Below are 57671 nucleotides of genomic sequence, written 5' to 3'. Positions count from 1 at the left end.
GGTCTGTGGATTTCTCGGTGATGACCGAACAACCAGGGGACACGCCGATCCCGGTGATGTCTTTCCTGGGTTCCAAAGAGCAGCATCCACGGCAGGTCAGTTGCTGGATTACCCACACCAATGCCCGCACCCACGAGATCATTGCCGCCAACCTCGATCGTTCGCCGATGTATTCCGGCGTGATCGAGGGCATCGGCCCGCGCTACTGCCCGTCGATCGAGGACAAGATCCACCGTTTCGCCGACAAGGCGAGCCACCAGGTGTTCATCGAGCCGGAAGGTCTGACCACCAACGAGCTGTACCCGAACGGGATATCCACATCCCTGCCGTTCGACGTGCAACTGCAGATCGTCCAGTCGATCCGCGGCATGGAAAACGCCCATATCGTCCGGCCCGGCTACGCCATCGAGTACGACTACTTCGATCCGCGTGACCTCAAGTACAGCCTGGAAACCAAGGTGATCGGCGGTCTGTTCTTCGCCGGCCAGATCAACGGCACCACCGGTTACGAGGAGGCCGGCGCCCAGGGTCTGTTGGCTGGCGCCAACGCCGCACTGCGGGCCAAGGGCAAGGACAACTGGTGCCCGCGTCGCGACGAGGCGTACATCGGTGTGTTGGTCGACGACCTGATCACCCTCGGTACCCAGGAGCCGTACCGGATGTTCACCTCCCGTGCCGAGTACCGCCTGATCCTGCGCGAGGACAACGCCGACCTGCGCCTGACGGAAAAAGGCCGCGAACTCGGGCTTGTGGATGACGTGCGCTGGGCGGCTTTCTGCAAGAAGCGCGAGGGTATCGAGCAGGAAGAGCAGCGTCTGAAAAGCACCTGGGTCCGCCCGGGTACCGAGCAGGGCAACGCCATCGCCGAAAAATTCGGCACCCCCCTGGCCCATGAATACAACCTGCTGAACCTGCTGAGCCGTCCGGAAATCGACTACGCTGGCCTGGTCGAAGTGACCGGGCAGGGTGCGGATGATCCACAGGTCGCCGAACAGGTCGAGATCAAGACCAAGTACGCCGGCTACATCGACCGCCAGCAGGACGAGATCGCCCGCCTGCGGGCCAGTGAAGACATCCGCCTGCCTGTGGATATCGATTACTCGACCATTTCCGGCCTGTCGAAGGAAATTCAGAGCAAGCTCAGCGCCACCCGTCCCGAGACCCTGGGCCAGGCTTCGCGCATTCCCGGGGTGACGCCGGCGGCGATTTCCCTGTTGATGATTCATTTGAAAAAACGCGGCGCCGGCCGTCAGTTGGAGCAAAGCGCTTGAGTTCGTTGGTCACCACGCAACACGCCGAAGAGTTATCCACAGGTGCTCGCCAGCTCGGTGTCGACCTGACCGCAACCCAGCACGAACAGCTGCTGGGTTACCTGTCCCTGTTGATCAAGTGGAACAAGGCCTACAACCTGACCGCCGTGCGTGATCCGGACGAAATGGTTTCGCGGCACCTGCTCGACAGCCTGAGCGTGATGTCCTTCATCGAGGACGGGCGCTGGCTCGATGTCGGCAGTGGCGGCGGCATGCCGGGCATCCCCCTGGCGATCCTGTTTCCCGGTTCGGCTGTGACCTGCCTGGACAGCAACGGCAAGAAGACCCGCTTTCTGACCCAGGTCAAACTCGAACTCAAGCTGGATAACCTGCAAGTTATCCACAGTCGTGTCGAAGCCTTCCAGCCTGAACAGCCCTTTACCGGCATCATTTCCCGGGCGTTCAGCAGCATGGAGAACTTCACGAACTGGACCCGTCACCTGGGTGACCGCGATACACGCTGGCTGGCAATGAAGGGCGTCCATCCAGCGGATGAGCTGGTAGCATTGCCGGCAGACTTCCACCTCGATAGCGAACACGCCTTGGCCGTACCCGGTTGCCAAGGCCAACGTCATCTGCTGATACTGCGCCGCACGGCATGATTGGGAACACAAGCAAGAATGGCTAAGGTATTCGCGATAGCGAACCAGAAGGGTGGCGTGGGCAAGACCACCACCTGCATCAACCTCGCAGCATCCCTGGTCGCGACCAAGCGCCGGGTGCTGCTGATCGACCTCGATCCACAGGGCAACGCCACCATGGGTAGCGGTGTGGATAAGCACGGCCTGGAAAACTCCATCTACGATGTGCTGATCGGCGAATGCGATCTGGCCCAGGCCATGCACTTCTCCGAACACGGCGGTTACCAACTGCTGCCGGCCAACCGCGACCTGACGGCGGCCGAAGTGGTGCTGCTGGAAATGCAGATGAAGGAAAGCCGTCTGCGCAGCGCCCTGGCGCCGATCCGCGAGAACTACGACTTCATCCTGATCGACTGCCCGCCATCGCTGTCGATGCTGACCCTCAATGCCCTGGTCGCGGCCGACGGGGTAGTTATCCCCATGCAGTGCGAGTACTACGCCCTCGAAGGCCTGAGCGACCTTGTGGATAACATCAAGCGCATCGCCGAGCTGCTCAACCCCGAGCTGAAAATCGAAGGCCTGCTGCGGACCATGTACGACCCACGTCTGAGTTTGATGAACGACGTTTCCGCACAGCTCAAGGAACATTTCGGTGACCAGCTGTACGACACTGTGATTCCCCGCAACGTCCGACTGGCCGAGGCGCCGAGCTACGGCATGCCGGCCCTGGCCTACGACAAGCAATCCCGCGGCGCGGTGGCCTACCTGGCCCTGGCCGGCGAGATGGTTCGTCGCCAGCGCAAAAATTCACGCGTCACCGCCCCGGCAACCTAAGGAGTCCCCATGGCCGTCAAGAAACGAGGACTCGGACGCGGACTGGACGCTCTGCTGAGCGGTCCGACCGTCAGTGCGCTGGAAGAGCAGGCCGTACTGGCCGACCAGCGCGAGCTGCAGCAGTTGCCGCTGGACCTGATCCAGCGCGGCAAGTACCAGCCGCGCCGCGACATGGACCCCCAGGCGCTGGAAGAACTGGCGAATTCAATCAGGGCCCAGGGCGTCATGCAGCCGATCGTGGTCCGTCCGATCGGCGGCGGGCGCTATGAAATCATCGCCGGCGAACGCCGCTGGCGCGCCAGCCAGCAGGCCGGCCAGGAGACCATCCCGGCCATGGTCCGCGATGTGCCGGATGAAACCGCCATCGCCATGGCCCTGATCGAGAACATCCAGCGCGAAGACCTCAACCCGATCGAGGAAGCCCTGGCCCTGCAGCGCCTGCAGCAGGAATTCCAGCTGACCCAGCAACAGGTCGCCGAGGCTGTGGGCAAGTCCCGGGTGACCGTGGCCAACCTGCTGCGCCTGATTGCGTTGCCGGAAGTGATCAAGACCATGCTGTCCCACGGCGACCTCGAAATGGGACACGCCCGTGCCCTGCTCGGATTGCCGGATGACCGGCAGGTCGAAGGGGCGCGACACGTTGTCGCACGCGGCCTCACCGTACGTCAGACCGAAGCCCTGGTTCGCCAGTGGCTGAGCGGCAAACCGGCACCGGTCGAGCCGCCCAAGGCCGATCCGGATATCAGCCGTCTCGAACAGCGCCTGGCCGAGCGCCTGGGCTCTGCGGTGCAGATCCGCCATGGCCAGAAAGGAAAGGGCCAGTTGGTGATCCGCTACAACTCGCTCGACGAGTTGCAAGGTGTCCTTGCGCACATCCGCTGAAACATTTCCTCATGTAGCGCGCAGTCGGAAAAGACTACCTGGCAGTTGAATAGGGGCTGAACCGCCCCTATACTCTGCGCGCATTTTGTCGGCACAATTTATGCCAAGTTATTGATTTACGGCGGCCGACCCTTGAGGAGCGCAAGTGATGGAAAACCGCACGCCAAACAGGTTGCCCTTCCATCGCTTGGCGGTATTTCCGGTTTTATTGGCTCAATTGGTCGTATTGCTGGTGGCCGCGCTGGCGCTTTGGCAATGGCGTGGTGTCGTTGCCGGATACTCGGGACTCTGCGGAGGCCTGATAGCATTGCTCCCCAATGCGTATTTTGCTCACAGGGCCTTTCGGTTTTCCGGCGCCCGAGCAGCCCAGTCCATCGTCCGGTCCTTTTACGCCGGCGAGGCGGGCAAGTTGATTTTGACGGCAGTGCTGTTCGCACTGACGTTTGCAGGTGTGAAGCCTCTGGCGCCGATCGCGGTATTCGGCGTCTTCGTGCTGACCCAGTCGGTCAGCTGGTTTGCACCCCTGCTAATGAAAACAAGACTTTTGAGACCTTAGGGCGTTTGAGGCAAACATGTCAGCAGAATCCGCTTCGGGCTATATCCAGCACCACTTGCAGAACCTGACCTTCGGTCAGCTACCTAACGGCGGTTGGGGCTTTGCCCATTCCGCAGCAGAAGCCAAGGCCATGGGCTTCTGGGCATTCCACGTGGATACCCTGGGCTGGTCCGTGGCTCTGGGCCTGATCTTCATCCTGCTGTTCCGCATGGCGGCGAAGAAGGCGACCTCCGGTCAGCCGGGCGCCCTGCAGAACTTCGTCGAAGTGCTGGTCGAGTTCGTCGACGGCAGCGTCAAGGACAGCTTCCACGGCCGCAGCCCGCTGATCGCGCCGCTGGCCCTGACCATTTTCGTCTGGGTGTTCCTGATGAACGCCATCGACCTGGTGCCTGTCGACTGGATCCCGCAACTGGCTGCGCTGATCTCCGGCAACCACGAGATTCCGTTCCGCGCCGTATCGACCACCGACCCGAACGCCACGCTGGCCATGGCTTTCTCGGTGTTCGCGCTGATCATTTTCTACAGCATCAAGGTCAAGGGCATCGGCGGCTTCATCGGCGAACTGACCCTGCACCCGTTCGGCAGCAAGAACGTCCTGGTCCAGGCGCTGCTGATCCCGGTCAACTTCCTGCTGGAATTCGTGACCCTGATCGCCAAGCCGATCTCTCTGGCACTGCGTCTGTTCGGCAACATGTATGCCGGCGAGCTGGTGTTCATCCTGATCGCCGTGATGTTCGGCACCGGCCTGCTCTGGCTGAGCGGCCTGGGCGTGGCTCTGCAGTGGGCGTGGGCGGTGTTCCACATCCTGATCATCACCCTGCAGGCGTTCATCTTCATGATGCTGACCATCGTCTACCTGTCGATGGCGCACGAAGAAAACCATTAAGACCGGCCTCGGCCAGTCTGATGTCTCTCCCGGTCAAACGGGAGAGGGCCTCAAGCGGGAAACCGCGGCAGGGCCCGCTGAAACGATTTGTTTTACCGCTTTAAATTAAAAAACCTAAACCATACGACGTAAAAGTCGGGAGGAAAGATGGAAACTGTAGTTGGTCTAACTGCTATCGCTGTTGCACTGCTGATCGGCCTGGGCGCACTGGGTACCGCAATTGGTTTCGGCCTGCTGGGCGGCAAATTCCTGGAAGGCGCTGCTCGCCAGCCAGAAATGGTTCCAATGCTGCAGGTTAAAATGTTCATCGTGGCCGGTCTGCTCGACGCCGTTACCATGATCGGCGTTGGTATCGCTCTGTTCTTCACCTTCGCGAACCCCTTCGTTGGTCAACTCGCTGGCTAATCACTCGAATTTTCGAGTTGATTGATGGACAACGAACGAGCGAGGTGTTGGCGTGAACATTAATGCAACCCTGATTGGCCAGTCCGTTGCGTTCTTCATTTTTGTACTGTTTTGCATGAAGTTCGTGTGGCCTCCGGTCATCGCGGCTTTGCACGAACGTCAGAAGAAGATCGCGGATGGATTGGACGCTGCCACCCGTGCAGCTCGCGACCTGGAGTTGGCCCAAGAGAAAGCGGGCAATCAACTGCGCGAAGCGAAAGCACAGGCAGCCGAGATCATTGAGCAAGCCAAGAAACGCAGCAACCAGATCGTCGAAGAGGCTGTTGAAAAAGCCCGCGTCGAAGCTGAGCGCGTGAAGGCTTCGGCTCAGGCCGAGATCGAACAGGAACTGAACAGCGTCAAAGACGCGCTGCGCGCCCAACTGGGTAGCCTGGCCGTCGGTGGTGCCGAGAAGATCCTGGGCGCCACAATCGATCAAAACGCGCACGCGGAGCTGGTTAACAAACTGGCTGCTGAAATTTAAGCGAGGGCGATCATGGCAGAACTGACCACGTTGGCCCGACCTTACGCTAAGGCGGCCTTCGAGCACGCTCAGGCCCACCAGCAACTGGCCAATTGGTCAGCCATGCTCGGCCTGGCAGCAGCGGTGTCGCAGGACGACACCATGCAGCGCGTGCTCAAGGCCCCGCGACTGACGAGCGCAAACAAGGCCGCCGCGTTTATCGACGTGTGCGGCGACAAGTTCGATGCCAAGGCACAGAATTTCATCCACGTCGTTGCCGAAAACGACCGTCTCCAGCTGTTGCCGGAGATCTCCGCCCTGTTCGACCTGTACAAGGCCGAGCGGGAGAAGTCGGTAGACGTGGAAGTCACCAGTGCTTTTGCATTGAACCAAGAACAGCAAGACAAACTCGCCAAGGTTCTCAGTGCACGACTCGACCGGGAAGTGCGCCTGCAAGTTGCGGAAGATGCATCCCTCATCGGGGGTGTTGTCATTCGCGCCGGCGACCTGGTTATCGATGGCTCAGTTCGCGGCAAACTCGCGAAACTGGCCGAAGCATTGAAATCTTGAGTTTGAAGGGGCAGCAGAGCAATGCAGCAACTCAATCCTTCCGAAATAAGTGAAATTATCAAGGGCCGCATCGAAAAGCTCGATGTGACCTCCCAAGCCCGTAACGAAGGCACCGTCGTCAGCGTGTCTGACGGTATCGTGCGGATTCACGGTCTGGCCGACGCTATGTACGGCGAAATGATCGAGTTCCCGGGCGGCGTCTACGGCATGGCCCTCAACCTGGAGCAGGACTCCGTGGGTGCCGTGGTACTGGGCGCGTACACGACTCTGGCTGAAGGCATGAGCGCCAAGTGCACCGGCCGCATCCTGGAAGTTCCGGTAGGTAAGGAACTGCTGGGTCGCGTTGTCGACGCACTGGGCAACCCTGTCGACGGCAAAGGTCCGCTGAACAACACCGAGACCGACGCGGTCGAGAAAGTTGCTCCAGGCGTGATCTGGCGTAAGTCGGTAGACCAGCCTGTACAGACTGGCTACAAGGCAGTCGATGCCATGATCCCGGTCGGCCGTGGCCAGCGTGAGCTGATCATCGGTGACCGTCAGATCGGTAAGACCGCCATGGCGATCGACGCCATCATCAACCAGAAGAACAGCGGTATCTTCTGCGTATACGTCGCCGTTGGTCAGAAGCAATCGACCATCGCCAACGTGGTTCGCAAGCTGGAAGAAAACGGCGCACTGGCCAACACCATCATCGTTGCCGCCAGCGCTTCCGAATCGGCTGCCCTGCAGTTCCTGGCTCCGTACTCCGGTTGCACCATGGGCGAATACTTCCGCGACCGCGGTGAAGACGCGCTGATCGTTTATGACGATCTGTCCAAGCAGGCTGTGGCTTACCGCCAGATCTCCCTGCTGCTGCGTCGTCCACCAGGACGTGAAGCGTACCCAGGTGACGTGTTCTATCTCCACTCCCGTCTGCTGGAGCGCGCATCCCGCGTTTCGGAAGAGTACGTCGAGAAGTTCACCAACGGCGCAGTGACCGGCAAAACCGGCTCCCTGACCGCTCTGCCGATCATCGAAACCCAGGCTGGCGACGTTTCCGCGTTCGTTCCGACCAACGTGATTTCCATCACCGACGGTCAGATCTTCCTGGAATCGGCCATGTTCAACTCGGGCATCCGCCCAGCAGTGAACGCCGGTGTTTCGGTATCCCGTGTAGGTGGTGCCGCTCAGACCAAGATCATCAAGAAGCTGTCCGGTGGTATCCGTACCGCCCTGGCTCAGTACCGTGAACTGGCGGCATTCGCCCAGTTCGCTTCTGACCTGGACGAAGCGACCCGCAAGCAACTTGAGCATGGTCAGCGCGTTACCGAGCTGATGAAGCAGAAGCAATACGCGCCAATGTCGATCGCCGACATGTCGCTGTCGCTGTATGCCGCTGAGCGTGGGTTCCTGACCGACATTGAAATCGCCAAGATCGGCAGCTTCGAGCAGGCGCTGATTGCTTACTTCAACCGCGATCACGCCGATTTGATGGCCAAGATCAACGTGAAGGGTGACTTCAATGACGAAATCGACGCTGGCCTGAAGGCTGGTATCGAGAAGTTCAAGGCCACCCAAACCTGGTAAGCCGCAGCGGGAGCCGCAAGGCTCCCGCTTGCTAACCTGATAGGTGTTACATGGCAGGCGCAAAAGAGATTCGCAGTAAGATTGCGAGCATCAAAAGCACGCAAAAAATTACCAGCGCCATGGAAAAAGTGGCGGTCAGCAAAATGCGCAAGGCACAAATGCGCATGGCTGCTAGCCGTCCTTATGCGGAGCGTATCCGCCAGGTAATTGGGCATCTGGCCAACGCCAACCCGGAATACCGCCACCCGTTCATGATCGACCGCGACATCAAGCGCGTCGGTTACATCGTGGTGAGCAGTGACCGTGGTCTGTGCGGCGGCTTGAACACCAACCTGTTCAAGGCCCTGGTCAAGGACATGGCGGTAAACCGCGAAAACGGCGTCGAGATCGATCTGTGTGTCGTGGGTAGCAAGGGTGCGGCGTTTTTCCGCAACTTCGGCGGCAACGTCGTTGCAGCTATCAGCCACCTGGGTGAAGAGCCGTCGATCAACGACCTGATCGGCAGCGTGAAGGTGATGCTGGATGCCTACCTGGACGGCCGTATCGACCGCCTGTCCGTGGTATCCAACAAGTTCATCAACACCATGACCCAGCAGCCTACCGTGGAGCAGTTGATTCCACTGGTGGCAACCCCGGATCAGGATCTCAAGCACCACTGGGACTATCTGTACGAACCGGACGCCAAAGAGCTGCTTGACGGCCTGATGGTGCGCTATGTGGAGTCGCAGGTGTACCAGGCGGTGGTCGAGAACAACGCTGCTGAACAAGCGGCGCGGATGATCGCGATGAAGAACGCTACCGACAACGCCGGTGATCTGATCAGCGACTTGCAGCTGATCTACAACAAGGCGCGTCAGGCTGCGATCACCCAAGAGATCTCGGAAATCGTCGGCGGCGCTGCCGCGGTTTAACGGTTCAAATATTCAGAGGATCCAGCTATGAGTAGCGGACGTATCGTTCAAATCATCGGCGCCGTCATCGACGTGGAATTTCCACGCGACAGCGTACCGAGCATCTACGACGCCTTGAAGGTTCAAGGCGCCGAAACCACCCTGGAAGTTCAGCAGCAGCTGGGCGACGGCGTGGTACGTACCATTGCGATGGGTTCCACCGAAGGCCTCAAGCGTGGCCTGGACGTGAACAACACTGGCGCAGCCATCTCCGTACCGGTCGGTAAAGCGACCCTGGGCCGGATCATGGACGTGCTGGGCAACCCGATCGACGAAGCCGGTCCGATCGGCGAGGAAGAGCGCTGGGGTATCCACCGCGCCGCTCCATCCTTCGCTGAACAGGCAGGTGGCAACGAACTGCTGGAAACCGGCATCAAGGTTATCGACCTGGTTTGCCCGTTCGCCAAGGGTGGTAAGGTTGGTCTGTTCGGTGGTGCCGGTGTCGGCAAGACCGTAAACATGATGGAACTGATCCGTAACATCGCCATCGAGCACAGCGGTTACTCCGTGTTCGCCGGTGTGGGTGAGCGTACTCGTGAGGGTAACGACTTCTACCACGAGATGAAGGACTCCAACGTTCTGGACAAAGTGGCACTGGTCTACGGCCAGATGAACGAGCCACCAGGGAACCGTCTGCGCGTTGCCCTGACCGGCCTGACCATGGCCGAGAAGTTCCGTGACGAAGGTAACGACGTTCTGCTGTTCGTCGACAACATCTACCGTTACACCCTGGCCGGTACCGAAGTATCCGCACTGCTGGGCCGTATGCCTTCGGCAGTAGGTTACCAGCCGACCCTGGCTGAAGAGATGGGCGTGCTGCAAGAGCGCATCACTTCGACCAAGCAAGGTTCGATCACCTCGATCCAGGCCGTATACGTACCTGCGGACGACCTGACCGACCCGTCGCCAGCGACCACCTTCGCCCACCTCGACGCCACCGTCGTACTGTCCCGTGACATCGCTTCCCTGGGTATCTACCCAGCGGTAGACCCACTGGACTCGACTTCGCGTCAGCTGGATCCGAACGTGATCGGCAACGACCACTACGAAACCGCTCGTGGCGTTCAGTACGTGCTGCAGCGCTACAAGGAACTGAAGGACATCATCGCGATCCTGGGTATGGACGAGCTGTCGGAATCCGACAAGCAGCTGGTATCCCGCGCTCGTAAGATCCAGCGTTTCCTGTCGCAGCCGTTCTTCGTGGCTGAAGTCTTCACCGGTGCATCGGGTAAATACGTTTCCCTGAAAGACACCATTGCTGGCTTCAAAGGCATCCTCAACGGTGACTACGACCACCTGCCAGAACAAGCGTTCTACATGGTTGGCGGCATCGAAGAAGCGATCGAGAAAGCCAAGAAACTGTAATCCCGGCGCCCGGCAACGGGCGCTAATTTAGGTTGAGGCAATCAGATGGCTATGACAGTCCATTGCGATATCGTCAGTGCGGAAGGAGAAATTTTCTCCGGACTGGTCGAGATGGTGATTGCACACGGTGCACTGGGTGACCTGGGTATTGCCCTGGGCCACGCGCCGCTGATCACCAATCTCAAGCCGGGTCCGATCCGCTTGATCAAGCAGGGCGGGGAAGCCGAGGTGTTCTACATCTCCGGTGGTTTCCTCGAGGTTCAGCCGAACATGGTCAAGGTTCTTGCCGACACCGTGCAACGTGCTGCCGACCTGGACGAAGCCTCCGCTCAGGAAGCCGTCAAGGCTGCCGAGAAGGCCCTGAACGAAAAAGGCGCGGACTTCGACTACGGTTCCGCTGCTGCACGTCTGGCCGAGGCCGCAGCCCAGCTGCGTACCGTCCAGCAGATCCGCAAGAAGTTCGGCGGCTAAGCCACCGCTTGTTGCGCGATTGATTAAAAAGGGTAGCCTCGGCTACCCTTTTTTCTTTTCCGATATTCATCACCTGGTCACAGCCGCTGACCACCCAGGATTGGTAGCCAGTCATGTCTCTCGAAATCGTTATCCTTGCTGCCGGCCAAGGCACCCGCATGCGTTCGGCGTTGCCGAAGGTTCTTCATCCCGTAGCTGGCAATTCGATGCTCGGACATGTTATCCACAGCGCCCGCCAATTGAGTCCACAGCGCATTCACGTGGTGATCGGCCACGGTGCGGACCAGGTGCGTGAACGACTGGCCGCCGATGACCTGAACTTCGTCCTGCAGGATAAACAACTGGGGACCGGCCATGCCGTGGCCCAGGCCGTTCCTTTCATTACCGCCGACACCGTGCTGGTGCTCTACGGCGATGTGCCGCTGATCGAAGTGGAAACCCTGCAGCGCCTGCTGCAGCACGCCACGCCTGAACAGGTGGCACTGCTGACCGTCGAACTGGCGGACCCGACCGGCTACGGCCGTATCGTGCGCAACGCCCAGGGCAAGGCCTGTGCGATCGTCGAGCAGAAGGACGCCAACGAGGCGCAGCGCGCCATCACCGAAGGCAACACCGGCATCCTCGCCTTGCCGGCCCGGCGCCTGGGCGACTGGATGAGCCGTCTGTCGAACAATAACGCCCAGGGCGAGTACTACCTCACCGATGTGATCGCCATGGCGGTCGCCGACGGCCTGGTGGTGGAAACCGAGCAACCCCACGATGCCATGGAAGTGCAGGGCGCCAACGATCGTCGGCAACTGGCCGAGCTCGAGCGTCATTACCAGAAGCGTGCGGCCCTGCGTCTGATGGCCCAGGGCGTGACCCTGCGTGACCCGGCCCGGTTCGATGTGCGTGGCGAGGTCACGGTGGGGCGTGATGTGTTGATCGACATCAACGTGATCCTCGAAGGCCGCGTGGTGATCGAGGATGACGTGGTGATCGGCCCGAACTGCGTGATCAAGGACAGCACCCTGCGCAAGGGCGTGGTGCTCAAGGCCAACACCCACCTCGACGGCGCGATCATGGGCGAGGGCAGCGATGCCGGTCCGTTCGCCCGCCTGCGCCCCGGCAGCGTGTTGGGCGAGCGTGCCCATGTGGGTAACTTCGTCGAGTTGAAAAATGCCGTGCTCGGCAACGACACCAAGGCCGGCCATCTGGCCTACCTGGGCGATGCCGTGATCGGTGAACGCACCAACATCGGCGCCGGCACCATCACCTGCAACTACGATGGTGCCAACAAGCACAAGACGGTGCTGGGTGATGACGTCTTCATCGGTACCAACAACTCCCTGGTCGCCCCTGTGGATATCTCCCACGGTGCTACCACGGCGGCGGGGTCGACCATCACCCAGAACGTCGATGAAGGCCAACTGGCGGTGGCGCGTGCACGCCAGCGCAATATCGATGGCTGGAAGCGGCCGGTGAAGATCAAGAAGAGCTGAATTATCCACAAGCGCTTTTGAGCGCTGTGGAAAGTGAGGGCCACCGTGGGTGGCCCTCTGCGTTTGTGGATAAATCTTCCCTCTTCCCCGTGCGCAGACTTCCCCCTGCGCAACCGGGCTTGCTGGCGACAGCCATTTCATCGACACCACAACATGTCGTGAATGCTCGCCTGCCAAAGGATTTTTCTGGCGGTGAAGGGAAGGGCTCGACCCGCGAACCGAAAAAGTTACCCACAAGCCATTTTTTGAAAACCTTCACTTGACGAAGTTTCGATTACAGGTTTTGATTGCACTTATTATCTTTCGAATCGAAACATAACGCCCCATGTCGAAACGTAATACCCCTCAACGTCGTCATAGCATTCTCGCCTTGCTCAGTGAACAGGGTGAAGTGAGCGTGGACGAACTGGCCAAACGCTTCGAAACTTCCGAGGTTACGGTTCGCAAGGATCTGGCCGCGCTCGAAAGCAATGGTCTGCTGCTGCGTCGTTATGGCGGCGCGATCAGCATGCCCCAGGAACTGGTCAGCGATCCCGCCCACTCGGTGTCGAAATACAAGCAGGCTATTGCCCGTGCCGCCGTCGGCCGTCTGCGGGAACACGCCCGCATCATCATCGACAGTGGCAGCACCACGGCCTCGATGATCCCGGAACTGGGCCTGCAGCCTGGCCTGGTGGTGATGACCAACTCCCTGCATGTCGCCCGTGCCCTCAGCGAGCTGGAGCACGAGCCCGTGCTGCTGATGACCGGCGGCACCTGGGACCCGCATTCCGAATCGTTCCAGGGCCAGGTCGCCGAACAGGTGCTGCGCTCCTACGACTTCGACCAGTTGTTCATCGGTGCCGACGGCATCGATCTGGAGCGGGGCACCACCACCTTCAACGAATTGCTCGGCTTGAGCCGGGTGATGGCCGAAGTGTCCCGCGAAGTGGTGGTCATGGTCGAGTCCGACAAGATCGGTCGGCGTATTCCCAACCTGGAACTGCCGTGGAGCAGCGTCCATACCCTTATTACCGATGAACGCTTGCCCCAGGAGGCACGCGAACAGATTCAGGCCCGCGGCATACATTTGATTTGCGCGGCCGTCAGCTAGGAGAGAAAAGCATGTGCGGAATTGTCGGTGCAGTTGCTGAACGTAATATCACGGCCATTCTGGTCGAGGGTCTCAAGCGTCTGGAATACCGGGGCTACGACAGCGCCGGTGTCGCCGTCTTCACTCACAACGGTACGCTGGAGCGGACCCGCCGGACCGGCAAGGTCAGTGAGCTGGACCAGGCCCTGGCCGGCCAGCCACTGGCCGGCCGCCTGGGCATCGCCCACACCCGCTGGGCCACCCACGGCGCCCCCTGCGAGCGTAACGCCCACCCGCATTTCTCCGGCGCCGATATCGCCGTGGTGCACAACGGCATCATCGAGAACCACGAAGCCCTGCGCGAACAGCTCAAGGGCCTGGGCTACGTCTTCTCGTCGGACACCGATACCGAAGTGATCGCCCACCTGCTGAGCCACAAGCTCAAGGACCTGGGCGACCTGACCAAGGCCCTCAAGGCCACGGTCAAGGAACTGCACGGCGCCTACGGCCTGGCCGTGATCAATGCGCAGCAGCCTGATCGTCTGCTGGCAGCCCGCAGTGGCAGCCCGCTGGTGATCGGCCTCGGCCTCGGTGAGAACTTCCTCGCCTCCGACCAACTGGCCCTGCGCCAGGTGACCGACCGTTTCATGTACCTGGAGGAGGGCGATATTGCCGAAATCCGCCGTGACAGCGTGCAGATCTGGGACATCGATGGCCAGGTCGTCGAGCGCGAAGCCGTGCAGTATCGCGATGGCGCCGAAGCCGCCGACAAGGGCGAGTTCCGCCACTTCATGCTCAAGGAGATCCACGAGCAACCCTCCGTGGTGCAACGCACCCTGGAAGGTCGCCTGAGCCAGAACCAGGTGCTGGTGCAGGCCTTTGGCCCCCAGGCCGCCGAGCTGTTCGCCAAGGTACGCAATGTACAGATCGTCGCCTGCGGTACCAGCTACCACGCCGGCATGGTCGCGCGTTACTGGCTCGAAGGCCTGGCGGGCATTCCGTGCCAGGTCGAAGTCGCCAGCGAATTCCGCTACCGCAAGGTGGTGGTGCAGCCGGACACCCTGTTCGTCTCCGTCTCCCAGTCCGGCGAAACCGCCGACACCCTGGCCGCGTTGCGCAACGCAAAAGAACTGGGCTTCCTCGGCAGCCTGGCGATCTGCAACGTCAGCATCAGCTCGCTGGTGCGCGAGTCGGACCTGACCCTGCTGACCCAGGCCGGTCGCGAAATCGGCGTGGCCTCGACCAAGGCTTTCACCACCCAACTGGTTGGCCTGCTGCTGCTGACCCTGGCCCTGGGCCAGGTCCGTGGCACCCTGGCGGAAGGTGTCGAAGCCGAACTGGTGGAAGAACTGCGTCGCCTGCCGACCCGCCTGGGCGAAACCCTGGCGATGGACGCCAAGGTCGAGAAGATCGCCGAGCTGTTCGCCGACAAGAACCACACCCTGTTCCTCGGTCGTGGCGCGCAGTATCCGGTGGCGATGGAAGGTTCGCTCAAGCTCAAGGAGATCTCCTACATCCACGCCGAAGCCTATCCGGCCGGCGAACTCAAGCACGGCCCACTGGCGCTGGTCGACAATGACATGCCGATCGTCACTGTGGCGCCGAACAACGAACTGCTGGAGAAGCTCAAGTCCAACCTGCAGGAAGTCCGCGCCCGTGGCGGCGAACTGATCGTCTTTGCCGACGAACAGGCCGGCATGAGCAATGGCGAGGGGACCCACGTCATCACCCTGCCGCACATCCACGACACCCTGGCGCCAATCCTCTACACCATCCCGCTGCAGTTGCTGTCGTACTACGTCGCTGTGCTCAAGGGCACCGACGTCGACCAGCCGCGCAACCTGGCGAAGTCGGTGACGGTGGAATAACGCGGTAGACGATGATGATCTGCGGGTTCTGACAATAAAGTCGCTACCAGGACAATAAAAGCTGTATCACGGGGGCCACGTCTCACCTTAGGGGGCGTGGCCTCAATGCTTTACCTTGGATCCCGAAGAGAACACCCGACCCGTCTGCACCTGTGCTTATCAAGCGCAGGGCTTGAACGACATGATGTCGATATTCTTCTTGCGCACGCTGCTTTTGGGCGCCAGGCGCATGTACCAGTCGCGAAGCCAGCAGGCGATGCTCGACTCGGCCTGTTCGATGCCGCTCATGAAGCGCGCGGTGTTGACGATTTCATTGGCGCGCGGATGCCGATGCGCCTCGTACTCCGCCAGCGCGGTGCGCAGGTCAGGGGTCTTTGCCAGGCGATCAGCCAGTACGACGGCGTCTTCGATGGCCTGCGCCGCTCCCTGGCCCAGGCTCGGCAACATGGGATGAGCTGCATCGCCCAACAGCGCCACATGCCCATCGCAGAACTGCTCTACGGGCTGTCGATCCCTGGCATGCATTTTCAATATGACATCGTCGGGCGTCGCCTCAATGGCGGCACAGACTTCCGGTGCCCAGCCGGCATAGGCGTCGAGCACTTCCTGTTTGTTGAGGCTCAAGGCGTCGTGCGAGGCGTTTTCATGGTTACAGGTCCCCCACCAATAAGCGTGGCCGTCGCCCACATCGCAAAGCCCGAAGCGCTTGCCGCGGCCCCAGTAGTGCGCCACGTAGCCTTCAGTCATGACCGGGTGGCTGAACGGCGTTACCGCCAGCCAGGCGATATAGCCCGAGGATCGCAGGGGCGTCTCGCCCAGCATTTGTCGGCGTATGACCGAGTTGAGACCGTCGGCGCCAATCAGCAGGTCAGCCGCTTGGCTGCTGCCGTCTTCGAAGTGCACCGTCACGCCATGGGCGTGGTTGGTATAACCTGCGCAGCGCATACCCGTTATCAGGGTGTCGGGTGCCAGTTGCTGCGCCAGTGCACGCAGCAGCAAGGGCCGCTGGATACTCATACTGGGGTAGCCCAGTTGCTCACCGATCTCATGAATCGGGATGCTGGTGATGGGCGCGCCACCGGTTTTCTTGAAAAAGAACTGGCGGATCTCCTGGCCCGCCTGTTCGACCGGAGCATGGGCGCCGATCGAATTCAGCGCCGCCATGGCATTGGCCATGATGGACAAGCCGGTGCCACCGGTGCGCAGCGTTTGAGCCGCTTCGAAGACCGTGACCTGCCATCCCGCGCGTTGCAGTGCGATGCCCGCCGTCAAACCGCCGACACCGGCGCCTGCGACGATGGCTTTCCTCTGTTCTGTCATGCTGTTTTCACCTGTAGCAAGCCATTCACGCCTGATGGAGCGGTCAATCCGGCAGTGTTGCCGGCGTCTCCTATCAGGGCCGCGTCCATGTGTAACTTGATGAAGCTGCCCACCCGCTGGATGTGGGGTTCGCGCATCATCGTCAGGTGGTCGCCTTCTACGCCAATGCGCTGGACCTGGGGAGAAAGCGCGCGCCATCCGCGATAAGGGTCGTTAAAGGCGGTGCCCACCATTTCGTGGGGGCTTTGCAGGACATTGGGCAGCTCGACATCCGCCGCGAATAACGTCACCGGCAGGTCCCGTGGCGGGAAACTGTAGTCCAGCATCCCTTGCCAGTTGGCGTGGAACACCCGGAACAGCTGGTCCAGTGTTGCCACGGTAATGGTTTCGTCGAAAATGCCCTGGTCGATGCCGTGCTGCCGGATCTGCGTAAAGGCTTGCGCATCGCTCATCGCGGAAAAATCCAGCGCCTGATAGTCGTATTCCTTCTGGCCGTCGCCGCTGAGCAATTCCCACATGAACCAATTGAGGAACTCGGAGCGTTCGACCTGCACCTGGCCCTGATTGATACGCACGATGGTGTCGAGCAGGAACACGTTATGCACAAACCTCCCGCGACGCTGCAACTCGCTCGCCAGCTCATACGCCACGACGCCGCCATACGACCAGCCACCGATATTCAACGCGCCGTGCGGTACGGCCTGCTCGATGGCATCGGCGTAATAGGTCGCCTGGCCGTAGACCGATGGGATCGGTTCACGGGCGTCCCAGGTTCCCGGCGCCTGCAAGGCCATAAGATTGACCTGGTCCTTGAGGACATGCGCCAGTGCGGCATAGCACAGTACGTGGCCGCCGATAGGGTGGACCAGAAACACCGGCGGCTGGCCAGGCGCGTTCTTGAAGTCCACCAGCGCGCCAGTAGCGGGGTGTCCGGTGGCGGTCCCTTGCAGCACTTGGGCGAATTCGGCGATGGTCGGGGCCTGGATGAAGTCGGCCAATGAGGGTTCCAGACCTTGATGCGTGACCAGCTTCGCGACCAGTTGCACCGCTTTGAGCGAGTTGCCGCCCACCTCGAAGAAGTTGTCATGGACACTGATCTCTTCCAGGCCCAGGGCTTCCTGCCAATAAGCCTGCAACAAGTCTTCAACGGCATTTCGGGGAGCGGTGAAGGGCCGCTGCAGGATGTGTTGAATCTCTACTTTTTGCAGTTGCCGACGGTCGATCTTGCCGGTGGGGCCCACTGGCAGTTGCTCAATGCTGATCAGCGTGTTGGGCACCATGTAATCGGGCAACGCCAGGCGCATCTCTGCCTTGAGTTGATCCAGATCCGGCACGCGCCCCGGCATGGCCTGAACAAAGCCCACCAGATAACGGGTGCCATCGTTTGCCGGCTTGTCGATAACGGCGACTTGTCGAATGTCGGCACCGAATCGGGCGGAGCCCAGCATCGCCACCTCGATCTCGCCCAACTCGACGCGGTAGCCGCGAATCTTCACCTGGGCATCACCGCGGCCTTGATAGACCAGATCACCCCAAGGCAGGTAAAACCCGATGTCCCCGGTTTCATATAGCCTGCGGGCCTGGCCTTCCAGTTGCCGGTAGACAAAGCGTTCGTCGGTCAGGTCGGATCGATTCCAGTAGCCGTTTGCCAGGCAAGGCCCTTCGATAAACAGTTCGCCGATGACGCCGACAGGGCAGGCATTGCCGGCTGCATCCAGAACATGCAGGCGTACCCCGTCGATCGGCGTGCCGATCGACGGCATGCTCGGCCAGGTTTCGCTGGCACCCTCAAGCTTCAGGCGCGTGACCACATGCGACTCGGTCGGCCCATAGTGGTTTTCTACCCGACAGCCTTCGAGGCCATCTATCAGGTCGCGGATCTCACTCGTGATCTTCAACTGCTCGCCGGCCACGTTGATCAGGCGCAGGGAGACGGGGCGAATCCCCAATTGCATGGCCACTTCGGCCAGCCCTTGAAAGGCGACGTAGGGCAGGAACAGACGGTTGATCTGCCGTGCGCAGATCAACTTCAACAATTGGATGAAGTCATAGCGCAGGGCTTCTTCAATCATCACCAGTTCAGCGCCGCAGGACAGGGTCGAGAAAATTTCCTGGAACGAGACGTCGAACGAGATTGATGAATACTGCAGTGTTTTCAGCGAAACGGTCGGGTCGATGCCCTGCGCCTGTTCGCGGTTCTGCCAGAGGATCAGATGGGTCAAGGCACGGTGTGGCATGGCCACGCCTTTGGGACGGCCTGTCGAACCCGACGTATAGAGCACATAGGCGTTGTCGTCGGCCTCGATGCCCGCCGCGAGTACGGCAACCCGTTCCGCGCAGCGGCCGGGATCGTTGTCGAACTCCGCGGCCACGCTATCCCAATGCCGCTGGTGTGCGTGCTTCGCCAGTGATGTCACCCGGCTCTGCGACGCGTCGGCGAACAGGATCAGGCTGGGCTGCGAATCCTCGAGAATCAGCCGGATGCGCTCATCCGGGAAGCTCAGGTCAATCGGCACATACGCAGCGCCAGCCTGTATGACGCCGAGCAAGGCCACGATCAGCTCGGGCGAGCGCGGCATCATGATCGCAACCCGGTCTCCCTGGCCTATGTCGTGCCGGTGCAGCCAACTGGCCATTTGCGCACTGGCGTCTCTCAGTTGGCGGTACGACAGTCGGGTCCCGTCGAAACTCACGGCGGTTTGTGGGGCATGGCGGGCAAAGCTGTCCAGCAACAGACTCGCCAGATTGTCATGGGGCCGTGGGATGGCCGGGGCTGGCGTGGTCGGCTCGAGAACGGGGCTCCATGCCGGTACACAGGGGCTGGCCTCTGGCGCGTCCATCATCAATGCCAGGGTGCGCAACAGGTATTCGGCATAAGCCTGCACCTGGCTTTCGGCGACGCGGGCAGTGCGGTAGTCCATCTTCAACATCAGCGAGCCATTGCGCGGATGGCGGCCCAGGCTGGTCAGCAGGTCATAGTTGCTGGCCTCGGTCGTTTCCCAGTCAATAAGGATTCCATCGTCCTCGGCCAGCATGTCACTGAGCACATAGAAATCGACGTAGTTGAACACCACATCCAAGGCTACGTCGGTTTCACGGTGGATCAGGGCGAACGGATAGCGCCGATGCGTGAACACCTGTTGTTCCTGGGCAATCGATTGGCGGACCAGCTCCAGCCAACTCTGGCCCAGCGTGTTGAAACGCACAGGCAATGTGTTGAGGAACAGGCCGAGAATCGAGGCTGCATCCTCGAACTCGGGGCGACCGTGACTGATGACGCCGCACAGCACTTCTTTCTGGTTGGACAGGATGGCTTGCGCAAAGCCATGAGCCGTCAACAACACCGAGCGCAACGGCAGGTCGTGCGCCCTACAGAACGCTTCGAGCCGGGCCAGGTCAGCCGCCGGCATTTCCCGATAGGCCGAACGGTGCGCTACAGGGTCTGGGGCGACCGCATGGACCCAACTGGTCATCGACGCGGCGGGCGCTTCGCGCAAGTATTCGCTCCAGAACAGACGATGCTCAGCCGTCGTCACCGCCGCCTGCTCCAGGGCGATGAAGTCGGCTGGCGTGGTGATCAGGGCAGGCAAAGGGTCGGTTTCTGGCGTCGACGTGTAGAGGGTGATCAGGTCACGCATCAGGGTGGCGACGCTCCAGCCATCGAGAATGGCGTGGTGAAAGCTGAAAACCAGATTAATGTCGTCCGCCGCGACGAATACGCCGAACTGATAGAGCGGTGCCTCATGCCAATCTGGACGGTGACGCTTACGTTCTTCGACGTAACTGGAAACCGCCAGCGCCCGCTCGGCAGGGCCCAGGGCGGTGACGTCGATCACTTGCACAGGCGGCTCGACCGCGCGATGCACACGCGCCATGGGCGTTGCGTGGTGGCTTAGATCAAAGGACATGCGCAACGCCGGATGACGCCGGATCAATGCGTCGCACGCACGGTTCCATGAGGTGGCATCCCAGCGAAGGCGTAGCCGGTAGCGAAAGATGTCGTGATAGATCGCCGAGTCCGGGTACATCATCGAGTGATAGATCATCCCGACCTGCAGCTGCGAAGCCGGGAACACCTCATCGAACACGCCCTCGCTGGCCAAGCGGATGTCTTCTGATACTTGGGCAAAAGGCTTCACATGGACGGTGGGCTGCCATTGCGCTGAGGATGCCTGCTGCGTGCTCAAAAGCTTTGCCAGTTGAGCGATGGTCGGGTTCTGGTAGATCTGCCCCAGCGTGAGCGGCATACCTTGCTCACGCGCCTTGATCTGCAGATGAATGACCTTCAGAGAGTCGCCGCCAAGCATGAAATAGTTATCGTGGACGCCCAGTACCTCGCGTTTCAGGTTGTCTTTCCAGAGCGCCACCAGCGCCTGTTCCAGTGCCGTGCGCGGCGCTGTCGCGTCAGTGCTGCCCAGGGGCTCCTGGGGTTCGGGCAAGGCCTTGCGGTCCAGTTTGCCGTTTGCATTGAGCGGGAAGTGCTCCAGCTGAATCAGATACCTCGGCACCATGTAGTCGGGGACGTGCCGGCGCAGATGCGCCTGCAGTGCCTGCGCTGACAGCTCGTTGGCGTGGGTGCCGACCATGTAGCCGACCAGATAGGTATCACCGTCGGTGTCCTGGCGAGCGATCACCACCACATCCCTGACGCCTTCGCAGGCCAGCAGATGCGCTTCGATCTCGCCCAGCTCGATGCGCAGGCCGCGGATCTTCACCTGGAAGTCATTGCGGCCCAGGTACTCGACCGTGCCGTCGGCCAACCACCGGCCCAGGTCGCCGGTTTTGTAGAGACGGGCATTCGGGTCGTCGCTGAACGGGTCGCTGAGGAAACGCTCGGCCGTCAGCTGTGCACGGTTCAAATAACCGCGTGCCACTTGAACCCCGCCAATGTAAATCTCTCCCGCGACCCCCAGGGGGACGGGCTGCTGATGGGCATCCAGCAGGTAAATCCGGGTGTTGGCGATCGGCTTGCCGATCGGCGTACTGTCGGGCGTGCCGGGGCCCGAGCAGTCCCATGCGGTGACGTCGATGGCCGCTTCGGTCGGACCGTACAGGTTGTGCAGCGCGATATCCGGATACTGCGCCTTGAAGCGCCGAACCAGATGCCCGGGTAACGCTTCACCGCTGCACAGCACACGTCGCAGCTCACTGAAGCCTTGGCGGTCGCCATGCTCCAGAAAGACATCGAGCATCGATGGCACAAAGTGCATCAGGGTGATGCCGTGTTCACGGATGACGTGAGCGATGTAGGCCGGATCCTGATGACCGCCTGGGCGGGCCATGTGTAGCTGGGCGCCGGCCAGCAAGGGCAGGAAGAACTCCCAGACCGACACGTCGAAGCCGAAGGGGGTCTTTTGCAGGACGCGGTCGGTTTCATTCACTGCGTAGTGGTCTTGTGCCCAAAGCAGACGGTTGACCACGCCACGATGCTCGTTCATCACGCCCTTGGGCGTGCCGGTCGAGCCGGAGGTGTAGAGCACGTAGGCCAGATGAGCCGCGGTCAGGCCCGGCACCTGGGGATTGGCCAGCGATTGACCCTGCAATGACTGACAATCCACATCAATCACCGGTACCGCAACGCTCGACAGCAGGCTCACTGTCGTCTGTTGAGCCAATACGGCAGAGGGAGTGCTGTCCTGCAGCATGTAGGCAATCCGGTCCGCAGGATAAGCCGGGTCCAGCGGTACATAACTGCCGCCGGCTTTCAGGATCGCGAGTAAACCGATGACCATCGACTCGCTACGCTCGGCGCAGATGGCCACACGGTCATCCGGTTTTACCCCGATATCGAGTAAATGATGTGCCAGTTGGTTGGCCCGGTCATTCAGCTCGCGATAACTCAGGCGGATATCGCCATGCACCACGGCGACCGCTTGCGGCGTGCGCTCCACCTGGGCTTCGAACAAGCCGTGGAGTGTCTGCTCCAAGGGGTAATCGAACGCGGTTGCATTGAAGTCGACCACCAGTTGATGGCGCTCCTGCTCCGGCAGGATCGAGAGGCTGTGCAAGGGCGCCTGAGGAACCTGTTCAAGGGCTTCGACCAGGCTTTCCAGTGCGGTCTGCACGTAATTGCAGATACGCTGCGCACCGATGTCGACCACGGTCTGGGCATTGAGGATGAAGTCCTCCCCCAGGTCGTCCACGTTCAATGTCAGTAGGTAGTTACTGCGTTCCTCGGCGTTCAATACTTGAATGCCGGCCCATACCGCGCCGATCTCCCGACTCAAGGCTTCGCCGTCAGTGTGTCGGTAGTTGAGCAGGGCATTGAAGAGGGGCAGATCGCCCGGCACACCGCTGCAACGCTGCGCCAGTGTCAGCGAGGCATGTTCATGTTCGAGCAGTGCCGACAGCTGTGCGTGAGTGGTTTGAACGCTGGCCCGGGCCCCCTGATCACCCACCTTGATACGCATCGGCAAGGTATTGATGAACATGCCCAGCGCACGGTCTGTACCGGCCGAGCCGCTCATTCGACCGATCAGGACGGTACCGAAGACGACGTCGTCGCGTCCTGAAAAGCGTCCGATGACCTGGGCCCAGGCCAGGTGCATCAGGCTGGCTGGACTCACTCCGGACAGCCGGGCCTGCCTGCGCAGGCGTTGGCTCAAGGTGCTGTCAATACGGTGATACACCTCTTCGATTGCGTTTGCGCCGCCGTGCACGTCGTGCAGGTTGAACGGCAGGGTCGGCTCGTCGAGGTCGCCGAGCATGTTGCGGAAGAAGGCTTCCTGGGCTTCGACACTGGCGCCCAGGCGGGCCTGGGCCACGTAATTGCGGTACGGCACCGAGGCCGGCAGGTCATGGCCTTTACCCAACATCAGGGCCTGTATCTCGTCACGCATGACGGCCAGCGCAGTGTGGTCGAGCACCAGGTGATGGCACAGCAGCAGCGAGACGATGCGCTGATGCGCGGTATCGTAGGCACTGACCAGCCGCATCAACGGTGCCTGGCCCAGATCCAGGCGATAGTGCTGCGGGTCATGGCGGTGCTGCAGTTGCGTGGAGATATCCCCTTGAGCCGGATCAAGGTGGAGGGTTTCCGTGGCAAGGGTGGCCTGGCGCCATACCACTTGCACCGGTTCGTCCAGCCCTTCCCAGAGCAGGGCGGTACGAAGGATATCGTGGCGCTGGATCAGCTGTTGCAGTGCCTGGCTGAATGCGTCCAGACGGGCTTGATCCTCGAAGGCAAAGACGGATTTCAGGACATAGGGGTCGCCCTGCTCACCGCGCAGGTGATGGAAAAGAATGCCTTCCTGCAGCGGCGCCAGGGCGTAGATGTCCTGCACGTTGGCCAAGCCCCCGGGCACCGTGGCCACGATGCGATCGATAGCGGCCTGGGTGAGGTTCGCCAGGGGCAGCATGTCCGGGGTAATGCGTTTGCAGTCCTCGGGGATCCGATTGGCAGGTACCACGATTTCCGCACCTCCGCCCACGGCCGCCGCCAGGGCGGCCAGGGTCGGCTGGCTGAACAGCACGCGAACATCGGCGCTCAGGCCGATCTGGCGCATCTGCTCTATCAGCTTGACGGCCACCAATGAATGCCCGCCCAGCTCGAAGAAGTGGTCATGGCGACCCACCTGATCGATGTCCAGCAATTCTTGCCAGATAGCGGCGATGGCGGTTTCGGTGTCACCAATAGGCGCCTCGTATTGGCGGTTGACCATCGATGACTGGGTGGGCGCGGGCAGGGCCTTGCGATCCAGCTTGCCGTTTGAGGTCAGTGGCAGCGACTCCAGGCGCACGTAGGCAGCGGGCACCATGTGGTCCGGCAGTTGGGCCTGCAGATGCTGGCGCAGCAGGTCGGGGCTCACTTCGGCATCCGTGGTGAAATAGGCCACCAGGCGCTTGTCGCCCGGCATGTCTTCACGGGCCATGATCACCGCTTCTTTCACCGCCTCGTACCCGGCCAGGCGGGCTTCGATTTCACCCAGCTCGATACGGAAACCCCGGATCTTGACCTGATCGTCATTGCGCCCCATGTACTCGAGGCGACCGTCAGCAGACCAGCGCACCAGATCGCCCGTGCGGTACAGGCGGGCGTCGGGCTGTTCGCTGAACGGGTTGGCGAGAAAGCGTTCTTCATTCAGTTCGGGGCGATTCAGATAGCCTCGCGCCACGCCGGCGCCACCGACATACAACTCACCGACCACGCCCAGAGGCATGGGCTCGCGGCGGGCGTCGAGCACATACAACTGCAAATCCGGTATCCGCTGGCCAATCGGGCTGACGCCTGCCCGCTCGACATCGTCGGCCTGCAAGGGGTAATACGTCACGTGCACGGTGGTTTCGGTGATGCCGTACATGTTCACCAGTTGCGTCCCGGCGTTGCCTGGCCTGGCGTACCAGGGCTTGAGGATGCCGGTTTCCAGCGCTTCGCCGCCAAAGATCACGTGGCGCAACGCATGGGCTTGCTGGCTGTCGGCCTGTGCGGCGATCAGTTGGCGGAAGGCGGAAGGGGTTTGGTTGAGCACTGTGACCCCAGCGTCACAGAGCAGTGCATAACATTCCCGGGGTGAGCGACTGACCAGGTGCGGGACGATCAGCAGTTGCCCGCCGTGCATCAGGGCGCCCCAGATTTCCCAGACCGAGAAGTCGAAAGCAAACGAGTGGAACAGTGCCCAGACGTCATCCGGGCTGAAGCCAAACCAGCCGTCGGTGGCCGAGAACAGGCGGGCCACGTGGCGATGTTCGACCTGCACGCCTTTTGGCAAGCCGGTGGAGCCCGAGGTGTAGATCACGTAGGCCAGATGCGAGGCGTCCAGGCCCGGTACCTGTGGGTTCTGCACGGATTGCGCCTGCAAGGCGGCATCGTCCAGATGGATGACGGGTAGTGATCCGAGCGCCAGCACCTGCGCTGTCGCGGTGTGTACCAGCACCGCGACCGGTGCGCTGTCTTGCAGCAGATAGGCCAGGCGCTCAGCGGGGTAGGCAGGGTCCAGCGGCACATAACCGGCCCCCGCCTTGAGAATCCCCAGCAGGCCGACAATCATCTGGGGGCCACGTTCGACGCAGATAGCGACCCGGTCATCGGGGCCGACGCCCAGTGTGATCAAATGATGCGCCAGTTGGTTGGCGGCACGATTCAGTTCGGCGTAGGTCAGCGCCTTGCCGTGGTGATCGCTGACGGCGCAGGCGTCTGGTTGGCGTTCTGCCTGTTGCTCGAAGCGCGTGTGAATGAGTTCATCGTCAGGGTACAACTGCTCAGTGGCGTTGAATGTCTGCAGCACCTGTTGCCGTTCGGCCATCGGCATGATCGGAAAGTGTGAAACCGCCGTGTGTTGCTGCTCGACCACGTGGGTCAGCATGGAAAGCATGCGCGTTTGAATCTGCTGCACTTCTTCCAGCGTGAAAAATGCCGTATTGAAGTTGAAGTCCAGATAAACGTCTGCGTTGGGGTTGTAGTCGCACACGAAAATCGCCAGCGGCAGGCGCTCATGCCCGCTGTACAGGGAATGCACTTTGGTCGGGCTGTCGCCGAAGATCACCTCTCCATCGAGACTCTCAAACGACAGTGACACGTCAAACAGTTGCCGCCGGCCCATCTGGTTCAGTTTCAGCATCCGGTTGAGTTCTGCGATCGGAAAGCGTTGATACCGGTAGCTGCGGCGCAACTGGGTGGAGGTCGTCTGCATCAGTTCCAGAAACGAAGCCTGGGGGTCCACCTCAAGACGGATGGGATTCAGGGAGGAGAACATGCCCGCGGTGTTCTTCTGGTAAGCCGTTGTCCGGTTGTGGACCGGCATGCCGATGACGATGGAGTCGACACCGGTGGTACGGCAGAAGTAAGTGCTGATGACGCTCATGAAAATATGAGGCAGTGACAGGCCCTTACTGCGTGCAAACTGCCCGAGCTCCTCGAAAAGAGCCCGGGGGATCATCATCTGGCTCAGCGCGCTGGGCGCTGTTCGGTTGTCGGCAACCGCGACGCGTGGCTGCAGAAAGGGTGGCGGCAGCTCGGCATAGCGCTCTTTCCAGAAAGCCTTGTCACGTTCGAAACGGGTCGATTCCAGATAGGCTCGGTCCTCGGCGAGAAACGACAGATAAGAATTTCCCTGGGGTGGATTGTGATCACCCCGCAGCAGGCCGTTGTAAGCGTCTACCACCGCGTGAATGATCAAATAGACCGCGATGCCATCCCCTACCAGGTGGTGGTTGCGATACAGGCAGTAATGCCGATCCGCTCCGCAGCGCACGAGCCTGGCCTCCCACAGCACCTCCCCCAGCAGCGTGAACGGCTGGCGAAAAACATCTTGCAGGTAGGCCTTTACAGGTTCTTCGCCAGCCTGTTCGCCTGAAAACTCGACAACGCTCAGCTTCGCCTTGACGTGGGGCAGTACGCGCTGACGCACGCTTGCACCCTGCTCACTGAGCACCAGGCGCAAGGACTCATGGCGATCCACGATCAGCTGGAACGCTTTCTCGAACAGCGGCAGATCCAGTTCACCCTTGATCTCAAGGACCATGCCGATGTTGTAGTAGGGCAGTTCGGGATTCGCGATCTGGTCAAACCAGATGCCTTGCTGGGGGGAGGTGAGTTCAACGGCTGGCGTTTCAGGGGCGAACATTGGCAAGTCAGCGGATGTCATGGGGGCGCCTGTATTCAAGTCACTCAGGCTCGCCAACAACCAATGGATCGGATGTGAAAAGCCAGGGAGAGGGGGGCGGAATGTGCAATGGACGTTCTGTCTGTTCGGTAACCACAGCGAACCGACCGTCATTGCATCGTGGTCGGGTGCTTGCTTGAGCGGCCGATATCATTCGCGTCATGCGCCGGCGAGGGATCCATGGGGGGGTAGCGAAGTTGGTGGATTCCAACGTAGCCATGACTGAAAACGATCAACTTGACGTCATTAGGCGTTTACAGAGGGGAGAGATCTATACCGGAAAAGGGGGACACCAGAGCAAGCAGTCGCTTGTTCCGGGGGCAGAGGAAAACCCGTTTTCGTGCATCAGCCGGGAACACGGTGCAACGGTCTACGCTGTTTGCGCTTGTGCCGTGTTCAGCCTGCTGGCTAGTGCGCTACAAGCCACTCACCACAACCGTGGTAGTCGCGATCCCCGACCTTGAGCAGCACGGTGGCCTCGAATGGCTTGCCGCTCATGTCGTCGGTGCAGGGGCTCCTGTCGATCAGTACCTGGATTTCAGTACCGTCCGCGGCATTGCCGAAAAAGCCGTCGGTGGTTGATTCGCTCTTGGTCACCTCGGTTTTCTGCCGGCCGTAGTTCATCTCCAGGTGCAGCGGCGGCGTTTCTCCCATCCCCACTTCAACGACCCAGCCCGGCTCGTTGCCGGTGCCTCGAAAACCACCCTTGAGGGCCGCGGCGTCGGGGTGTGTCGAGGACATTCCACTGCCCGAAGAGGCCGATTGTTCGCACCCGGCAAGCGACAACAGCAAGGCGGCGCAGAGAAGTCCTGAGTAGTTCATGTAGGAAATTTCAGTGCTTGAAAACCATGAGGTTAGCGCAGTCGAGCCGTCGGGGCCGAAAACGAAGGTTTCAAAGTGTTAATGGGCCTGTCGACTTATCCACAGCTCGTCGGCCTACCTACTGGTTTGGCTGGGTTTTGCCTACAATGCCGTCGGCTTGAGCTGACTTGTTGATCAATCAGCCCTGCCTTTAGGCTCTGGTTCTCGTTGCCAAATCAACGAGCGGGTTTGACGATCCGAACGAATCAGAGCGCCTTTGCGCCACCACGTCCTTCCTGGCTCATCTGGGGAAGGAACGCTTCATGGCGGCTGTGCGCGGGAGGCCTTAGGGTCTGCCGGTTCCTTGGTTCCCGGTTCGTCAACCTGCGTACAGCTGCCACCTCATTGTTTGACGACGGTAGGTGGTGGTCTCTCGAACCAGGAGCCGAACTTCATGAAAACCAAGATCGTTCCAGACCCACCCCATACTTCCACTCTGGATGAAAAATGCGCCGTGGTGCGTGATGTCATTGGCCGTTGCATCGACTATCTCGCCCCCGACTCCGACCCTGCGCAGCCACCGCGCTTTGGCGTAATCGATAAAACCGCCGCCCCTCCTGCCGATTACCTCAACGCCCACAAGCTCCCGGTTTTCACGGTCCGCGCCGGCATCGACGTGGAAGTGGCCCTGCAGCATGTGTCGTTTTTGCTCAAGGCTGCCGAGTACGTCGCCGATGATCTGGTTCCTTCCACCAACGACCTGGCTCGGGACCAGCTCTGGTCGATCACCCATTCGGTCGAAATGGCCCGGGCGGTGGTGGACGCGTTGCTGAGCGGTGCACATCGATCGCTTGGGTGAATGGCGTCCTTCTCTTGCCGGAAGGCTCGCCGCTTCAGTCGTCGGTCCTGGGTCTGTCCAGCATGGAAAAGGCCCGTCGAGACGGGCCTTGTGAAACACGATGAAACGGAGTGTCAGCGTGAGGTGGCAGATGCCAGCCTGCGCTTGATGCCGGCCTTTATCCTGGTCATCCAGCTGGCTGGAGGAGTGACCGCCGGGCTGGGTGGAGCCTCGACGGGGGGCGCGATTGCTGCAGCCTTCACTGCAGGAGCTTGCGCTGTCGGCCGCTGAAGGCCATCAAGCACCTGCTGCGAGTTCGCCCAGAGGTTGGGTGAGCCTTCAGTGAGCACCATCCGGCTTTGCATTTGCTGGCGCGCAGGAAATTCAGGGGCCAACAGAGCCTCGGCGAACGAGAGCCCCATCACGATATTGTTCTGGTTCTGCTCGAAAAATATGCCGTGGTCGGAAATCTGATTCCTGATACCGGATGCGTATCGCTTTACCTGGTACTCCGACATTTCACTCATCGACAGCGTGTTGATGACCAGGTCGAAATTTTCGGACAGCGTGTCGAACAGGTAATTCGGTAGCAACGACAGGCGCTCGTTACCGGCTCCGCCATGCATTTTCACGTTCTGGGTCGCTATCGACAGGTAGATACCGGAGAAAAGCAGGCTCTCTGGCAAATCGCAGATGACATATTCGCAGTCGGGTACGGCCTCCATCAGTGCCAGCGCCAGAGCGCCATACCCACCGCCGATTTCAAGAATTCTCGCCGGTCGACCCAGCGATCTCAGCTTGTCCAGAACTCCGGACGAATAGAGCAGCGTCATCCTTTCCTGGTAGACGCGGGTATCGTAGTTGACGAGGACGCCGTCAACGTACCAGCCGACTTCCCCCAGGATATGGGGCGGTTTTACCCTGGCCCATTCCGGCACATCTTTTACAGAGTCTTGCCAGGACCGAATGACCTCAGTGGGGTCTATCTGGCGCAAGCGGTCGTCGAAGTCGCTCGATATTTCGCCAACACTTCGAACGCCGCGTGCCCCTTTCATTTCCCTGAGGCTGTAGCCAGTAAAGCATTGCGCCATCAGCCTCAGATTGCTGATGTGTGTCCATTCAAGCGTTGCAAGCAGTTTGACGGCGTCACGAAAGTCGTTTGGAGAGTCATCGGCCCAGTTCGCGTCAGGCTTCCCGAACTTCGCATCAAGGCCACGCTTCTCGATGATGTCGTCTCGATTTTCGAGCGAGGCGAGAACTTCGACGGCCATCCGTTTTGCCGCCTCTCGCCGCGCCTCTGATGGCGCCGCTATTCCAGATAATGTCGCAATACTTGAAATTTCCACTGATTTCCCCTGCGTCCTGCGTTCAAGAGTAAAAAGACCAAATGATAGTAGAAGAAACCTGTTCTGCAGGAACTGCCCCTGTGGCTTGAATGAGTGTGCTTGAACCGTCCTGATATCCACAAGCTATCCGTTTTCACTGGCTATGGATTATCAACATTGATGCAGAATCTTTCATTACAAAACCCTGGCTGTTGGCCGGTGAACTCCTGTAGCCAATACTGTCCGATCTCTGCAAGATTCACTCACCGCATGCCGCACAGGCATCTGCCGTCTTATCCACACCCAAGGGGGATTCCATGCCAGTTGTGACTATCGATGGGCAACCGCTCCATTACCTGGACCAGGGGGAGGGCGAGGTGGTCGTCCTGGGTTCCAGCTACCTGTGGGACAGCGCCATGTGGGCGCCGCAGATCGCCGTGTTGTCCCGGCACTATCGGGTGATCGTGCCGGAGCTGTGGGGCCACGGTCAGTCGGGACCCTTGCCGGCCAACACCCACAGCCTGGATGACCTGGCCAGCCAGGTTCTGGCCTTGCTCGACCGGCTGGATATCCAGCGTTTCAGCCTGGTCGGCCTGTCGGTCGGCGGCATGTGGGGCGCGCGCCTGGCACTGGCTGCGCCGCAACGCATTCGTGGCCTGGTGCTGATGGACACCTATGCCGGTGCCGAACCGGAAGCCACCCGCCAGTATTACTTCTCGATGCTGAAGATGATCGAGGACGCCGGCACTATCCCGCCGCCGCTGCTCGATGCCATCGTGCCGATCTTCTTCAGGCCCGGCATCGACCCCGAGACGCCGTTCTACCAGACCTTCCGCCATTCCCTGACGGCCTACTCCCGCGAGCAACTGCTCAACAGCATCGTCCCGCTGGGGCGGCTGATCTTCGGCCGTGACGATCGTCTTGCGGCGTTGGCCGCGCTGAATGCCGAGACCACCCTGGTGATGTGCGGCGAGCAGGACAAGCCTAGGCCACCGAGCGAAGCGCGGGAAATGGCCGAACTCATCGGCTGCCCGTACATCGGCATTCCCGAGGCGGGGCACATTTCCAGCATCGAGAACCCGGCCAGCGTGAACCAGGCGCTGCTGGCGTTCCTGGAAAAACTCTCCGGGTAATCCCGCCGGGTTTTCGATACGCTGAAGAGGGCCGCCGATGCGGCTCTTTTCTTTGCGGGTGCGTACAGGGGGCACAGTGGACAGATTCCAGGAAATGCAGGTGTTTCTTGCCGTCGCCCAGGAGCAGGGCTTTTCGGCGGCCGCGCGGCGCCTGAACCTGTCGGCGCCCAGCGTCACCCGGGCGGTGGCGGCCCTGGAGCAACGCATTGGCGCGCAACTGCTGATTCGTACCACGCGCAATGTGCACCTGACCGAACCCGGCCAGCGCTATTTCGAGGACTGCCGGCGGATTCTCGCCGAACTGGAAGAAGCCGAAGCCAGCGCTGCCGACAGCCACGCCCATCCCAGCGGGCAACTGACCATGACCGCGCCGGTGCTGTTTGGCGAGTTGTACGTCACGCCGGTGATGGTGCGTTACCTGGAACAGTATCCGGCCGTAACCATCAATGCGCTGCTGATCGACCGGGTGGTGCGCATGGTCGAGGACGGTATCGACGTGGCGGTGCGCATTGGCGAGTTGGCGGACAGCGGACATCACGCGGTGCGGGTAGGGCAGGTGCGGCGGGTGGTGTGTGCCTCCCCCGGCTACCTGGCGCAGCATGGCCGGCCCGGGCATCCGGATGAGTTGCGCCAGGCGCGGATCATCATGACATCCAGCGCTTCCCAGGTCCGCAGCTGGCAGTTCGCCGACGGCGACAAGCCGCTGAATGTGCGATTGGAACCGCGCATGGCGGTGACCGCGAACCAGGCGGCGATACGGGCGGCGTGCCTGGGCGCGGGATTGACCCGGGTGTTGTCCTACCAGGTGGCGGACAAGCTGGCCTCGGGTGAACTGGAGGTGGTGCTCGAGCACTTCGAGCTGCCGCCGTTGCCGATTCATGTGGTGTACCAGGGCGGGCGCAAGGCCCCGGTACGAGTGCGCAGTTTTGTCGATTTTGTGGTGGCGGCCCTGAGGGAAAATCGGGCCTTGAGAGGATGAACACGGTTGAGTCCTCTGGCGCTTTATTTCACCCACTGAAATAACGGATTGCCATTCCTGGTGATTCTGTTGGTTTCGCCGGAGGCGGAAGATGACTCCACCGCGCGGTCCATCCCGGATCGCATCAGCGCCTCTGGAGTGTCCAATGTCTCAGCCTGCCATCAAACTCTATAACTTCCCTCGCTCCGGTCATGCCCATCGCGTCGAGTTGATGCTGTCCCTGCTCGGCCTGCCGGTGGAACTGATCCATGTCGATCTGCCCGGCGGTGCCCACAAGAAGCCCGAATACCTCGCGCTGAACCCCTTTGGCCAGGTACCGGTGATTGACGACCAGGGTGTGGTCCTCGCCGACTCCAACGCGATCCTGGTGTACCTGGCCCAGAAGTATGGCAACGGCCGCTGGCTGCCGAGCGATCCGCTCGGTGCTGCCCGGGTGCAGCGTTGGCTGTCGGCGGCGGCGGGGCCGATTGCCTTTGGTCCGGCGCGGGCGAGGCTGATCACTGTGTTTGGTGCGAACTTCGATGCCGAGGAGGCGATCAGCCGCTCCCATGCCTTGCTCAAGGTGGTCGAGCAGGAGTTGAGCCACACGCCTTATCTGGTCGGCTCCGAACCGACCATCGCCGATGTCGCCGGCTACAGCTACATCGCCCATGCACCGGAGGGCAACGTCTCGTTGGTGGACTACCCTAACGTGAGGGCCTGGCTGGCGCGCATCGAAGCCTTGCCAGGTTTCGTACCGATGCCACGCACTGTCGTTGGCTTGCAGACGGCCTGAGTCCGCAAGGGAGAGATCGCGATGAAACAGTCCGGCGTTTCACCCTGGCATGCGGGCGAACGGCAGATGCAGGCACGAGTCGGCGTCGCTGAGCGGATGGCTGAACTGGGCACCCGGGTGGTCCGGGACTATATGCCGGACCAGCATCGCGATTTCTTCCGGCAACTGCCGTTCATGCTGTTGGGTGCGGTCGATGACGCGGGGCGGCCTTGGGCCAGCCTGTTCGAAGGCGAACCTGGTTTTGCCTCGTCCCCGGATCCGAAACACCTGTTGGTCGACAGTTTTCCCCATCCCGAGGACCCGACTTATAAAGCCGTGCGACAAGGGGCGGCGCTGGGCCTGTTGGGCATCGAACTGCACACGCGGCGGCGCAACCGGATCAATGGGCGTATCCACAGCCTGGGAAAACAGGGCCTGGATATCGTCGTGGAACACAGCTTCGGTAACTGCCCGCAGTATATCCAGCTACGCCAGTTCGAGCGGGTGGCGCCAGTCGATCCGGCACAACGGGTCGTCCACCGTGGCACGACACTGGACCCGCTGGCCACGGCGATGATTCGTCAAGCCGATACCTTTTTCGTCGCCAGCTATGTCGATATCGACGGTGCCCGTTCGGTGGACGTTTCCCATCGCGGCGGCCAGAGCGGTTTCGTCCGGGTGGAGGGTGACTGCCTGACCATCCCGGACTTCTCCGGCAACCTGTTCTTCAACACCCTGGGCAACCTGCTGGTCAATCCACGGGCCGGTTTGTTGTTCATCGACTTCAACAGTGGCGACCTGCTGCAATTGAGCGGTCGCACCGAGATCATTCTCGACGGCCCGTTAGTGAAAGCATTCCAGGGCGCGGAGCGTTTGTGGACGTTCCACGTGGAACATGTTGTTCGCCGCCCGGCTGGTTCGACCTTGCGCTGGAAGTTCGAAGGCTTTTCCCCCAATAGCCTGATGACCGGCAATTGGCAGCAGGCTGCCGCCCGCTTGCAGGCCGAAGCATTGGGCAATAGCTGGCGGCCGCTGCGCATCGAGCGGATCGTCGAGGAAAGCCGCAATATCCGTTCGTTGTACCTGCAGCCAGCCGACGGGGCGGGGAGTCCGCTGTTCCAGGCCGGGCAGCATCTGCCCTTGCGCTTGAGTATCGACGGGCAAACTCATATTCGCACCTACAGCCTGTCTGGCGCGCCCTCGGATGCGTTTCTACGAATCAGCGTGAAACGTGATGGGCGGGTGTCGTCACATATTCACGACCGCCTGCAGGTAGGCGATCTGCTTGAGGCCCGGGCACCGCAAGGGCACTTCACCGTGGCACCGAGTGCGCCGCGTCCGCTGGTGCTGCTGGCGGCGGGTGTCGGCATCACGCCGTTGCTGTCGATGCTGCGCGAGGTGGTTTACCAGGGGCAGCGCACACGGCGGATGCGGCCGACCGTGCTGTTCCTCAGTGCCCGCTCGCTGGCGGAATTGCCGTTCACCAAGGAGTTGGACGAGTTGATGGCGCGTGCCGGTGAAACGGTGCGGGTGGTGCGTCTGCTGAGCCAGCCGGAGGCGCAGGCGGTGCCGGGCAGGGATTACGATGTGCGTGGGCGCCTGAGTGTCGAGGTCATGCAGCAGTTGCTGCGTATCGACGACTATGACGCGGTGGATTTCGTTCTCTGCGGGCCGGGTGGCTTTACCCAGGATTTATACGATCAATTGCGTGACAGGGATATTCGTGACGAGCAGATCCATGCCGAAACTTTTGGTCCGTCGACGCTGAGTCGGCGGTTGGATCCGGGTGCCAGGCAGATCGAGCAGCCGCCGGCGGCTACCGTAGCGGTGCCGGTGCTGTTCCACCGGTCGGCGAAAGAGGCCCGTTGGCAGCCGGAGGGGGAAAGCCTGCTGGCGTTGGCGGAGAGCCGTGGCTTGCGGCCGGAGTTCAGTTGCCGGGGTGGCTCGTGCGGTACCTGCAGCACGCGCCTGATCAGTGGACGGGTGCATTACCCGCGGCCGCCGGCGGAACTGCCGGGGGACGGGCAAGTGTTGATCTGCTGTGCGGTCCCGGCCCAGGGGGAGGAGCCATTGGTGCTCGATCTCTGAACCATGCGGCTGTGATGGGTCGTTCCCACGCGGAGCGTGGGAACACTCAAGCAGGTGTAGCGTCTGTATCGGTCAGCGGCGCAGGCGGGTATCGACCTGAGTCATCCGGCTGCGCAGGGTGAACACCCCGTCACCCGAGAGAATCGCGCCACGGGCGAACAGCCGACCGTTCTCCCAGTTCGAAAGACCCAGCTCCGGCTTGTTCAACGCATACTGCCCATCGACCCAACGGGTGAAACCATCACCCACGAAGGGCGCATTGATGCTGTTGTAGAAGTAGTCATGGGCCTGGCGATCGGCGCTGAGCAGCGACACGGTGAACTGCGGGCTGTAGCGATTGAACAGGGCGATGGCCTGGTCCAGGTCGTCGACGATCTTCAGGCTGACTTCCGGCGTGTCCTCCCATTCCCATTCTCGACCCAGTTGCGCCTCGGGGAGGATTTCCGTCTGTGCCTCTTCCTGGTCGCCCTCGGCCCGGCGAACCTGAACCCGCGCCTGCAGCCACTGTTCGGGCAGCACGCCTTCGTCGCCACTGACCACATGCAGCTTGCAGCTCTGACCACGAGCCCGGCCGGCCTCGGTCAGGGCCTCGAGGAATACCGGCACCAGTTCCGCCGCCCGCTGACGATGGATCACACAGACGTTCAGTGTGTTGCATACCTTGCGATCGAGGGAGTTGCGCACCACGTCGGCGAAACGGGCGGCATCGGCATCCTGGTGGGCGACCAGCCAAGCACCGCCGGTGCCGTGCAGGCTGACGACGGTACCGGCCTGCTGGGCGATGCCGCCGAGCTGTTTCACTGCGTGGCCCGAGCCACGGGCCACGGCCAGGGACAGGCGGCGGTCGGCGAACATCGCCCAGCCCGCTGCGCGGTCGAGGCTTTCCACCAGCGATACCGCACCCTCTGGCAAACCGGCTTCACGCAGGGCCGGCGCCAGGGCGTGCCTGACGATCGCCTGGGCGGTGCCGAGGGCATCGCTGCCAATGCGCAGCACGGCGGTATTGCCGGTGCGCAGAACCCCGGCCGCATCGGCGAAGACGTTGGGCCGGCCCTCGAAAACGAACGCCACCACACCCAGCGGTGCGACCACCTGCTCGACTTTCCAGCCTGCATGTTCCACGGACTCGCGTACGCGGCCACGGATCAGCGGTGCATCGCGCCAGGCGCGCAGCCCGGCGATCATGTCGCGGCGCATGGCCTGGCTGGTGGCCAGGCGCGTGGTGGAGCGCCCCAGGGCTTGGGCGCGGGCCAGGTCGGCCTGGTTGGCGGCCTCGATCAAGGCCCAGGATGGCTCGGCCTCCAGGTGCCCGGCGAACAGGTCGAAGAAGCGGCTGATGGCTTCGTCCGAAACCTGTGCCAGGGCACTGAAGGCGTTTTGCGCGGCATCGATGGCAGCCGCGGCGAGCTGCTGCACCGACTGTGGGATCAGCAGCAGTTCACCGCTGCTCTGGTCGACCAGCAGATGATCGCCCGGCTGGAAACGCTCGGCCAATTCCGGCGGTACCGGGGAAACCCGATTACCCGCGTAGAGAATGGGAGTGCCGGCGATAAGACGATCGAGCGTGCTGGTCATGGTGACTGGACTGCCTGAATAAATGAGGAATGAAATGTATAAGAAAAACGCCGTCGGCTCACCTGCTAACGGCGTTTGTCATGCATGAAGGTTCAGGCTTGCTGGATAAAGGCCAGGCGCGCGGCAAAGCCGATCAGCAGGCCGCCGAACAGCCATTGCTGCAGACGCTGGGCCCGCGGGTTGCTGTCCAGCCAGCGGCCGATCCAGGCGCCGGTCAGGGCATAGGCGCTGTCGAACAGCAGGCCGACGCCTACCAGCGTTGCACCGAGCCCGAGGAATTGGGCGCCGACGGCCCCGGCCTGGGCATCGATGAACTGTGGCAGCAGCACCGAACAGAACAGCAGTGCCTTGGGGTTGAGCAGATTGGTCAGCAGCCCCTGGCGAAAGGCGCCGCGCCAACCGAGTCGAAGAGGGTGCGCGGCCCGGGCGTCGCCCCCAAGGCTGGCCAGCGTGCCGGGGCGCAGCATGCGGATACCGATCCACAGCAGGTAGGTGGCGCCTGCCAGGCGCACCAGGTCGAAGGTCCACGGGGCCGCCCTGAACAGTGCCGCCAGGCCCAGGGCGGCGAGGACGACATGGCAGGCACGGGCCACGGCCAGCCCCAGTGCGGTGGTGAGAGCCAGGGCGCGGCCATGGCGGGCGCCGGTTTGCAGCAGCAGGATCATGTCGGGACCGGGGAGCAGATAGACCATCGCCAGCGCGAGCAGGTAGAGGAGCATCGTTGCCGTTCTCTCGATTGAGTGGGGGAACAGGCAAAAGTCTATGCCGGAAGGCCGGGGCAGGTGCTTGCGTATTCGACCCCGCACGGGCTTAGACTTGGCACAAAATGCCAACAGGAACCACTCGGGTAGCTGGATATGCCAAAAATCAAACTCGATGCCTACGACCGCAAGATTCTCGCCGCGCTGCAACGCGATGGCCGCCTGAGCAACGTCGAACTGGCCGACGAGATCGGCGTGTCGGCCTCGCCGTGTTTGCGCCGGGTGCGCATGCTGGAAGAGGCCGGGGTGATTCGCGGTTACCAGGTGAACCTGGATCGGGACGAGGTCGGGCTGGGGCTGACGGTGTTCGTCGGGGTGAAGGTCGAGCGGCACCACGAGGCCGACGCCGAGGCGTTCCGGTTGGCGGTCACGGCCCTGCCGCAGGTGATCTCGGCGTTCCTGGTGTCCGGCGAGTCGGATTTCCTGCTGCAGGTGGTGGTCCCCGACCTGCGTGCCTACGAACGCTTCCTCACCGGCGAACTGTTGCGCCTGCCGGGAGTGCGCGACATCCGCAGCAACTTTGCGATCCAGGCGGTGAAGGCGCCCGGACCGCTGCCGCTCGATCATCTTCCTGTCTAGTGTCCTGTACGGTCAATTCGAAGACTCGAAGTTGAGCAAGCGAATCAGCTACACAGGGCACTAGATCTGTGTCGCCAGGCCTTCCACGTTCATCGCCGCCTGGCGCAAGGCCTCGGAGCGGGTCGGGTGTGGGTGGCAGGTCAGGGCGATGTCTTCGGCCGAGGCCGAGAACTCCATGGCCACGCAGTATTCGCCGATCATCTCGCTGACGCTCGGGCCGACCAGGTGCACGCCGAGGATCTCGTCGGTCTGCGCATCGGCCAGGACCTTGGCGAACCCTTCGGTCTCGTGGTTGATCTTGGAGCGGCTGTTGGCGCTGAAGGGAAACTTGCCGGCCTTGTAGGCGCGGCCTTCGGCCTTGAGCTGCTCTTCGGTCTTGCCGACACTCGCCAGTTCCGGGCGGGTGTAGATCACGCTGGGAATCAGGGCGTAGTTGACCTCGGCGGCCTTGCCGGCGATCCGTTCGATGCAGGCCATGGCTTCGTCCTCGGCCTTGTGGGCGAGCATCGGTCCCGAGGTGACATCGCCAATCACCCAGATGCCCGGCACTTCGCTGCGATGACCGTGCTGTGCGAGCAGGCCGCGCGGGTCGGTGGCGAGGCCGACGTTTTCCAGGCCGAGGCCGCGGGTGAACGGGCGGCGGCCGATCGCCACCAGCACGTAATCGGCTTCGATCAGTTCGCTCTCGCCGCCGGCGGCCGGCTCGACCCGCAGTTGTACGCCGGTGGCCGAAGGGGTGGCGCGGGTCACCTTGGTACCGAGCCTGAAGCCGATGCCCTGTTTGCCGAGGGCGCGCTGCAGGGTCTTGCCAGCCTCGAGGTCGGTGCCGGGGCAGATGCGGTCGAGGTATTCGACCACCGTGACCTGACTGCCGAGCCGTCGCCACACCGAGCCCAGTTCCAGGCCGATCACCCCGGCGCCGATCACCACCAGGTGGCGCGGCACTTCCGGCAACGAGAGGGCGCCGGTGGAGTCGAGGATGCGCTGGTTGTCGATTTCCACGCCGGGCAGTGGCGTCGGTTCGGAACCGGTGGCGATCACGATGTCCTGGGCCTGCAGTTGGCTCTTGCGGCCATCGGCGGCCGTCACCTCGACCTGACCGGGCCCTGTGAGGCGGCCCCAGCCCTTGATCCAGTCGACCTTGTTCCTGCGAAACAGGTACTCGATACCCTTGGTCAGCCCGGCAACGCTGTCGTCCTTCTGCTTCATCATCTGCGCCAGGTCGAGGCGCGGCGTCACCTCGATACCGAGGTTGGCCAGCTCGCCGCTGGTGGCCGCCTCATACAGTTCGGAGGCGTGCAGCAGGGCCTTGGAGGGCATGCAGCCGACGTTCAGGCAGGTGCCGCCGAGGGTGTCGCGGCCCTCCACACAGGCGGCTCTCAGGCCCAGCTGACCGGCGCGGATCGCCGCGTTATAGCCGCCAGGCCCACCGCCGATGATGATCACGTCGTAATTGCTCATGGTTGTTCTCCTGCCAGTCGGGTCACCAAGGGAAACAAAATATTATGATCATAATATGAGCGCATAGCAGGATGCCGGTCAAGTGCCTGTCTTGCCAGCGGTGAGCGTTCCCACGGTCCCCGTGGGAACGTCTCCCAGGACGCGTCCGCACGGGTGACGCAGAGCGTCAGGGGCTGCATTCCCACGCGGGGCGTGGGAACAATCGGATCAGGTGAGCGGACCGGTCAGGTCCACCAGTAGCGCACCAGGTGGAAGAAGATCGGCGCGGCGAAGCACACCGAGTCCAGCCGGTCGAGCATGCCGCCGTGGCCCTCGATCATGTGGCCCCAGTCCTTGACCCCGCGGTCGCGCTTGATCGCCGACATGACGATACCGCCGGCAAAGCCCAGCAGGTTGATCAGCAGGGCGATCAGCAATGCCTGCCAGGGCTTGAACGGGGTGATCCAGAACAGCGCGCCGCCGATCAGCGAAGCCAGGGTGATGCCGCCGACGAAGCCTTCGACGGTTTTCGACGGCGACAGGTTGGGCGCGATCTTGCGTTTGCCGAACAGCTTGCCGCAGACGTACTGCAGCACGTCCGACAGTTGCACCACGATCACCAGGTAGGCGATCAGCAGCAGGTTGCGCCCTTCGTAGCCGGCGATGTCGAGGGTCAGCAGGGCCGGCACGAACGACACGCAGAACACCGCGATCATCAAGCCCCACTGGACCTTCGAGGCCCGTTCCAGGAAATGCGTGCTGTCGCCGCCGAGGGAGGCGAGGATCGGCAGCAGCAGGAACACGTACACCGGGATGAAGATCGAGAACAGCCCGTACCAGTCGGAATAGATCAGCAGGTACTGCAGCGGCAGCGCCAGGTAGAACGCCGCCACCAGCGCCGGATAGTCGCTGCGCCGGGTCGGCGTCAGGGTCAGGAACTCGCGCAGGGCATAGAACGACACCGCGTAGAACAGCAGGATCACCGCTCCGGTACCGAGCCAGAAGGCGGTACCGATCACCAGCACCATCACCCACCAGGCGTTGATCCGTGCGTTGAGGTTGTCGATCACCGCGTTCGGTGCATCGCCGGCGCGTCGCTTGAGGATGAAGCCGATCAGCGAAGCCAGGACCAGGATCATGCCGATCCCGGCGAACAACATCAGGGTCTGCCTATCCATCTCAATGTTGCTCCGGTGCCAGGGCCAGCAGCGCATCGCGGCTGCGTTGCAGGAAATGTTCTTTGCTTTCGTCTTCTTCGAGTTGCAGCGGTGCGCCGAAGGCGGTGGTGCACAACAGCGGCAGGGGCAGCACCCGGCCCTTGGGCATGACCCGGTTGAGGTTGGCGATCCACACCGGAATCAGTTGCGCCTGTGGATAAGCCCGCGCCAGATGGAAAATCCCGCTCTTGAACGGCAGCAGGCCTTCTTCCTGGTTGCGGGTGCCCTCGGGAAAGATGATCAGCGAGTGGCCCTGTTCCAGGGCGTCGAGCATCGGTTGCAGTGGGTTATCCCCAGGCTCCTTGCGTTCGCGGTCGATCAGTACGCCGTTGAACACCCGCCGAATGATGTAGCGGCGCAGCGTGCTGCGGTTCCAGTAGTCGGCGCCGGCGACTGGCCGGGTGAGTGTCCGCAGCGCTGGCGGCAGCGAGGCCCAGAGCAGCACGAAGTCGCCATGGCTGCTGTGGTTGGCGAAGTAGATGCGTTGCACCGGGTCGGGCGCGCAACCTATCCACAGGCTGCGCGCGCCGGTGATCAGGCGCGCGGCGGAGGTGATCAGGGTGGCTACCACGGGTTCGAGCATGACGATTCCTTATCCGGCGAAAGGCAGCCAGGGGCTGGCCAGGATGACGATCAGGGGCGGCAGGATCTGCAACGCCAGCCACAGGGCCTGGCGCTTGAGCAGGCGCAGCGCACCGCGGCTACGTTCGCTCCAGGGACGGCTGAGCGACTGTCGCGGTTGCAGGCCCAGGTCCTGCAGCGCGGTGTCGAGGGCTTCGGTGCGGTCGCCCAGGGCACTCGGGTTGCCGGCCATCAGTTGAAACAGGTCGGCGTCGAAGGCGACCCTGAACGCCCAGTATTTCTGCAACAGCCCCGACACGGCCAACCACAGGCCGAGCCCCAGGCACCACGGGCTGAGCGTACCGATCAGCAGCGGTGCCAGGCCCAGCAGCACACCGAGCAGCGTCAGCCCTGTGGATAACTGATCCAGCGAGCGCCCTCGGCGCAACAGGCTGGCGACGACCTGCAGGGGAATGTCAGCGGGCATCGGCGATCCTCAGGTGGGCGGGGGCCGCACCGGGCTGCAGGTGGATCATGGCTTCCAGCGCCTGGCGGTGGGCCGGGTGCAGGACCACGCCGGGGCGCGCCGCACGGATCAGGGCCAGGGCCTCGTCGATTTCCTGCACCCGGCCGCTGTGCAACAGCCAGGCGGCGACGGCCGTGGCACTGCGCGAGTAACCCAGGGCGCAGCAGACCAGCAGCGGTCCGTGCTGGCGCAGTTGTTCGATGGCCTGCGCGGCCTCCCGGCACTGTTCGGCGGAGGGGGCGATCAGGTCCAGCACCGGGATGTTCCGATAGGCTCGCCCTTCTGGCGCCAGCGGCAGTTCGGCGCACAGGTCGACGATGGCCTTGAACGGGCCGGCTCGCAGTTCGTCGCGGCCGGGCAGGCGGCCGAGCCAGAGGTTATCCACAAGCGGATCGGGTTGTGGATGGGATCTTGTCCACAGCCGTGAATTGATCCAGGCGCCTGCCCGGTAGGGCGCGAACAGCCAGCGCGCGGCCGGGCTGAGGCTGCCGTCGGCGCGCTTCTGGAAGCCCTGGGCGCCGAACAGCGCGTAGTTGAGCGCCACCAGCGCCAGGGCCAGCGCCGGCCAGAACAGCCACAGCGCGCCGCCGGCGAAATAGCCGGCGGCAACGGCCAGCAGCAGGGCGGCCAGCCCGTAGCGGGCCGCCAGGCGCAGACGCTGCCCGTCGCGGGCCGGCCGCGCCACCGCCAGCGGGCTGGAGCGATCGTCCGGCCACAGCCAGACGCACAGCCAGCCGGCCAGGGCGCCGGTGGGCACGTCGATGAAGTGATGTTGATAGGTGGTCAGCACCGAGAGGCCGATCAAGGCGAACCAGCCGTGCACCAGCCAGCGTCCGGCCCCGTTGAAATGTCGGCGGTACATGACCCAGAGGATCACCAGCAGGGCGATGTGCAGCGACGGCGCCTGGTTGAACGGCTTGTCGAAGCCGGCCAGCACCGCGAACAGCCAGCCGAACACGCCGTCCAGCGGTGGCCGGGTGAAAGTGAAGGTCAGCGGCCAGAGCAGGAAGCACGACACCGCGATGGCCTGCGCCGTCAGCAGGCGCAGGGCGTGCCGGTCCAGCTCGCGTCTGCTGCGTGGCAACAGCAGGGACAGGCCGTACAGCAGGTCGATGGACCAGTAGGGCACGATGGTCCAGGCCCAGAACGGTATCTGGCTCTCCCAGCCGAACACGAAGCTGCCGACATCGCTGCGCTGGCTGGTGTACCAGGTGGCGAAGCCATAGCTGCCGAAGAACAACGGTGCCAGAAGCAGCAGCCAGAGCACGGCGCGCTTGAGCAGGCCGGCTTCGCGCGCGGTGGCGTCCATCATTGCACCCGTTGTGCCAGGGAGACGCTGAAGATCCCCCATTCATCGACCCGCTGGGTGATCTTGCGGAACCCGGCGGCTTCCACCAACTGGTCCATTTCCGCCTGGCTGCGTCGGCGCATCACCCAGGCCTGGCCCTGGCGATGGCTGGTCAGGGCGCGGGCGATCAGTTCCAGCTGCGGGTGCCACGGTTGTCCGGTATAGACCAGGTAGGCGCCCGGCTCGCAGGCTTCGGCCAGCCCGGCCAGGGAGTTGCCGACCATGCCGTTGTCGGCGAACAGTTCATACAGCCCCGACACCACCGCCAGGCTGGGCTTGGGGTCCAGCGCGGCGAGGTCGGCGCGGTCGAAGGCATCGCCCTTGACGAAGCGGGCGATCTCGCCGAGGCCCTTCTCGGCGATCAGCGCGCTGCCGTCGCGGACGTTGATATCACTGTAGTCGCGCAGCAGGATCGATTCCGGCAGCGGCGTGACCCCTTGCAGGGCTTCGAGGATGTAGCGCCCGTGGCCGGCAGCGATATCGACGATGCGCACCTCGCGACCCTGCTCGCGCAACCGGGCCATGGCCAGGCGCAGCAGTTCCTCGACGTGCAGCTTGCGTTGGCGGATGCCGCGCCAGCCGATGGAGTTCAGGTAATTCTGGTCGATCAGCCGGCCCAGCGCAGTGTGCCCGGTGGGCTGGTTGCGATAGACGTAGTCCAGGGTGCTGCCGGAGTCGAAACCGGTGTCGAAGCCGAGCTTGACCCCGGCCGACAGCTTGCCGCCCACGGCCATGCCGGCGCGGGTCAGGCGCCAGTACAGGTCGCGTGGCGAGTTGTGTGGCAGTGGCGCGGCCAGTGCTTCGGACTCGGCGCAGGTCTCGCCGATGCGGTCGGCGTCCAGCAGGCCCGGGCGATTCACCGGGCTGAGGAAGCCCTGTTCGATGAAGCGTCTGGCGCGGCTGACCGCCAGGTGCCGGTCGCGCTCGCCGAGGGTGTCGTGGAAGAACCCCGGCAGTACGTGCAGTTCCTTTTTCAGGCTGCCCAGGCGCTGGAAGAATTGCTCCTGGGGTTTGCGGTGGACCACGAAATCGGCACCGGAAATCAGCACCTGGGTCGGCACCTGGATCGCATTGGCATCGGCGACCACCCGCTCGGCGGCTTCGTACAGGCCCAGTAGCACGTTCACCGAGATCGCCTTGGTGATCAGCGGGTCGCTGTCATAAGAGGCGATGCGTTGCGGGTCGTGGCTGAGGAACTTGGCCTTGACGTAGCTGTTGACGAAGAAGTTGCCGCGAAAGCGTCGCAGCAGGGCCAGGCCCGTACGGGCGAACGGTACGTACAGCTTGACCTTGAAGGCCGGCGAGGCGAGCACCAGCGCGCGGATCTTCGGCGCGTAGTCGTGCACCCAGGTGGCGACGATCACCGCGCCGACGCTCTGGGCGACCACCGCGAGGTTTTCCTCGGCGATGCCGAAGGTCGTGCCCAGGTGGTCGCAGAAGGTCTGCACGTCGCGCACGCTGGTGGCGAAGCTCGGGCTGTCGCCGCGTTCGCCCGGCGATTGGCCGTGGCCGCGGGCGTCCCAGGCAAAGAAATCGAATTCCGGCAGGTCCAGTTCGTCCACCAGGTGGGCGATGCGCCCGGAGTGCTCATGGCCACGGTGGAACAGCAGGATGGCCTTGCGCGGCTCGCCGGCCACCGGCGCGGTGGCCGGCCAGTGGCGATAGAACAGTTCGACGCCATCGTGGGTACTGAAGGTCTGGGTTTGCTCGTCGCGCATCGCATTATCCTTGTGCCGTATCGCAGATCAGTGGAGAGCCCGCAGGGGCCTGCCTTTCATTGCCTGTGGTTTTCCATGGGAGCCAGCGCTTCCTGCTATCAGGGTTCTTGACCGGCCTCTTTCAGGCCCTGGCGGACGCGGTTGATCAGCGTGACCACCAGCAGCGCGGCGATCAGCAGGAACAGGCCGTTTATCCACAGGGACTGGAGCAGGCCGAAAGCGACACCGGTGGCGATCACGCCGAGGGCGAAGGCCCGGTCGCTCTTGCCCATCGGCCCGTCGTAGCGCCGCGACACGCCGACCAGCGGCCCCATCACCCCGGCGTATTCGCTGAACAGCGCCAGCAGGGTCACCAGCAGCACCGCCGGCAGGCTGACCCCGGGCAGCAGGGCAAACGGCAGGATCAAGGCGCTGTCGGCAATGATGTCGCACAGCTCGTTCAGGTAGGCGCCGAGCTTCGATTGCTGGCCGAACTCCCGGGCCAGCATGCCGTCGATGGCGTTCAGAGCCATGCGCAGGATCATCCACAGCGGGATGAGCAGGAAGACCCAGGCGTGGCTGGCGAAGGTGGCTACCACCGCGCCCACCAGCAGGGAAATCAATGCCGCGCTGAGGGTGACCTGGTTAGCCGTGGTGCCATTGTCGAACAGGCGCTGGACCACCGGTCGCAACAGATTCTGGAAGCGGGGTTTGAGTTGGTAGATCGAAGGCATGGAAGCGACGGTCCTTGTCTGAGAGGGCTTGGGTCCAGACGGTGGTGATCGGGATAACCGTTTATCGGCAAAGTGAACGAATTATTGCCATAAACAACAGAGGCTGACATTAGCTTCCGGCTAAAAATCCGTGCGGCCCTGCACATTCAAGAAATAAACCCGCAAGGGTCCTGGGCCTGGCGCTGAATCCAGGCGACGGGCACCTGGATTCAGGGGGGGGGGAAGGGTTCAGATTGATAGCTTATTGCTACTATTGCTGAGAGCAGGATCTTCCAGATAAGTGACCTGTGGATAACGTGAGTCGCTGTGGAAGCTGATACGCGGCCCACGAACCGTAATCAGGTTGGCATCGACTTTTATGCAGAGTGTCTGGCCACTCCTGAAGGTCAGTCGATGGACTTTTTCATTATCTTCCTGGCGTATTTCATGACTGATCAAATCCAGCAGGTTGTTCAGCGCCAGACGCGAGCCCGGTTGATTGATGGTCAGGCAACTGACTCCACCGGAAGCACCAAAGGGCGTGGAAGAGGGTTGGAAGAAACAATACTGGTTCAGATCACGACTCATGGCGGCTCCGTCGTTGGGGTGCGCGCTGAGTGTTGGCGATATTATGGGTCACCAGCACGCACGATGGGGTGTCAAGTGTGTTTGCCGTCTGGCATATAGTTATTAATTTTTGCAAAACATCAGTCTTAACTTTTGGCTCTCCAGCAGGAGTCCTCGGCATGGCGAGCCGGCAGGTAAAGCGCTTACAGTCTTTTAGTGCAAGGTCACCGGAGTTTTCCGATGTTCGGCTTTTAATTGGAATATTTTAAGTTAATGAAAAACATTGTTCGGCTGCTCGGATGTTAGTCACTGGCGATTCGCCAATCAAGTCACTCTCTTGTTGGATTTTGTTACATTGCTCTCGCTATTGATTTATAGGGTCGGTTTTATCTGTAGGACTTATATATTGTTCATGTGAGTAACTTCCCTTTGCTTTTGAGTTTTGGAGTAGTCCGGGTTTTCAGCCTGGTGTTCATCGGGTTCGATAGCGCTTTTGGGTTGGCGGTGTTCGGCAGGTCCGGGTTTGCAGCATCACAACCGGGCCTGCCGGCTGCGCACAAAAAGCGCTCCTGCGAACGAAAAATTCACCCTTTCTGTTATAAGGTAACCAAATATTTCAAGGGGCTCGCGGGTGCGCCGACCTGAGGTCTGCGCCAGGGCTCCGGCTATCCTGATGTGAATGACCTCGGTGATCGAACCGGGTCTGGAGTGGACATGCGAGTGGATCTTGAAGCGTCGCAGGCCGACCTCGAAAGCCTGCCGCGCTTCCAGCGGGCGGGCTTGCAGGCCCGTCAGTTGCAACGCCTGGGCCTCGGCCTGGCGGTGCTGGCGCTCAGTGGCCTGGTGCTGGGCTTCTTCGTCGGGCTGTTTGCGCCGGCGTCGATCTGGCCGAGCCTGCTGAACAACAACGCCGCGGCCTTGCTGGTGCTGGTCGCGGCGTTGCAGTCGGCTGCCGGTGTGGCGCGTTGGCGCGAGCAGGCGAGGGCGCCTGCCGTGGTCGAGCCCGGCGTGGCGTCCGCGCTGCAGGTGGCAGAAGCACTGGGCGCCTACGAGCGTCTGCTCGCCCGCCTGGACAGCCTGTGGCGCAACGCCCTGGCGCAGATCGGTGCGACGACGCTATGGCTGGGCGGTTGGGCCTTGCTGGCGCTGGTGAGCGTCGAGCAGACCTGGAACCTGACGCTGGCCGGCGCGAGCCTGGGGCTGAGCGGCTCCGTGGCGGCGAGCCTGGGCCTGTTGCTGGCATTTGCCCTCTTGGTGCTGGAGCGCCAGTTGGCCCAGGCCCATGCCGCCGAATGGCCGGAAGCCGAGGCCCTGGCGCAGTTCGTTCGGGTGGCGATCGGCGTGCAGGTGGTCAGTGCCCTGTGCCTGTTGTTCAGCGGGCCGCAGAACCTCTGGCCGGCTCGCCTGCTCAGCCTGATCGGCCTGTTGCCGGCACTGGTGGCGGCGGAATTGTTGCTGCGGGCGCTGTTGTCGTTGTTCAGCCCGCGGCGCGACAGCCTGGAGCCTCGCCTGGTGGCGACCAGCTTCATCGCCGGCCTGCTGCGCTGGCCGCCGCAACCGTTGCTGGCGCTGCAGGATGAACTGCACAACCGCTTCGGCATCGACCTGCGTCAGATCTGGGCCTTCAGCTACATGCGCCGGGCATTCGCACCGGTGCTGCTGGTGGTGCTGGCGGTCGGCTGGCTGTTGAGCGGGGTCAGCGAAGTGCCGCTGCAGGGGCGTGGTATCTACGAACGTTTCGGCAAACCGGTGGACGTCTTCGGCCCCGGCCTGCATGTCGGCCTGCCCTGGCCGCTGGGCCGGGTGCTGGCGGTGGAGAATGGCGTGGTCCACGAGTTGGCCACCAGCGTCGAGGCGGCGGCCTCTGCCGTACCCGACCCCGCCGAGGGTGAGGCGCCGGCCAGCGCCAACCGGCTGTGGGACGCCAGCCACGTGAACGAGAAGTCCCAGGTGATCGCCAGCAGCAGCGGCGACCGGCAGGGCTTCCAGGTGGTCAACATGGACGTGCGCTTCGTCTACCGCATCGGCTTGAGCGACCAGGCTGCGCTGGCCGCCACCTACAACAGCGCCGATGTGCCGACCTTGATCCGCAGCACCGCCAGCCGGGTGCTGGTCCATGATTTCGCCGCGCGGACTCTCGATGGTCTGCTGGGCGAACAGCGCACGGCGCTGGCCGAGGATATCGGCCGTGCGGTACAGGCCGACCTGCAACGCCTGGACAGTGGCGTGGAAATCCTCGCCACGGTGGTCGAGGCGATTCATCCGCCAGCGGGTGCGGCGAACGCCTATCACGCGGTGCAGGCGGCACAGATCAGCGCCCGGGCGCTGATTTCCCGCGAGCGTGGCGCCGCCAGCGAACAGGCCAACCAGGCGCAGTTGCAGGCCAGCATTGTCGAGGACCAGGCCCGGGCCAGCGCCCACGAAGTACAGGCCGGCGCCCGCGCGGCAGACCTGCGTTTCAGCGCCGAGCGCCAGGCCTATGCCCAGGCCGGCCAGGCTTTCGTGCTGGAGCAGTACCTGGCGCAACTGAGCCAGGGGCTGGGCAAGGCGAAGCTATGGCTGCTCGACCACCGCCTGGGCGGCAACAGCGCCCCCACCATCGATCTGCGTTCATTCACGCTGCCGGCCGACCCCATGCCTGCGCGTAAAGCCGTCCAGCCAGGAGTCACCCCTTGAGCCTGTCCCACTCCCATTGTGCCGATCATCACGATCACGGCGGCCACGAGCACGCCGGTCATCATCACCCTCATCACGGGCACGATCACCACCACGGCGATGCGGGCAGCGGCGGGCCATTTCCATGGCGGCGCATGGGCTGGGCGCTGCTGCTGATCCTGTTCGCGGTCGCGGCGGCGAGCCTGGTGCAGGTGCGCTCCGGCGAGGCCACGGTAATCACCCGTTTCGGCAACCCGTCGCGGGTGCTGCTCGAACCGGGCCTCGGCTGGCGCTGGCCGGCGCCGTTCGAGGCGGCGATTCCGGTCGACCTGCGCCTGCGTACCACCTCCAGCGGCCTGCAGGATGTCGGCACCCGTGATGGCCTGCGCATCATCATCCAGGCCTATGTGGCCTGGCAGGTCCAGGGCGATCCGCAGAACGTCGAGCGCTTCATGCGCGCCGTGCAGAACCAGCCGGACGAAGCCGCGCGGCAGATCCGCACCTTCGTCGGATCGGCGCTGGAAACCACCGCCGCCAGCTTCGACCTGTCGAGCCTGGTCAACACCGATGCCCGCCAGGTACGGATCGCCGATTTCGAGGCGCAACTGCGTCAGCAGATCGACCAGCAATTGCTCTCGACTTACGGCGTGCGGGTCCTGCAGGTCGGCATCGAGCGCCTGACGCTGCCTTCGGTGACGCTCTCGGCCACCGTCGACCGCATGCGCGCCGAACGGGAAACCATCGCCACCGAACGTACCGCGATCGGCAAGCGCGAGGCCGCGCAGATCCGCTCCGCCGCTGAACGCGATGCACGCATCCTGCAGGCCGATGCCACGGTCAAGGCCGCCGACATCGAGGCACAGTCGCGGGTCGAGGCGGCGCAGATCTATGGCCGGGCCTATGCCGGCTCGCCGCAGTTGTACAACCTGCTGCGTTCGCTGGACACCCTCGGCACTATCGTCACCCCGGGAACCAGGCTGATCCTGCGCACCGATGCGGCGCCGTTCCGGGTGCTGGTCGACGGGCCGCCGACCGCCGTCGACAAGCATGATGGCAAGACCGGGGCGCAGCCATGAGTGAATACCCGGAACCCTCACGGGGCCTGGACAGCCCGTGGCTCCAGGCCGGTCGCCTGGCGTTTCTCGGCCTCTATGCGGTGACGGTGCTGGCGGCACTGGCCTGGGCCTTTTCCAACGTGCGGCAGATCGACCCGCAGGAGCGCGCGGTGGTCCTGCGCCTGGGGGCCCTGGAGCGTATCCAGAATGCCGGCTTGCTGCTGGCCTGGCCGCGGCCCTTCGAGCAGGTGGTGATCCTGCCGGCGGCGGACCGGGTGATCGAGCGGCGCGTCGAAGGGCTGCTGCGCTCCGATGCGGCGCTGCAGGCCGACCGCCAGGCCACCCTGGCGACGCCGATCAATGACGCGCTGGCCGGCTCCGGCTACCTGCTGACCGGCGATGCCGGTGTGGTGCAGCTGGATGTACGGGTGTTCTACAAGGTCACCGATCCCTATGCCTTCGTGCTCCAGGCCGGGCACGTGCTGCCGGCCCTCGACCGGATCGTCACCCGCAGTGCAGTGGCCCTGACCGCGGCGCGGGACCTGGACACCATACTGGTCGCGCGCCCCGAACTGATCGGCAGCGACAGTCAGGCCGCCGAACGCCGCGAGCGCCTGCGCGGCGACTTGCTGCAAGGGGTCAACCGGCGCCTGGCCGAACTGGCGGCGAGCGGGCAGGGGATTGGCGTCGAGGTGGCGCGGGTCGACGTCCAGTCGAGCCTGCCGGGCCCGGCGGTGAATGCCTTCAATGCGGTACTGACCGCCAGCCAGCAGGCCGACAAGGCCGTGGCCAATGCCCGTAACGAAGCGGCCAAGCTCGGCCAGTCGGCGACCCAGGAGGCCGACCGCCTGGTGCAGGTCGCCAAGGCCCAGGCCAGCGAACGCCTGGCCAGGGCCCAGGCCGATACGGCCACGGTGGCGAGCCTGGGCAAGGCGCAGCAGGACGGCAGCGACCCGGGCCTGTTGTTGCGCCTGTACCGCGAGCGTATGCCGAAGATTCTCCAGCAGGCCGGGTCGGTGACCACGGTCGACCCTCGGGACGATTCCCGCCTGATCATCCAGGGAGCAGAGCAATGAGTGCATCGACCACGGCCCATCCGCCGGCCAGCCTGCTGAGCCGCGCCGAACAGCGCAGCGCGGCCCGCCAACTGCTGCTGGCGATGCTCGCCCTCGGCCTGCTCGGGCTAGGCCTGCTGTGGCGCTGGCTGGCGCCGGGGCAGGTCGGGGTGAGCCAGTTGTTGCTCGGTTTTGCCTCGATCCTGGTGGCGGTGCCGGTGATGCGCTCGGCCTGGTACAGCCTGCGCTATCCGAGTCTGCACGGCATCACCGACCAGTTGATCGCCCTGGCGATGCTCGGCGCCTGGGCCACCGGCGACCTGCTGACCGCCGCCCTGCTGCCGATCATCATGATCTTCGGCCACGTGCTCGAAGAGCGCAGCGTCATCGGCTCCCAGGAGGCCATCGGCGCCCTCGGCCGGCTGACCCGCAGCCACGCGCGGCAGGTACAGGCCGATGGCAGTGTGCTTGAGGTGGACAACGCCAGCCTCAAGGCCGGCGACCAGGTGGAGGTCCGGGCCGGCGACCGGGTACCGGCCGACGGCGTGGTGCTGTCCGGCCAGGCGAGCCTCGATACCGCGCCGATCACCGGCGAGTCGGTGCCGCTGGAGGCGAGTGCCGGGGTGCAGGTGTTCGGCGGGGCGATCAACCTCGATGGGCTGCTGCGCATCGAGGTGACCCGCACCGGCCATGAGTCGACCCTGGGCAAGGTGATCGCGCTGATGCAGAGCGCCGAACGGGCCAAGCCGCCGATCACCCGCCTGCTGGAGCGCTATGCCGGCAGCTATCTGGTGCTGGTGCTGATGATCGCCGCAGTCACCTGGTTCATCACCAACGACGCCCAGGCGATGCTCGCCGTGCTGGTGGCAGCCTGCCCCTGCGCGCTGGTGCTGTCGGCACCGGCCACGGCGATTGCCGGCATCGCCGTGGCGGCGCGGCACGGCATCCTGATCCGCAGCTCGGCGTTTCTCGAGGAACTGGCCGACCTGACCTCGCTGGTGGTGGACAAGACCGGCACCCTGACCTACGGCAGCCTGCGCCTGCAGTCGCTGCAGACCGCAGTGACGGACCGCGAGCCGATGCTGCGCCTGGCGGCGAGCCTCGGTTCGGCCAGCAGCCACCCGGTCAGCCGGGCACTGGCGGGGCTGGCGCAGCCGGCCGAGCATGTGGCCTTGAGTGACGTGCACGAGCGCCAGGGGTTGGGTATCGTCGCCAGCACCGCCCACGGCCAGGCGGCGCTGGGCCGGCCGGAGCTGTTCAGCCAGTTGGCGATCGCCACCACGCCGGTACCCGAGCACGACGGGCCGATTGCCGGCCTGGCCCTGGAGGGTGAATTTCTCGCCTGGCTCTTGCTGGCCGACAGCACCAAGCCCGAGGCCCGACACGCCCTGGGTGAGCTGCGTGAGCTGGGCCTGGGCCGGCAATTGCTGCTGACCGGTGACCGCCAGAGCGTGGCCGACCGCCTGGCGCGGGAGGTCGGCATCAGCGATGTCGCCGCCCAGGCGCTGCCCGAGGACAAGCTCCAGCGGGTGCTCGGCGAGATCGACAGCGGCTTCCGACCGATGGTGGTGGGCGACGGCATCAACGACTCGCTGGCGCTCAAGGCCGGGGTGGTCGGGGTGGCGATGGGCGCGGGCGGCGCGGACATCGCCCTGGCCTCGGCGGACGTGGTGCTGATCGGCAGTGACCTGCGCCGCCTGGGCACCTGCGTACGCCTGAGCCGGCAGTGCCGCCGGACCTTGCAGGTCAACGTGGTGATCGGCCTGGGCTGGACCCTGGCGATCGTCGCGGCGGCGGCTTTCGGCTGGCTGGGCGTGGCGGGAGCGATGATCGCGGCGCTGTTGCACAACCTCAGCACCCTGCTGGTGCTGGGCAATGCCGGGCGGCTGCTGCGCTTCCAGGAGCCGTTGCTCAAGCTTCCCGAGTAAATGGGGATAAAGCGGTGCCCATGCGGGCTATTCGCGGGCAAGCCCAAGCGCCCTCCCACTGCGGTGACAGCAGGCGAACATCATGAATCGGGTCTATCATCCCGATAGCCTGACAGTTCCCGGTAATGCGCTACCCTTTAATCAGACTTCTGAAACAAGGGGGGGACCACTCATGCTCGCGCAACTTCCACCGGCCTTACAGAATCTTCAGCTACCGCTGCGTCTGAAACTCTGGGACGGCCATCAATTCGATCTCGGGCCGCATCCCAGCATCACCATCACCGTGAAGGACCCGCAACTGGTCGCGCAATTCAGCCATCCGACGCTGGACCTGCTCGGCAGTGCGTTCGTCGAGGGCAAGCTGGAACTCGAAGGTCCGGTCAGCGAAGTGGTACGGGTCTGCGACGAGCTGAGCCAGGCGCTGCTGGAGGACGAAGGGGACGGTCCGGCACAGCGCCACTCCCACGACAAGGAAACCGACGCGGCTTCGATTTCCTACCACTACGACCTCTCCAATGCGTTCTATCAGCTCTGGCTGGATCGCGACATGGTCTATTCCTGCGCCTATTTCGAGCGCGACGATGCCAGCCTGGAGGAGGCCCAGCAGGCCAAGTTCCGTCACCTGTGCCGCAAGCTGCGCCTGCAACCGGGCGAGTACCTGCTGGATGTCGGCTGTGGCTGGGGCGGCCTGGCGCGCTTCGCCGCCCGGGAGTTCGGGGTCAAGGTGTTCGGCATCACCCTGAGCAAGGAACAGTTGGCGCTGGCCCGGGAGCGGGTGATCGCCGAGGGCCTGCAGGACAAGGTCGACCTGCAGTTGCTCGACTATCGCGACCTGCCGCAGGACGGTCGGTTCGACAAGGTGGTCAGTGTCGGCATGTTCGAGCATGTCGGCCATGCCAACCTGCAGCAGTACAGCAATATCCTGTTCGGCGCGGTGCGCGAGGGCGGCCTGGTGATGAACCATGGCATCACTGCCCGCCATGTAGACGGCCGCCCGGTCGGGCGCGGTGCTGGCGATTTCATCGACCGCTACGTATTTCCCAATGGCGAGCTGCCGCACCTGTCGATGATCTCGGCGTTCGTCAGCGAGGCCGGGCTGGAAGTGGTCGACGTGGAGAGCCTGCGCCTGCACTACGCCAAAACCCTGAGCATCTGGAGCCAGCGCCTGGAGGGCAACCTGGAGGCGGCTGGCAAGCTGGTGCCGGACAAGGCCCTGCGGATCTGGCGGCTGTACCTGGCCGGCTGCGCCTACGCCTTCGAGAAGGGCTGGATCAACCTGCACCAGATCCTCGCGGTGAAACCGTTGGCCGACGGCGGCCACGACCTGCCCTGGACCCGTGGCGACCTCTATCGCTGACTGCCCGTCTTACCACTTGAGCGGGCGCGGGTCGGCTACCGGGTTGCTCTCCAACCGGTAGCGGCCATGTTGGCGGGGAATATCCTGGTCCGAGGGCAGCAGGGCCTGTTGCTCGAAGGTGCCGGTTTCCCGGTCGAAACTCAGGTCATGCTGGGCGACGTTGCCGTACCAGTCGCTGGAGGGTAGCGAGATATAGCTGATGGCGTAGCGCAGGTCGTCGAAGCTGCCCCTCACCACATAGACGCCGTAGTGTTCTTCGCCCGGCGAGACGATCTTGTAGAGGCCGTTGTCGTAGTAGTACAGGGCGGCCTCCTCGAAGGGTTTGTCCTTGTAGAGCACCTGATAGTGCAGGTGATGGACATGGCTGGGCTTGCCGAATTCGACGGTGATCGACGGTGGGGTGCTGGAACTGCCAGATGTGAACTTCATCGTGGGGCCTCCGGGGGATTGCTCGGCGAAACCCCCAGCTTAAAAGACCCTCGCTGTCGATCGCAGGGCCGGGCCGGCCTTTCGGAACGGTCCTACGGTTATCTGAAAATAGTCCTTCCTGTTACAGAATCGGCGAAATCAGCCGGGCGATGCGCATGCCCAGTTGCTGCAGGCGGTGGGTTTCCCGGCTGTCCTCGTGGGTGACTTCGCGGGCCAGGTCGAAGTCCTTCAGCAGCATGTTTTCCACCTCGCCGGCGAAGGCCGGGTCGACGGTCAGCAGCATCAGTTCGAAATTCAGCCGGAACGAGCGGTTGTCCAGGTTGGCGCTGCCGATGGCGCTGATCTCGTTGTCCACCAGTACCACCTTCTGGTGCAGGAACCCCGGGCCATAGCGGAATACCCGGACCCCGGCGCGCACGGCTTCGAAGGCATAGAGGCTGGAGGCGGCGTAGACGATCCGGTGGTCGGGCCGCGAGGGCAGCAGCAGGCGCACGTCGACGCCGCGCAGGGCCGCCAGGCGCAGTGCGGCGAACACCGCTTCATCGGGGATGAAGTACGGGCTGGTGATCCATACCCGCTCGCGGGCGGCGTGGATCGCCTCGACGAAAAACAGCGAGCAGGTCTCGAACGGGTCGGCCGGACCGCTGGCGAGCAACTGGCAGAGGACGCCGTCGTCGGGGTAGGTGTCCGGCAGGATCAGCGGCGGCAGCTGGCGCGCGGCCCAGAACCAGTCTTCGGCGAACGACTCCTGCAGGCAGGCCACCACCGGGCCGCTGACCTGCACATGGGTGTCGCGCCAGGGCGACAGCGGCGGCCTGGCCCCCAGGTATTCATCGCCGACGTTGTGCCCGCCGACGAAGCCGACCACGCCGTCGACCACCACCACCTTGCGGTGGTTGCGAAAGTTCACCTGGAAGCGGTTGAGCCAGCCGCTGCGGGTGGCGAAGGCTTTCACCCGCACGCCGCCGTCGCGCAGGCTGTCGGCATAGCCGTGGGGCAGGGCGTGGCTGCCGATGCCGTCATAGAGCAGGTAGACCTCGACGCCCTCGGCAGCCTTTTTTTGCAGCAGGCTGTGCAGGCGTCGGCCGAGCCGATCGTCGTGGATGATGAAGAACTGCACCAGCACGGCATGCCGGGCCTGCTCGATGGCCTGGAAGATCGCCTCGAAGGTGGCCTCGCCGTTGACCAGCAAGCGCACCTGGTTGTTGGCCAGGCACGGCATGCGGCCGAGCTTGGGCATCGCCCGCAATGCCGCGTAGGCTTGGGAGTTGCGGGCGGCCAGGGCCTCCTCGACCCAGGGCCGCCAGTTCAGGTCGGCGATGGCCTTGCGCATTTCCACGTTGGCCTGGCGCCGGGCCTTGATGTAGGCATCGAAGGTGCTGCGGCCGAAGACCAGGTAGGGAATCAGCGTGAGGTAGGGAATGAATACCAGCGACAGCGCCCAGGCGATCGAGCCCTGGGCGGTGCGTACGGTCAGCACGGCGTGAATGGCCGCGATACTGCCCAGCGTGTGAATCAGCGCTATCAGATAGCCGAAGACATGGGGGCCAAAAAAATCCATGAGGTCCTGATCCTGAATCCGTACCGTCTAACAGACCATGTTCCGGCGCGATTGTCGCTATTTAATTCATCACGCAACCCAAGCATGATTCTGGCGTCTAAGCAGGACCTTTCTTCAGGAGCTATACGATGAACCTTCGTCTGCCGGGGCTGGCCCTCGCCTGTGCCTTCGTGATTCCCGTGGCCCAGGCGCAAGTGCTGCAGCCCGGTCTGTGGGAACTGACCTCCAGCAATGTGCAGGTCGAGAACCAGTCGCTGGATGTGAACATGCTGCTGGGCGTGCTCAAGCAGAACACCACGCCGGAGCAGCGTGCCGCCCTGGAAAAACAGGGTATCAACCTGGGCGGGCAGGGCGTGCGGGTGTGCCTGACGCCGCAGCAGGTGGCTTCCGAGGCGATTCCGCTGACCGATCCGCAGTCCGGCTGCCAGCAGCAGGTCACCGAACGCAAGGGGCCGGACTGGAAGTTCCGCTTCAGCTGTCCGAAGGCCCAGGGTGCGGGCACGGCGCATTTTGTCAGTGATCGCGAGTTCACCACCAAGGTCAGCGGCACGTTCAATGCCACCGGCATCCAGCAGAATGGCAGCATGGACACCAAGGCGGTCTGGCTGGGGCAGGATTGCGGGGCGGTGAAGCCGCGGTCCTGATGAAAGAGCGGCCTGCGGTGGGTTGCAGGAGCGGGGCTTGCCCGCGAAGCTTTTGGCGACCTTGAGGACGCATTCGCGGGCAAGCCTCGCTCCTACAGGTAGAGGGGGGGTCCTCAGGTGTCGAGGCGTTGCAGCAACGCCTCGACCGTCATCGTCCCCAGGTCCTCTCCCGCCCGGCTGCGCACGCTGACCAGCCCCGCGGCCTTTTCCTTCTCGCCGACCACCAGCAGGTAGGGCACCTTCTGCAGGCTGTGTTCGCGAATCTTGTAGCCGATCTTCTCGTTGCGCAGGTCCGCCACCGCTCGCCAGCCATGGGCCTTGAGCCGCTGGACGGCCTCCCGGGCATAGTCGGCCTGGCCCTCGCTGATGTTCAGCACCACCGCCTGGCAGGGCGAAAGCCACAGTGGCAGGGCACCGCTGTAGTGCTCGACAAGGATGCCGATGAAGCGCTCCAGCGAACCGAACAGCGCCCGGTGCAGCATCACCGGCCGCTGGCGCTCGCCGTTCTCGTCGATGTAGCCGATATCGAAACGCTCCGGCAGGTTGAGGTCGACCTGCAGGGTCCCGCACTGCCAGTCGCGGCCGATGGCATCGCGTAGCACGAACTCCAGCTTCGGCCCGTAGAAGGCGCCTTCGCCGGGGTTGATCCGGTAGTCGATGCCCATCCGGCCCAGGGCGCCGAGCAGCGCGCCTTCCAACCGGTCCCAGGTCTCGTCGCTGCCGATGCGGTTGAGCGGGCGGGTGGAGAGTTTCACCAGCACGTCGCTGAAGCCGAACTCGCGGTAGATATCGAACACCAGGGCGATCGCCGTTTCGCACTCATCCTGCATCTGCTCCGGGGTGCAGAAAATGTGCGCATCGTCCT

The 57671-nt window shown here is 63.0% G+C and carries 45 protein-coding genes (2 of these 45 only partly in view); 28 read left to right on the top strand and 17 right to left on the bottom strand.

The genetic code is table 11. The features are described from left to right. The 16 genes from mnmG to glmS form a co-directional block, all read left to right on the top strand. On the top strand, window positions 1-1271 hold the 3' portion of the coding sequence (mnmG, locus tag ACMGT0_RS00985) for a tRNA uridine-5-carboxymethylaminomethyl(34) synthesis enzyme MnmG (protein ID WP_416771140.1). Its footprint begins 622 nt before the window's first position; the window shows 1271 of its 1893 coding nt (coding positions 623-1893); the start codon falls outside the window, past its left edge; the stop codon is at window positions 1269-1271. Then, window positions 1268-1912 carry a 16S rRNA (guanine(527)-N(7))-methyltransferase RsmG gene (gene rsmG / locus ACMGT0_RS00980; protein WP_054056429.1) on the top strand — a complete coding sequence of 215 codons (645 nt, stop codon included), beginning with the start codon at window positions 1268-1270 and terminating at the stop codon, window positions 1910-1912. Before mnmG ends, rsmG begins: the two co-directional genes overlap by 4 nt. Window positions 1913-1930: 18 nt before the next feature. Next, on the top strand, window positions 1931-2725 hold the full coding sequence (locus tag ACMGT0_RS00975) for a ParA family protein (protein WP_054056430.1): 795 nt from the start codon (window positions 1931-1933) through the stop codon (window positions 2723-2725). Window positions 2726-2734: 9 nt separating this feature from the next. Next, window positions 2735-3607, top strand: coding sequence for a ParB/RepB/Spo0J family partition protein (locus tag ACMGT0_RS00970; protein WP_054056431.1), 873 nt, complete (start codon window positions 2735-2737; stop codon window positions 3605-3607). 148 nt (window positions 3608-3755) lie between these two features. Next, window positions 3756-4163, top strand: coding sequence for a F0F1 ATP synthase subunit I (locus tag ACMGT0_RS00965; protein WP_054056432.1), 408 nt, complete (start codon window positions 3756-3758; stop codon window positions 4161-4163). A 16-nt stretch (window positions 4164-4179) separates the two neighbouring features. After that, window positions 4180-5049 carry a F0F1 ATP synthase subunit A gene (gene atpB / locus ACMGT0_RS00960; RefSeq protein ID WP_054056433.1) on the top strand — a complete coding sequence of 290 codons (870 nt, stop codon included), beginning with the start codon at window positions 4180-4182 and terminating at the stop codon, window positions 5047-5049. Between the two features lie 147 nt (window positions 5050-5196). Beyond that, complete coding sequence (gene atpE, locus ACMGT0_RS00955) at window positions 5197-5454, top strand: F0F1 ATP synthase subunit C (protein ID WP_002555987.1); 258 nt, start codon at window positions 5197-5199, stop codon at window positions 5452-5454. A 52-nt stretch (window positions 5455-5506) separates the two neighbouring features. Further along, window positions 5507-5977: a F0F1 ATP synthase subunit B gene (locus ACMGT0_RS00950; protein WP_054056435.1), complete on the top strand. Its 471-nt coding sequence runs from the start codon at window positions 5507-5509 to the stop codon at window positions 5975-5977. A gap of 12 nt (window positions 5978-5989) precedes the next feature. Next, the gene (locus ACMGT0_RS00945; RefSeq protein ID WP_017902419.1) at window positions 5990-6526 is read left to right on the top strand and encodes a F0F1 ATP synthase subunit delta; all 537 of its coding nucleotides are present in this window, start codon (window positions 5990-5992) and stop codon (window positions 6524-6526) included. 21 nt (window positions 6527-6547) lie between these two features. Further along, the gene (atpA, locus tag ACMGT0_RS00940; protein WP_054056436.1) at window positions 6548-8092 is read left to right on the top strand and encodes a F0F1 ATP synthase subunit alpha; all 1545 of its coding nucleotides are present in this window, start codon (window positions 6548-6550) and stop codon (window positions 8090-8092) included. A gap of 50 nt (window positions 8093-8142) precedes the next feature. After that, the gene (gene atpG, locus ACMGT0_RS00935) at window positions 8143-9003 is read left to right on the top strand and encodes a F0F1 ATP synthase subunit gamma (protein WP_017902417.1); all 861 of its coding nucleotides are present in this window, start codon (window positions 8143-8145) and stop codon (window positions 9001-9003) included. Between the two features lie 27 nt (window positions 9004-9030). Next, on the top strand, window positions 9031-10407 hold the full coding sequence (gene atpD / locus ACMGT0_RS00930) for a F0F1 ATP synthase subunit beta (RefSeq protein ID WP_054056437.1): 1377 nt from the start codon (window positions 9031-9033) through the stop codon (window positions 10405-10407). A 45-nt stretch (window positions 10408-10452) separates the two neighbouring features. Beyond that, window positions 10453-10878 (top strand): F0F1 ATP synthase subunit epsilon, encoded by a 426-nt coding sequence (locus ACMGT0_RS00925; protein ID WP_010447599.1) that lies wholly within the window; start codon window positions 10453-10455, stop codon window positions 10876-10878. Window positions 10879-10991: 113 nt separating this feature from the next. Continuing rightward, entirely contained in the window at window positions 10992-12359 is a 1368-nt protein-coding gene (gene glmU, locus ACMGT0_RS00920; protein WP_416771134.1) for a bifunctional UDP-N-acetylglucosamine diphosphorylase/glucosamine-1-phosphate N-acetyltransferase GlmU, read from the top strand. Window positions 12360-12684: 325 nt separating this feature from the next. Beyond that, a complete protein-coding gene (locus ACMGT0_RS00915; RefSeq protein ID WP_054056439.1) occupies window positions 12685-13452 on the top strand; it encodes a DeoR/GlpR family DNA-binding transcription regulator in 768 nt (255 codons plus the stop codon). Window positions 13453-13463: 11 nt separating this feature from the next. Continuing rightward, window positions 13464-15299: a glutamine--fructose-6-phosphate transaminase (isomerizing) gene (glmS, locus tag ACMGT0_RS00910; protein WP_054063426.1), complete on the top strand. Its 1836-nt coding sequence runs from the start codon at window positions 13464-13466 to the stop codon at window positions 15297-15299. 159 nt (window positions 15300-15458) lie between these two features. Here the strand turns inward: glmS and ACMGT0_RS00905 are convergent, their stop codons facing one another. The 3 genes from ACMGT0_RS00905 to ACMGT0_RS00895 form a co-directional block, all read right to left on the bottom strand. After that, window positions 15459-16619: an FAD-dependent monooxygenase gene (locus ACMGT0_RS00905; RefSeq protein WP_054063427.1), complete on the bottom strand. Its 1161-nt coding sequence runs from the start codon at window positions 16617-16619 to the stop codon at window positions 15459-15461. Beyond that, entirely contained in the window at window positions 16616-27202 is a 10587-nt protein-coding gene (locus ACMGT0_RS00900; protein ID WP_416771131.1) for an amino acid adenylation domain-containing protein, read from the bottom strand. The genes ACMGT0_RS00905 and ACMGT0_RS00900 overlap by 4 nt, the downstream gene beginning before the upstream one ends. Window positions 27203-27628: 426 nt before the next feature. After that, window positions 27629-27961: a hypothetical protein gene (locus ACMGT0_RS00895; protein ID WP_239687876.1), complete on the bottom strand. Its 333-nt coding sequence runs from the start codon at window positions 27959-27961 to the stop codon at window positions 27629-27631. A 514-nt stretch (window positions 27962-28475) separates the two neighbouring features. Here ACMGT0_RS00895 and ACMGT0_RS00890 point away from each other — a divergent pair. Continuing rightward, a complete protein-coding gene (locus tag ACMGT0_RS00890; protein ID WP_416771129.1) occupies window positions 28476-28880 on the top strand; it encodes a DUF3077 domain-containing protein in 405 nt (134 codons plus the stop codon). A gap of 113 nt (window positions 28881-28993) precedes the next feature. Here ACMGT0_RS00890 and ACMGT0_RS00885 read toward each other — a convergent pair whose 3' ends face one another. Continuing rightward, window positions 28994-30205, bottom strand: coding sequence for a putative sugar O-methyltransferase (locus tag ACMGT0_RS00885; RefSeq protein WP_152973051.1), 1212 nt, complete (start codon window positions 30203-30205; stop codon window positions 28994-28996). A 296-nt stretch (window positions 30206-30501) separates the two neighbouring features. On the opposite strand from ACMGT0_RS00885, the gene ACMGT0_RS00880 reads away from it, so the two are divergent. From ACMGT0_RS00880 to ACMGT0_RS00865, 4 genes are all read left to right on the top strand, one after another. Further along, the gene (locus tag ACMGT0_RS00880; RefSeq protein ID WP_054056446.1) at window positions 30502-31317 is read left to right on the top strand and encodes an alpha/beta fold hydrolase; all 816 of its coding nucleotides are present in this window, start codon (window positions 30502-30504) and stop codon (window positions 31315-31317) included. A gap of 76 nt (window positions 31318-31393) precedes the next feature. Further along, a complete protein-coding gene (locus ACMGT0_RS00875) occupies window positions 31394-32296 on the top strand; it encodes a LysR family transcriptional regulator (RefSeq protein WP_416771127.1) in 903 nt (300 codons plus the stop codon). Between the two features lie 145 nt (window positions 32297-32441). Next, window positions 32442-33071 carry a glutathione S-transferase family protein gene (locus tag ACMGT0_RS00870; RefSeq protein WP_416771125.1) on the top strand — a complete coding sequence of 210 codons (630 nt, stop codon included), beginning with the start codon at window positions 32442-32444 and terminating at the stop codon, window positions 33069-33071. A gap of 21 nt (window positions 33072-33092) precedes the next feature. After that, window positions 33093-35138: a pyridoxamine 5'-phosphate oxidase family protein gene (locus tag ACMGT0_RS00865; RefSeq protein ID WP_416771123.1), complete on the top strand. Its 2046-nt coding sequence runs from the start codon at window positions 33093-33095 to the stop codon at window positions 35136-35138. 72 nt (window positions 35139-35210) lie between these two features. Here ACMGT0_RS00865 and ACMGT0_RS00860 read toward each other — a convergent pair whose 3' ends face one another. Together ACMGT0_RS00860 and ACMGT0_RS00855 are read right to left on the bottom strand one after the other, a co-directional pair. Further along, window positions 35211-36713: an aldehyde dehydrogenase family protein gene (locus ACMGT0_RS00860; RefSeq protein WP_054063435.1), complete on the bottom strand. Its 1503-nt coding sequence runs from the start codon at window positions 36711-36713 to the stop codon at window positions 35211-35213. 92 nt (window positions 36714-36805) lie between these two features. Further along, window positions 36806-37432, bottom strand: coding sequence for a LysE family translocator (locus ACMGT0_RS00855; RefSeq protein ID WP_273819703.1), 627 nt, complete (start codon window positions 37430-37432; stop codon window positions 36806-36808). A gap of 147 nt (window positions 37433-37579) precedes the next feature. Here ACMGT0_RS00855 and ACMGT0_RS00850 point away from each other — a divergent pair, with 147 nt between their 5' ends. Beyond that, the gene (locus tag ACMGT0_RS00850) at window positions 37580-38053 is read left to right on the top strand and encodes an Lrp/AsnC family transcriptional regulator (RefSeq protein WP_416773590.1); all 474 of its coding nucleotides are present in this window, start codon (window positions 37580-37582) and stop codon (window positions 38051-38053) included. Window positions 38054-38113: 60 nt separating this feature from the next. Here the strand turns inward: ACMGT0_RS00850 and lpdA are convergent, their stop codons facing one another. The 8 genes from lpdA to ACMGT0_RS00810 all read right to left on the bottom strand — a co-directional run bounded on the left by lpdA (window position 38114) and on the right by ACMGT0_RS00810 (window position 46143). Next, window positions 38114-39514, bottom strand: a complete 1401-nt coding sequence (gene lpdA, locus ACMGT0_RS00845) for a dihydrolipoyl dehydrogenase (RefSeq protein WP_416771120.1) — start codon at window positions 39512-39514, stop codon at window positions 38114-38116. Between the two features lie 224 nt (window positions 39515-39738). Then, window positions 39739-40671, bottom strand: coding sequence for a phosphatidate cytidylyltransferase (locus tag ACMGT0_RS00840; protein ID WP_054060960.1), 933 nt, complete (start codon window positions 40669-40671; stop codon window positions 39739-39741). Between the two features lies 1 nt (window position 40672). Continuing rightward, window positions 40673-41293 carry a lysophospholipid acyltransferase family protein gene (locus ACMGT0_RS00835; RefSeq protein WP_054060959.1) on the bottom strand — a complete coding sequence of 207 codons (621 nt, stop codon included), beginning with the start codon at window positions 41291-41293 and terminating at the stop codon, window positions 40673-40675. A 9-nt stretch (window positions 41294-41302) separates the two neighbouring features. Next, entirely contained in the window at window positions 41303-41758 is a 456-nt protein-coding gene (locus ACMGT0_RS00830; RefSeq protein WP_416771119.1) for a hypothetical protein, read from the bottom strand. Continuing rightward, on the bottom strand, window positions 41748-43109 hold the full coding sequence (locus tag ACMGT0_RS00825) for a phosphatase PAP2/dual specificity phosphatase family protein (RefSeq protein ID WP_416771118.1): 1362 nt from the start codon (window positions 43107-43109) through the stop codon (window positions 41748-41750). Before ACMGT0_RS00825 ends, ACMGT0_RS00830 begins: the two co-directional genes overlap by 11 nt. Then, on the bottom strand, window positions 43106-44863 hold the full coding sequence (locus tag ACMGT0_RS00820) for a bifunctional alpha/beta hydrolase/class I SAM-dependent methyltransferase (RefSeq protein WP_416771116.1): 1758 nt from the start codon (window positions 44861-44863) through the stop codon (window positions 43106-43108). The genes ACMGT0_RS00825 and ACMGT0_RS00820 overlap by 4 nt, the downstream gene beginning before the upstream one ends. A gap of 98 nt (window positions 44864-44961) precedes the next feature. After that, a complete protein-coding gene (locus ACMGT0_RS00815; protein ID WP_054061209.1) occupies window positions 44962-45576 on the bottom strand; it encodes a CDP-alcohol phosphatidyltransferase family protein in 615 nt (204 codons plus the stop codon). A 228-nt stretch (window positions 45577-45804) separates the two neighbouring features. After that, window positions 45805-46143 carry a hypothetical protein gene (locus ACMGT0_RS00810; protein ID WP_017903012.1) on the bottom strand — a complete coding sequence of 113 codons (339 nt, stop codon included), beginning with the start codon at window positions 46141-46143 and terminating at the stop codon, window positions 45805-45807. 693 nt (window positions 46144-46836) lie between these two features. On the opposite strand from ACMGT0_RS00810, the gene hflK (ACMGT0_RS00805) reads away from it, so the two are divergent. From hflK (ACMGT0_RS00805) to cfaB, 5 genes are all read left to right on the top strand, one after another. Continuing rightward, window positions 46837-48798: a protease modulator HflK gene (hflK, locus tag ACMGT0_RS00805; protein WP_416771113.1), complete on the top strand. Its 1962-nt coding sequence runs from the start codon at window positions 46837-46839 to the stop codon at window positions 48796-48798. Continuing rightward, complete coding sequence (gene hflC / locus ACMGT0_RS00800; RefSeq protein ID WP_416771111.1) at window positions 48795-49853, top strand: protease modulator HflC; 1059 nt, start codon at window positions 48795-48797, stop codon at window positions 49851-49853. Before hflK (ACMGT0_RS00805) ends, hflC begins: the two co-directional genes overlap by 4 nt. Continuing rightward, window positions 49850-50908, top strand: coding sequence for a protease modulator HflK (hflK, locus tag ACMGT0_RS00795; protein ID WP_416771110.1), 1059 nt, complete (start codon window positions 49850-49852; stop codon window positions 50906-50908). Before hflC ends, hflK (ACMGT0_RS00795) begins: the two co-directional genes overlap by 4 nt. Then, window positions 50905-52815 (top strand): cation-translocating P-type ATPase, encoded by a 1911-nt coding sequence (locus ACMGT0_RS00790; RefSeq protein ID WP_416771108.1) that lies wholly within the window; start codon window positions 50905-50907, stop codon window positions 52813-52815. Before hflK (ACMGT0_RS00795) ends, ACMGT0_RS00790 begins: the two co-directional genes overlap by 4 nt. A gap of 172 nt (window positions 52816-52987) precedes the next feature. Continuing rightward, on the top strand, window positions 52988-54172 hold the full coding sequence (cfaB, locus tag ACMGT0_RS00785; protein WP_416771106.1) for a C17 cyclopropane fatty acid synthase CfaB: 1185 nt from the start codon (window positions 52988-52990) through the stop codon (window positions 54170-54172). A gap of 9 nt (window positions 54173-54181) precedes the next feature. Here cfaB and ACMGT0_RS00780 read toward each other — a convergent pair whose 3' ends face one another. Both ACMGT0_RS00780 and cls read right to left on the bottom strand, forming a co-directional pair. Then, complete coding sequence (locus ACMGT0_RS00780) at window positions 54182-54601, bottom strand: hypothetical protein (protein ID WP_054057213.1); 420 nt, start codon at window positions 54599-54601, stop codon at window positions 54182-54184. Between the two features lie 121 nt (window positions 54602-54722). Continuing rightward, on the bottom strand, window positions 54723-56162 hold the full coding sequence (gene cls / locus ACMGT0_RS00775) for a cardiolipin synthase (protein ID WP_054057214.1): 1440 nt from the start codon (window positions 56160-56162) through the stop codon (window positions 54723-54725). A gap of 128 nt (window positions 56163-56290) precedes the next feature. On the opposite strand from cls, the gene ACMGT0_RS00770 reads away from it, so the two are divergent. Then, window positions 56291-56806 carry a DUF3617 domain-containing protein gene (locus ACMGT0_RS00770; protein WP_054063446.1) on the top strand — a complete coding sequence of 172 codons (516 nt, stop codon included), beginning with the start codon at window positions 56291-56293 and terminating at the stop codon, window positions 56804-56806. A gap of 113 nt (window positions 56807-56919) precedes the next feature. Here the strand turns inward: ACMGT0_RS00770 and thrS are convergent, their stop codons facing one another. Next, window positions 56920-57671, bottom strand: partial view of a threonine--tRNA ligase gene (gene thrS / locus ACMGT0_RS00765; protein WP_416771103.1) — the 3' portion only. 1141 nt of this gene lie beyond the right edge of the window; 752 of the gene's 1893 nt are visible here — the last part of the coding sequence; its start codon lies beyond the right edge, outside the window; the stop codon is at window positions 56920-56922.

This window comes from Pseudomonas sp. RHF3.3-3, from assembly GCF_048069595.1.
Taxonomy (GTDB): Bacteria; Pseudomonadota; Gammaproteobacteria; order Pseudomonadales; family Pseudomonadaceae; genus Aquipseudomonas; species Aquipseudomonas fuscovaginae_B.
The sequence above is the reverse complement of the archived record's forward strand: the minus strand, read 5'-3'. Positions and strand labels throughout refer to the sequence as shown.

Excerpts from the sequence above, each read along its gene's own strand:
- ACMGT0_RS00870 (WP_416771125.1), top strand. The coding sequence starts at position 32,442 with ATGTCTCAGCCTGCCATCAAACTCTATAACTTCCCTCGCTCCGGTCAT.
- ACMGT0_RS00905 (WP_054063427.1), bottom strand. The coding sequence starts at position 16,619 with ATGACAGAACAGAGGAAAGCCATCGTCGCAGGCGCCGGTGTCGGCGGT.
- atpB (WP_054056433.1), top strand. The coding sequence starts at position 4,180 with ATGTCAGCAGAATCCGCTTCGGGCTATATCCAGCACCACTTGCAGAAC.
- ACMGT0_RS00780 (WP_054057213.1), bottom strand. The coding sequence starts at position 54,601 with ATGAAGTTCACATCTGGCAGTTCCAGCACCCCACCGTCGATCACCGTC.
- ACMGT0_RS00900 (WP_416771131.1), bottom strand. The coding sequence starts at position 27,202 with ATGACATCCGCTGACTTGCCAATGTTCGCCCCTGAAACGCCAGCCGTT.
- ACMGT0_RS00815 (WP_054061209.1), bottom strand. The coding sequence starts at position 45,576 with ATGCCTTCGATCTACCAACTCAAACCCCGCTTCCAGAATCTGTTGCGA.
- ACMGT0_RS00865 (WP_416771123.1), top strand. The coding sequence starts at position 33,093 with ATGAAACAGTCCGGCGTTTCACCCTGGCATGCGGGCGAACGGCAGATG.
- ACMGT0_RS00880 (WP_054056446.1), top strand. The coding sequence starts at position 30,502 with ATGCCAGTTGTGACTATCGATGGGCAACCGCTCCATTACCTGGACCAG.
- ACMGT0_RS00965 (WP_054056432.1), top strand. The coding sequence starts at position 3,756 with ATGGAAAACCGCACGCCAAACAGGTTGCCCTTCCATCGCTTGGCGGTA.
- ACMGT0_RS00915 (WP_054056439.1), top strand. The coding sequence starts at position 12,685 with ATGTCGAAACGTAATACCCCTCAACGTCGTCATAGCATTCTCGCCTTG.
- ACMGT0_RS00770 (WP_054063446.1), top strand. The coding sequence starts at position 56,291 with ATGAACCTTCGTCTGCCGGGGCTGGCCCTCGCCTGTGCCTTCGTGATT.
- ACMGT0_RS00840 (WP_054060960.1), bottom strand. The coding sequence starts at position 40,671 with ATGGATAGGCAGACCCTGATGTTGTTCGCCGGGATCGGCATGATCCTG.
- ACMGT0_RS00820 (WP_416771116.1), bottom strand. The coding sequence starts at position 44,863 with ATGCGCGACGAGCAAACCCAGACCTTCAGTACCCACGATGGCGTCGAA.
- atpD (WP_054056437.1), top strand. The coding sequence starts at position 9,031 with ATGAGTAGCGGACGTATCGTTCAAATCATCGGCGCCGTCATCGACGTG.
- glmS (WP_054063426.1), top strand. The coding sequence starts at position 13,464 with ATGTGCGGAATTGTCGGTGCAGTTGCTGAACGTAATATCACGGCCATT.
- atpE (WP_002555987.1), top strand. The coding sequence starts at position 5,197 with ATGGAAACTGTAGTTGGTCTAACTGCTATCGCTGTTGCACTGCTGATC.
- ACMGT0_RS00945 (WP_017902419.1), top strand. The coding sequence starts at position 5,990 with ATGGCAGAACTGACCACGTTGGCCCGACCTTACGCTAAGGCGGCCTTC.
- ACMGT0_RS00925 (WP_010447599.1), top strand. The coding sequence starts at position 10,453 with ATGGCTATGACAGTCCATTGCGATATCGTCAGTGCGGAAGGAGAAATT.
- ACMGT0_RS00895 (WP_239687876.1), bottom strand. The coding sequence starts at position 27,961 with ATGTCCTCGACACACCCCGACGCCGCGGCCCTCAAGGGTGGTTTTCGA.
- glmU (WP_416771134.1), top strand. The coding sequence starts at position 10,992 with ATGTCTCTCGAAATCGTTATCCTTGCTGCCGGCCAAGGCACCCGCATG.
- ACMGT0_RS00855 (WP_273819703.1), bottom strand. The coding sequence starts at position 37,432 with ATGCTCCTCTACCTGCTCGCGCTGGCGATGGTCTATCTGCTCCCCGGT.
- ACMGT0_RS00790 (WP_416771108.1), top strand. The coding sequence starts at position 50,905 with ATGAGTGCATCGACCACGGCCCATCCGCCGGCCAGCCTGCTGAGCCGC.
- lpdA (WP_416771120.1), bottom strand. The coding sequence starts at position 39,514 with ATGAGCAATTACGACGTGATCATCATCGGCGGTGGGCCTGGCGGCTAT.
- ACMGT0_RS00825 (WP_416771118.1), bottom strand. The coding sequence starts at position 43,109 with ATGATGGACGCCACCGCGCGCGAAGCCGGCCTGCTCAAGCGCGCCGTG.
- ACMGT0_RS00860 (WP_054063435.1), bottom strand. The coding sequence starts at position 36,713 with ATGACCAGCACGCTCGATCGTCTTATCGCCGGCACTCCCATTCTCTAC.
- ACMGT0_RS00835 (WP_054060959.1), bottom strand. The coding sequence starts at position 41,293 with ATGCTCGAACCCGTGGTAGCCACCCTGATCACCTCCGCCGCGCGCCTG.
- ACMGT0_RS00830 (WP_416771119.1), bottom strand. The coding sequence starts at position 41,758 with ATGCCCGCTGACATTCCCCTGCAGGTCGTCGCCAGCCTGTTGCGCCGA.
- atpA (WP_054056436.1), top strand. The coding sequence starts at position 6,548 with ATGCAGCAACTCAATCCTTCCGAAATAAGTGAAATTATCAAGGGCCGC.
- hflK (WP_416771113.1), top strand. The coding sequence starts at position 46,837 with ATGCGAGTGGATCTTGAAGCGTCGCAGGCCGACCTCGAAAGCCTGCCG.
- atpG (WP_017902417.1), top strand. The coding sequence starts at position 8,143 with ATGGCAGGCGCAAAAGAGATTCGCAGTAAGATTGCGAGCATCAAAAGC.
- cfaB (WP_416771106.1), top strand. The coding sequence starts at position 52,988 with ATGCTCGCGCAACTTCCACCGGCCTTACAGAATCTTCAGCTACCGCTG.
- ACMGT0_RS00975 (WP_054056430.1), top strand. The coding sequence starts at position 1,931 with ATGGCTAAGGTATTCGCGATAGCGAACCAGAAGGGTGGCGTGGGCAAG.
- ACMGT0_RS00810 (WP_017903012.1), bottom strand. The coding sequence starts at position 46,143 with ATGAGTCGTGATCTGAACCAGTATTGTTTCTTCCAACCCTCTTCCACG.
- ACMGT0_RS00890 (WP_416771129.1), top strand. The coding sequence starts at position 28,476 with ATGAAAACCAAGATCGTTCCAGACCCACCCCATACTTCCACTCTGGAT.
- hflK (WP_416771110.1), top strand. The coding sequence starts at position 49,850 with ATGAGTGAATACCCGGAACCCTCACGGGGCCTGGACAGCCCGTGGCTC.
- ACMGT0_RS00970 (WP_054056431.1), top strand. The coding sequence starts at position 2,735 with ATGGCCGTCAAGAAACGAGGACTCGGACGCGGACTGGACGCTCTGCTG.
- cls (WP_054057214.1), bottom strand. The coding sequence starts at position 56,162 with ATGGATTTTTTTGGCCCCCATGTCTTCGGCTATCTGATAGCGCTGATT.